Source organism: Paenibacillus mucilaginosus 3016 (assembly GCF_000250655.1).
Taxonomy (GTDB): domain Bacteria; phylum Bacillota; class Bacilli; order Paenibacillales; family NBRC-103111; genus Paenibacillus_G; species Paenibacillus_G mucilaginosus.
Window position 1 is genome coordinate 3,916,125 of record NC_016935.1, and the last position, 55,700, is coordinate 3,971,824.

A 55,700-nucleotide genomic window follows, 5' to 3' on the forward strand; every position below is an offset into this window, starting at 1 on the left:
AGCACCGGCCGCTGGGCTGCCGGCTCGCATTCGCCGGTGCGGTATGGGTGTTCAATACGTTCGGCGTCAACTACGGCTTGTCGCTGAATGCCACCGACAGCGCACTGCAGGTATGCAAGCGGGAGGGCATCCGCGAGGTGTACGCAACGATGTGGGGCGATGACGGGATGGAAAGCAATCCGTTCATCGCGCTGCTGGGCCTGCAGTTCTATGCCGAACACGCTTACACAGCGGGGCGGCCCGATCCTGCGCGGCTGGCGGAGCGGGTGAAGTTCTGCACGGGCATCGACGAAGCGGCGTTCCTGCGGCTGAAATACCTGGACGAAACCCCGGGGGCCGAGCCGGACAACGTCAAACAGAGCAACCCGTCCAAGTTCCTGCTGTATCAGGACGTGCTGCTGGGGCTGTTCGACAAGCAGATCGAAGGGCTGCCGATGGCGGAGCATTACCGGCGGCTGGAGGAGGAGATCCGGGGCGGCCGCGATCCGGAAGCGGCGCTGGACTACCTCTTCGAGGTGCCGGAGAAGCTTTGCGGCGTGCTCCGGCGCAAGAGCGAGATCGGTATCGAGCTGAAGCGGGCTTATGACGCGCGCGATCTGGATACCCTGCGCCATATCGCCGCGGATGTGCTGCCGGAGATCTCGGCGGCCGTGCAGGAGCTCCGAAGAGCCCACCGGGATCAGTGGCTCCGCCTGTTCAAGCCGTTCGGCTGGGAGGTGCTCGATATCCGTTACGGCGGCGTGGTGTGCCGGCTCGACACGGCGGCATTCCGGCTGAAGGAGTACACGGAAGGCCGTCTGCAGCGGATCGAGGAGCTGGAGCAGGAACGCCTGGTGTACAGCGCGGTGAACCGGTTTAACGGAAAAGGCGCCGGCTGGTGCAGCTATTATTACCGGATGGCCTCGCCGAACGTGTTTTTTCATGTGCTGAACCCGTTCTGAAAGATATGATTCAAGCCCTCATGGAGCCGTGCTCTTCGGGGGCTTGATCCATGTCGGAGGGGCAGCTCCTAGTTATTGTTCATATGGCGTGCCTCTTCCGTAGGCACGGGCTGGGTCAGCAGGCGCTCGGTCACGTCGGCATTGGACTGGAGATTCTGCTTTTTTGCCGCCGCGGCTGGGCGGGCTTTGCTTTTGGACATGGCAGGACGGTCCTCCTTCCCTAGGCGCACTCGGATACAATGGCTGCGGATAGTTTCTCCAGCGGTCTCTTTTCCATGCAAAAATGCGGCCGGATTTCCTACGGAAAACCTGGGAGCCCGCCTTGGAGAGGAGTACCACCGGCTCCCTGGCATGAGGCTCGCAGCCGAAGGGTACCTTGAAGGTAAGAAGAGAGGAGGTGGCGGCCGTGCGGCCGCTGGGTCTTCTGATGTTCACGGTGCTGTTCGTGTTCGCCGTCGGCCGCGGATGGGCCGAAGCGGAATCCTCGGGCAGCGCCCATTATGATGTCGTTGTCACCGGCAGCGAGCCGGAAGCGGTCGCGGCGGCCGTCGCGGCCGCAAGGGAAGGGCAGCGGACGCTGCTGATCGACACCAAGCCCGAGGTCGGCGGTTTGTTTACCCAGGGGGAACTGAATTCGCTGGACCTCAATCTGACCCCGGACGGCAAACAGCTGAACAAAGGGATATTCGAAGAGTTCTACGGCAAAATCGGCAGGCGTACTTCCTTCGATACGAAGCGGGCGGGCGAGGTGCTGAAGTCCATGATGGCCGCCGAACCGAACCTGACGGTGAAGCTGTCGGCAGGAAGGATCAAGCCGCTGGCCGGGCGGAGCAAAATCCGGGCGCTGGAGGTTGCCGGCCCCGGGGGACCGGAATTCATCACGGCGGGGATGTACATCGATGCCTCGGCGGATGGGGACACGGCCTATGCGGCCGGAGCGCCCTTCACGTTCGGGCAGGAGGACTTCCGCGGTTCCCGGGAAACCATGTGCGCCACGCTGGTGTTCGAGTTGCAGCACGTAGACTGGCCGAAGGTTCAGGAAGTGCAGCGCAAGGACGGCAATCCGGACACCGGTGCGGATGCGTACTCCGCCTGGGGCTATCCGCAGATGCACGCCTATCGGCCCGCAGATCCCGGTATCCGGGTGCGGGCGCTGAACCTGGGCCGGCAGGAGGACGGCCGGGTGCTCGTCAACGCCCTGCAGCTGCTCGGGGTGGACGGGACGGATCCGGTACAGGTGGAGGCGGCGATGGAGCGTGGCAAGCGAGAACTGCCTTCGATAGTAGGGTATCTCCGCACACTGCCTGGGCTGGAGCAGGCGGAGCTGTCGCGTACGGCGTCCTCCCTGTATATCCGGGAGACCCGGCACCTCATCGGCGAATACAGGCTGACGCTGGAGGACGTGCTCGAGAACCGGGACTTCCCGGACCGCATCGCCTTCGGCTCTTATCCGGTCGATATCCAGCGGAGCCGATGGGGGCCGGACCTGGTTCTCGGCAATCCGGAGCAGTTCGCCGTCCCGCTGCGGTCGCTGATCCCGAAGGGGTGGACGAACCTGCTTGTGGCCTCGCGCAGCGCGAGCTATGATTCGCTGGCCCACGGCAGCGCCCGGGTTGTGCCGCTGGGGATGTCGGCTGCGGAGGCGGCGGGAACCGCGGCCGCTTATGCGAACCGCAAGGGCCTTACGCTGCAGGACATCGCCCGGGAACCGAAGATGGAGCACGCGGCGCGGATTCAAGCCCGGCTCAACGAGAAGGGAGCGGGTCTGGCGCCGATTCCCCCGTACAAGGATGAGACGAGAACGCACTGGGCTTATCCCGGTGTGAAGTGGCTGCGGGACCGGGCCGTGGTCGCCGGCGGGTACAGGAACGACTACCGGCTGGACGAACCGGCAGGGGCGGCATCGCTGCGGACGTGGGCGGCGGGGGCGGCGCTGGCCTCGCACAAGCGGGAACCCGTCATGCCGGAGCGTATCGTCAGCAAGCTGGCGAACGACCCGCTGGCGAAGCTGGACAAAGCGGAACTAGGGCAGTTCCTGCAGGCGAACGGGATGCAGGAGACCCGGTGGTTGGCCCCGACGGCCGGGCATTGGAAGGAAGATGAAGAGGTAACGAACGGACTTCTATTTATGATTCTTACGGAACTTTACCGTTAATCTACGGGAAATAGCAGCACACGAAGGGGAACAGGCCGATGCCTGGCCCCTTTTTTTGCCGTTTTTACCGCACTACCGGAAAAAGATATGCGAAATAGGCGTTAACATTCGGAATCAGCCTTCTGCGCGCGTAGGTACATGTCATGTATAATGACATAAATGCATTGCTAAAACGGGAAATGCCTTTTATAATGTTATATATAATGACATCACGGGAGTCTGGCAAGGCTGCAGAGCTGTCCGCACATCTCATTAGGAGGGAATGCTGTGCATCTTACGGTCGAACAAGCGCTGTCCGTCTACCCCCTGTCTGAAGGGAAACTCGTAGCCGGGCGCAGCGGAATGAACCGCATCGTGAAGTCGGTGAACGTCATGGATGCACCGGATATCACCGACTGGATTAAGGATGGCGAGATGCTGTTCACGACCGCCTACCTTATCAAAGACAGCCCCGATGACGCGATCGCCCTGCTGCGCAAGCTGAACCAGCGGGGATCTGCGGGACTTGGCATCAAGCTGGGGCGGTTCTGGCCCGACGTGCCGCAGCCGATTCTCGAAGAGGCTGACCGTCTGGCTTTTCCCCTCATCGAACTCCCTTTCCAGTTCACCTTCTCCGATCAAATGAACGGATTGTTTCACGCCGAAATGCAGAAGAGCACGAAGGTGCTTCACAATGTGCTCGACAAGCAGAAGAAGCTGATGCAGTTCGCCTTGAGACCGGATCATATCAGCAACTTTTTTCACACGATCCTCGGCATTGTCGGCTATCCGCTGGCCGTTGTCGGCTCCCGGGGGCACCTCGTCTTCAATGCCACTCCCTTCTCCGAGATGCAGCTGCTTCGCGGCTGGCCGTGGAAGGACCACTGCCAGTGGGTGCATACCGAAGAGGGCCGCTATTACCGCATTCCGCTGACGGACCGGGAGGACTGCGCCGGCTATGCGATCTTCTGTCCGCCGGACACCCCGCTGATGAAAGTGGAAGAGGGTCTCTTCCTGCAGGCCGCGGAGATTATTTCTCATCATATGGGCTTCATCTATAAAGAATACATGGATCATTCGGTCCAGACGGACCTTGGCTCCCTGCTCGTGAGGTATCTCAAAGGGACCGGCTCCATCGGGGCCTTGACCGACGGGGCGGAGCGCCTCGGCATCCGGCTGTTCTCGGAGAGCTACCAGTGCGTGCTGACGACCGTACCGGAGAATACGCCGGGACAATGTGCGGGAGAAGGCGCTGCGCGATGTGCGCGAGGAGATGCAGTACCACCCCGAGATGAAGGAGTGGAATGTGGTGCACTTCTGCATCCGCGAGGGCATTCTCTCGCTCTTCCCGGCCGAATCGTTCCCGGGCAACGGCAGGCTGCAGGCGCTCCTGGCCGGGGCGCTGCATAGTGTGCTGGGTACCATGCCCGAGGGCAGCCGCCCGAGGATCGCCGTCAGCAACAAGAAACGGGAGCCCGAGGGGCTGGCGGATGCCTACCGCGAATGCCGGGATACGCTGCGGCTTGCCGTCAAGCTCGGAGTCCCTGACGACGTCATCCAGTATGAGACGGTGGAGCTGGCCTGTCTGTTCCAGCATGTGCCGCCGGGCAAGATGCAGAGCTACTGCCGGGAAGTGCTGGAGCCGCTGCTCGCCAAAGATCCGGACTATTCGCAGGAGATGCTGCGGACGCTGGAGACCTTCGTGGAGAATGACGGCCAGCTCAGCGAGACGGCGAAGCAGCTGTACATCCACCGCAATACGGCCGCCTACCGGCTCGAGAAGATCGGCGAGATGCTCGGCGTGGATTTCAAGAATATCAGCGATCTCCTCCGGCTGAAGCTGGTGTTTATGTTCAGGCAAATGCTGAAGACCGGAGCGCAGACGGAGAATCCGCTCGGGGTACGGAACTTGTAAACGAAGAACCCAGGAGGGCTGCGAATGGAAATGCACGGACTGGTGGAGGTGCTGTTCCGGACACCGCACCGCGCGGTGCTGGCAACGGTCATGGAGGTGGAGGGGCACGCGTACCGGAAGGCGGGGGCTTCCATGCTGCTGCTCGAGAACGGGTCGCGTTACGGCAGTATTTCGCCCGGCTGCCTGGAGTCGGATCTCTCCGATCGGGTGGAGGGGCTGCTGCGCAGCGGCGGGGCCGAGATGGTGGAGTATGACATGCGGCCTGCGGACGATTTCTCCTGGGGCGAGGCGATCGGCTGCGGAGGCATGATCCGCGTGCTGCTCGAGCCGGTGCACGGCATGCTGCTGCATGTGCTGCTCGAGGTCAAGCGGAGGCTGGACCGGGGGCAGGAGGCGGGCCTGCTGAGGTCCTTCGTCAGCTCCTATACGCAGGCGGAATACAAGCTGACCGAAGGGGAGCCGAACGCGGCGGGGGATGCCGCCGTCCTGAAGATGGAAGACGGTGTGCTGCGTCTGGTGAGCTCGTATACACCGAGGCCGCGGCTGCTGCTCTTCGGGGCGTCGGACGATGCGGTGCCGGTGGTGGAGCTCGCGCAAAAGAGCGGCTTCCGTGTGACGGTAGCGGACTGGCGTGAAGGGCTGTGCACCTCGCTGCGCTTCCCCCGGGCCTCCCGGGTCATCGGACAGCCGGAACGGATCGTGGAGCGGCTGCAGCTCACGGAGCGCGATTATGTGCTGATCATGAGCCACCACTATCCGCATGATGCGAAGCTGCTGGAGCTGCTGCTTCCGAATCAATACAAGTATGTCGGCGTCATGGGCTCGATCTCGCGGACCGAGCGTCTGCTCGGCGGCCGTCCGGCCCCGGATTGGCTGCACTATCCGGTGGGGCTCGCTATACGGGCCGCCGGGCCGGAAGAAATCGCCATCTCCATCGCCGCCCAGCTGATTGAGGTGCGCAGGAAATCGACCGAACCAAGAACAGAGGAGTGGAAGGGCTGTGAAAGTAACGGGTATTTATCTCGGGGCCGGCGCGGGCACAAGAATGGGAGGTTCCAAGCTTTCCATCCCCCTGGGCGGCACTGGAAAATTAGGCGGCTGCGCCCTTGAGGAGGCATTGCGCTCCCGGCTTGACCGGATCTGCGTCGTCACCCGCACAGGCAGCGGTGCCGATTGGCTTCCGCCCGATTATTATGCGGCGGAGCGGCAGGGCAGAGCGGTCCGGGTCCCCTGTGCCGACGCGGGCATGGGGATGTCGCATTCCCTCCGGGCGGGCCTGATGGCCGCCTGTGCGGATTCGGTGCCCGATGCCGTCGTCGTGCTGCTGGCGGACCAGCCTCTGGTCACCGCGGCGATGATCGACCGACTTCTCGCTTCCTTCCGGGAGCAGCCGAAGCTGGACTACTGTGCGGCGGGCCATGAGGGCATGCCGAAGCCTCCGGTGCTGCTCTCGCGCACCATGTTCGCCTCCGTGGAGAAGCTCGCCGGAGATCAGGGGGCCCGGGTGCTGCTGTCGGAGCCGCATGTTTTCGGGATGATACAGGATGAACCGGAAGAGCACCGGTTTTATGACGCGGATACGCCGGAGGATCTCGAGCGCATCCGGTTTTTTTATTCCTAGGCGAGGCAGGGGCGCACCGGATCAGGGAGGATTTCAATAGGCTGAGAGGTATAGGGAAGGTTTGGCGAGTACCGCTGTGCACGCGGCACAAAAAAGCGGGGGCCGGTTGGATATCCCGATGAAACTCATGCCAGGTGCATTGACCCGGATCCCCGGCATCCCCTATAGTTCTAATCACCCTAACGGGCTGTACGCAGCCCGGTGAATCATAGAATGAAGCAGCGTCCATGTCCTGCGGGGCGTGCCGCAGCGGGAGAAGGAACGGTCTGAGTACCGGAAACACCGCAGTGGCCCCCGTCTATAGGGGGCTGATCCTGCCGCAGGAACGCGAATCCCTTCTCCCGAGAAGGGATTCGTGCTACCCGGGCGGGTAAGCCCCGGAGGCAGGGCCGGAAGAAGAACAACAGGAGGGATGCGCAGTGAATACAATCCAGGCTGCAGGCGGCTTGCTGCCCGGTCTCTGGCAGCCGCTGACGGTGGCCGAGGCATGGGAGCTGAAGCGGAATCTGGGCGGAGCGGCGGTGTTCACAGCGGGTGGGACGCTGCTGCGGACCCAGTGGGAGGCAGGCACGGTTCCCCTGCCGGCGCAGCTGATCTCCCTTGAAGCGGTGGCTGAGCTGCAGGGCATCCGGATCAGCGGAGGACAGATCCTGGCCGGATCGCAGGTCCGGCTCGAGGCGTGCCGCAGCCAGAAGGTCAGCGGCCTGCTGGCCGCAGCGAGCCGGACCATCGGGGCGCCGTCGATCCGGAGGCTTGCGACCCTCGGCGGGAATGTGGCATCGGGCATCGGTGATGCGCTGCCGGCGCTGCTGGTGAAGGATGCGGTTCTGCATTGGTACGGGGATGCCGGATACGAGAGCGTCGAGCTTGCCGAATGGCTTGACGCCCGTGCCGGCGGGGCCGCGGAGGGCCGGCTGCTGACGGGCGTGGAGCTGCAGGCGGACGAAGCGGTGGGCGAGAAGCCGGACGCCGGGGAACGGGCCGTCGGCTTCTACCGGAAGATCATGAGGCGGGAGGCGTTCGTGCCGTCGCTGGCGGCGGCTGCGCTGACCGCCGTGATCCGGGAGGACGGAACGCTGCGGGCCGTGCGGGTGGCTGCCGGAGGCGGGTCGTCGGCGGCCCGAAGGCTGAGGGGGACCGAGCAGGAGCTGGAGGGCCGGGGCGTGGATGCGACGCTGGTCCGGAAACTGCAGACCGGTGTGCAGGAGGAGTGGCCGGCCTTCGCGGACGCTTTCGCTTCGGCGGAGTACCGGCGTCTGGCGGCGGCCAACGTGCTTGCTGCGGGATTATGGGAGCTGCGGCGCCCGGAGGCGGAGGCAGGGAGGAAGAACGTAGAAGGCGGGAGGGGGACGGCAGATGAAGCTGGATAAAGAAACGGCAGGTGCCCGCTGGCGGGTCCGCCCCGACGGGCCGGATAAGGTGACAGGCCGGCTGGCTTATTTGACGGACCTGCGGATGCCGGGAGAACTGCACGGCGCCATTCTGCGGAGCGCGCATCCGCACGCCCGGGTCCTGGCGGTCCGCACGGAACGGGCGGAGTCGCTGCCGGGTGTGGGCGCGGTCATCACGCACCGGGACGTGCCGGGAATGAACCGGTTCGGGATCGCGATCCCGGATCAGCCGGTTCTGGCCGAGGACCGCGTGCGTTATATCGGCGATGCGCTGGCGGCTGTGGCCGCCGCAACGCCTGAGCTGGCGCAGGAGGCCCTCTCACTGATCGAGGTGGACTACGAGCCGCTGCCGGTGGTCAGCGACCCGGAAGCCGCGCTCCAGCCGGGGGCGCCGCAGCTGCATCCGGCAGGCAATCTGCTTCACAGCACGGCCTACAGCCGCGGTAATGCGGAGGAGGCGTTCGCCGCCTGTACGCATGTGGTGGAGGAGACCTACTATACGCCTCGCCAGATGCATGCGTATATGGAGACCGAAGGCGGCCTGTTCGTCCCGGGGCCGGATGGCAGCCTGACGGTGTACGCCCCGACGCAGCACGGCTTCAAGGACCGGATGCAGCTCTCCCGCATTCTCGAGATGCCCGAGCACGACATCCGGGTCGTCTCGTCGCCGATCGGCGGCTCGTTCGGCGGCAAGGATGAGCTGAACATCCAGCCGTTCGGGGCGCTGCTTGCCCTGAAGAGCGGGCTGCCGGTGCGGCTGCACCAGAGCAGGTGGGATTCCGTCCGGGCCGGGCTGAAGCGGCATCCGATGAAGATCACGATGCGAACCGGCACCGATGGGGAAGGGCGGCTGCTCGCCCATCGGGTGCGCATCGTGGCCGACACCGGCGCTTATGCCACGCTGGGTCCGGCGGTGCTGAATTTTGCAACGGAGCATACGATGGGCCCTTACCGGATACCGAACGTGAAGGTGGAAGGGTATTCCGTGTACACGAATAACGGCATCTCGGGGGAATTCCGCGGCTTCGGCGGCAATCAGGTCATCTTCGCCCTCGAGGGGCAGATGGACCGGCTGGCGGAGAAGCTCGGGATGGACCCCTGGGCGCTGCGCCGTCTCAACCTGCGGGAGGCGGATGATCTCGGGCCGCTCGCCCAGCGGATCGTCGCTACGGAAGGGGCCTCGCAGATCTGGTCGGCCATCGAGGAATGCAGCCTCATGCGAAAACGTGAGCTTGCCGGAGAGGCGGCTGCGTACCGTCCGCCCTGGATCCGGCGCGGCATCGGTGCAGCGATCGCGATGCATGGCTCGGGGCTCGGCTTCGGGCTGCCGGATTTCGGCGGAGGCCGGCTGACCTTGACCGCGGACGGCCGGATCGAAGCGGCCTTCGGATACGAGGAGTTCGGCCAGGGGCGTGCTCGCATCGCTGGAGAGTGATGCTCATGGAGCATTTCGGCTGCTCGCCGGCCGACCTGTCGATGGTCATCGGCGACACGGCGCGCGTGCCGCACAGCGGCTCGTCCACGGCCTCGCGGGCCACGACGATGATGTGGCAGGCGCTGCAGCGGATGAAGCCCGGCTTCCAGGCGAAGCTGCTCGCGAAGGCGTCCGCCCTCACCGGCGTGGCGGCGGAGTATCTGACGACCGGCCCGGGGGGCATCTGGCTGAAGGCCGAGCTGCCGGGGGAGTCGCATGAGGCGTCCGCTGCGGGCGGCGCTGAAGCGGCTGCGGCGCTGGACGCGGGGACCGTCAAGGCCGGCGGCCCGCTGCTCAGCTATGCGGACCTTGCCGCGCAGTCGCCGCGTCCGATCCGGACGGAGAGCCAGTTTCATTTTCCCACAACGCCGGATGCGGTGATGGGCGGCCACTTCCTCTACACGTACACCGGTGTGGCCGTCGAAGTGGAAGTCGACACGCTGACGGGCAGCGTCCGGGTGCTGAACCAGCACCATGCGGTGGCGGCAGGGCCGGTGGTGAACCCGATGGGCTTCGCCGGCCAGATCGAAGGCGGCAGCTCCATGGCGATCGGGTTCACTTTATCCGAGGATGCGGTGATGGAAGGCGGCGAGTACCTGACGCGCAATCTCGATACGTACCTCGTGCCGACGGTCGCGGATATGCCGGCCGGCTTCTCGCTGGATGCGATCGAGGACCTGCCCGAGGGCGATCCGTACGGACCGAGAGGCATCGGCGAAGTGGGCACGGTCGCCCTGGCGCCGGCCATCGTCTCGGCGATTCATCAGGCGGCGGGCGTCTGGGTGAAGAAGCTGCCGGTATCGAAGGAAGAGCTCATTGTTCCATTCGACCCGGTTTCGGCTGAGGGGAACGAAAAGACGGAAGCGGCAGGGGTACGCACGGAAGGAGGCGATGGCACATGGCGGTAAACATCAGGGCCTGGCGCTGTACGGTGAACGGGGAGAGCCTGGAGCTCGAAGGGGTGGCCCCGGCCCGGCGGGTGCTGGACATCGTCCGGGAAGACCTGGGCCTGACGGGGACGAAGCGCTCCTGCGATATGGGCCGCTGCGGCGCCTGTATGGTGCTGGTGGACGGGGAGGCGGTTAATAGCTGCCTCCTGATGGCCTACCAGTGCGAAGGGAAGGCGCTCACCACGATCGAAGGGCTCCGGGGGCCGGCGGACGAGGAGATCCAGTCGGCGTTCCTGCAGGAAGGCGCGTTTCAATGCGGCTACTGCACCTCCGGCATGATCATGACGGTCAAAGGCCTCCTGGATTCGAATCCGGAGCCGGACCGGGAGGAGATCGAAGAAGCGCTGTCCGGCAATCTGTGCCGGTGCACCGGCTACGGGCCGATTGTCCGTGCTGTGGAAGCGGTCATCCGGCAGCGCCAGGGGAGCGGCGGCCTATGATCCAAGACGCCTTGAGACACCGCGCACTGTGCTGCGTGCCCCTCAAGGCGGCGCTGGCCGGACTGCTGGCCGGCGTCATGACCGCCGTAACGGGGTGCGGCTTCAGCGCCTTCTCTCCGGCCGCCGGCGGTGCGGCAGCGTGATCCAAAGGTGCGCCTGCCGCTGAGGTGAAGGTCGTGCTGAACTGGTTTGCGAAGCACGAGCACGGGGGACTGTATGCGGCGGAGAAGAGGGGGTATTACAGGGATGCCGGGCTGCGGGTCACCATCGAACAAGGGGGCCCCCTGATTTCGTCGATACAGCTTGTTGCTTCAGGCAGGGCTGAATTCGGCATTGCCCAGGCGGACCAGCTCCTGCTGGCGAGGGACCAAGGCCTCCCGCTCGTGGCGCTGGCCGCAACGTTCCAGACGAGCCCCCAGGCGCTCCTGTTTCACAAGGAAGCGGATCCTGCCGGCTTCTCGGGGCTGAACGGACGCACGGTGTATATCCAGCAGGAGCAGCCGTACTGGGCGTTTCTCAAGAAAACATACGGCCTGCGGGACGTCCGGGAGATCGCGTATACAGGGCAGCTTGCCGGCTTTGTCCATGACCGGAGGGCGGTGTCCCAAGGCTTCGTCTCCGGAGAATCCTTCGAATTGAAGGCGCGGGGGATCGAAGCGGGGGCGCTGCTCGTGGCGGACTCCGGCTACAGGCCTTACGGGGGCGTGCTCTTCACGACGGAGAGGATGCTGAAGGGGCGGCCGGAGACCGTCCGTGCCTTCATCGGCAGCACGGTGAAGGGCTGGGACTGCTACAGGGCCCACCCGAAGGAGACGAACGCTTATCTGCAGGAGCGCAGCCCGAAGCTGTCGGCGGCGGAGCTGGAGTTCGGCGAGGCGGTGCAGCGGGACTATATTTTTGGCGGGGATGCGGCCATGAATGGGATGGGCTGGATGAAGGCGGAGCGGTGGCTGGAACTTGGCGGACAGCTTCACGGGATCGGCCTGCTGTCCGAGCTGCCTGAGGCAGCGGATGTGTTCACGACGGCCTATCTTCCAGCCGCCGGAACCGGCAGCTGAATACGGCGGCGAAGCGGAGCGGGGAAACGGGAGGGGCGGACCCGAAGTCCGGAATCCGGCTGTCCCGGCAGGCGGCACCTGGCCGCGGAGCCGTAATGCTGGAAGAATTCCTACGCCAAAAAGACCGGCCGCAGGGCAAACCGGTCCTCTCATGGACATTTTTTAAAAGATTACAGAAAGGAGCACTCGCAGGAACTCGTTTCAGGCATCTGTCATGTTTTCGAGACGCGCACCATCCTTCAAGAGGACGATGCGGCGTTGATTCATCGCGCACGGTCAGGCCCAGGCTCTCTGTGTCTAGCTCGAGACGACTTTGTTCACCGCTTCGAGGACACGGTCGGGATTGAACGGCTTGACGATAAAATCCTTCGCTCCGGCCGACACGGCCTGGACCACCATATGCTGCTGTCCCATTGCGGAGCACATAATGACCTTCGCTCCCGGATGCTTCGCCTTAATCCCCTTCAATGCGTCGATCCCCTCCATCACCGGCATGGTGATATCCATGGTCACAAGATCCGGTTTCAGCTCATCGTATTTGGAGATGGCAATCTCTCCGTTCTCCGCTTCCCCGATGACCTCGTGGCCGCCTTTGGTCAGAATGTCCTTCAAGGTCATGCGCATGAAAGCCGCGTCGTCCACCACCAGTATTTTTGCCATTCCCTACACCCCCGGGGTCTTCATCTGAGGCGCCGTTCCGATATCCTGGGAAGGTGCCCTTTGTGTCACTTGCATATTATGGGAACGTAGTTTGGCAATTATTCACGGAAGAGGCAAAGTGCACGAAGCACAAAAGGGGCCTTTCGTGTTATATATCTTTACAAAAAGCTTCCCATTCTATAGACCCGGCCATCCCCGCTCCATACAATAAAAGGAAATGGAGGCGATGCACGTGAGATTCGGCAGAAACGAAGGTTCAGCCTGGGATTCCCGCTTTCTTCCCCGCTGCTCGAAGCGGGAGGTCGAGGCCATTCCGAAGGACGAAGCGCTCGTCGTGCTTCCGGTGGGAGCGGTCGAGCAGCATGGACCCCATCTTCCGGTGTACACCGATACGCTGATCGGGGAAGCTTTTCTGACACGTGCCTTCGAGGAGCTGCCGGCGGATTCGCAGATTTGGCTGCTGCCGCCGCTGCCCTACGGCAAGAGCACCGAGCATCTCGGCCATCCGGGAACGATCTCCCTCTCGGCCACGACGCTGATGAGCGTGCTGACGGACATCTCTTCCTCACTCAGCCGCAGCGGCTTCCGGCGTCTGGTGCTCTTCAACACCCATGGAGGCAATGCCGATCTGCTGAACATGATGGCCAGGGAGATCCGGATTGCCACAGGGATGATGGTCTTCAGGCTGGATCCCGGGGCGCTGGGGCTCGGGGACGCCTGGCTGTCGGAGGAGGAGCGCAAGGTGGGCATTCATGCCGGCGACTATGAGACCTCTGTCGTGCTGGCTGTGCAGGAACGGTGGGTGCACCGTCCGCTGGCCGGAACCGAGCTGCCGAAGTTCCCGGTGATTCCGTCCCTGCAGCTGCGCAGCAAAGCCTTCGCCTGGGTCATGGACGATCTCTCGGAGAGCGGCATCGCAGGCGACGCGGCAGCCGCTTCAGCGGAGAAGGGTCGGGCGATCCTGGAGCGTCGGGGGGATCCGGCTGGCCGAGGCGCTGCTGGAGATGCAGCGCTTCGACTTCGCGGCGGTGAAGACAGGCTTCCGGCCGGGGCAGGCGGACGCCGCCCCGGCCGGAAGGGACGAGAGGAGGGCGGGCTCATGATGTACCGGGGAACCGGAACGACCACGCTCCATGTGACGATCGGACAGCCGGACACGGCGGCAGACCAGCGCAGGGGAGCCCGGCCGGGAGAGGCGCCTTCAGCACCTGCGCCTGAACTAACGCCGCCCCTCGTGACCATGAAATCCTTGTCCAAAATGTACGGGAACGGCACGGCCGCGCTGCAGGATGTCGATCTCGATATTACCGAAGGGGAGTTCCTCTGCTTCGTCGGTCCTTCGGGCTGCGGCAAGTCGACGGTGTTCAAGCTCATCGCCGGACTCGGCGAGCCCACGGGAGGCAGCCTCAGCATTCTGGGGCTGACGCCGAAGGAGGCGCGCAGGCGCAGCGAGATCGCCTTCGTGTTCCAGGACCACACCCTGCTGCCCTGGTCCTCCGTACAGGACAACGTCATGCTGCCCCTGCAGCTGAAGGGCGTGCCCAAGCGGGAACAGCGGGAGGAAGCCGAGCGGGTCCTTGAGCTTGTCGGGCTGAAAGATTATATGAAGGCCCTCCCCCGGCAGCTCTCGGGCGGCATGAAGATGAGGGTGTCCATCGCCCGGGCGCTGGCGACCCGGCCGAAGCTTCTCCTGATGGATGAACCGTTCGGGGCGCTCGACGAGATCACGCGGCAGACGCTGCAGGATGAGCTGCTCAAGATCTGGGAGGCGGACCGGAAGATGACCGTGCTGTTCGTAACGCACAATGTCTTCGAAGCCGTATTCCTCTCCACCCGGGTGGTCGTCATGACTCCCAGGCCGGGCAAGATCGCGGCGGAGATCCCGATTGCGGCGCCCTTTCCGAGAGACGAAGAATTCCGGACGAAGCCGGAATTCAGCGACTGGGTGCGCAGCGTATCGGCCTGCCTGAAGCACTAAGCGAGCGGGTTGGGGTTGAAACGTCGACAGTCCGGTCATCGCCCGGATTTGAACTGTAACCGCAGCCTCCCTGCCGCTCATCGAATCGGTGCTGGGAAGGCCGTGGTTCCAGCGGACCGGAGCGCCGCACCGCAGCAGCTCTGTCGGTAAGCATGCCAAAGAATCATTCCAAGCTTGTTGTTGTCGTAACGGACGGATCAAGGGAAGGAGCGGAGGAGCATGGCGATCGGATGGGAGAAGGACATGCTGGACCTGGTGGGGGACGAGGGACTGCTGCTGGATGCAGGGTCCCGGACCCGCCTCTCAAAGGACTACTACTGGTACTCGCCGGTGCTGGAGCCGAAGCTGCGGGAGAAGCTGGCAGACGGGGTGGCGCTGCCGTCGACCGAGGAGGAGCTGGTGAAGGTGCTCTCGTTCGCTTACCGGCGGAGCATTCCGGTCACCGTGCGGGGAGCCGGCACCGGCAATTACGGCCAGGCGGTCCCGCTGCAGGGCGGGCTGGTGATCGACCTCAGCCGCATGGACCGTATTCTCGAGCTCGGCGGAGGAACCGCCCGGGTCCAGTGCGGGGTGAAGCTCGGTACGCTGGAACGCCGGGCGAGGGAAGCCGGCTGGGAGCTGCGCATCTACCCGAGCACGTTCATGAAAGCGACCGTCGGCGGGTTCGTCTGCGGGGGCTCGGGAGGCATCGGGTCCGTGACGTGGGGCAATCTCTGGGACGGCAACGTGCTGGAGGCCGTCGTGTATACGATGGAAGCGGAGCCCCGGCGGCTGGTGGTGCGGGAGCGGGAGCTCTACGATTATATCCACAACTACGGGACGACAGGCATCGTGACGGAGCTTGTGATCCCGCTCGCCCCCCGGACCGAATGGATGCAGTCCGTGGTGCAGTTCCCGGAGCTGGCGTGGGCCGTACAGTTCGGTGAGACCCTTGCGGCAGACGGCAGCATCGCGAAGCGGCTCGTCTCGCCGATGGAATGGCCGATCCCGGCATACTTCACGCCGATCGTCTCGCGGTTTCAGCCCGGGGAAGCGGCCGTTCTGCTGGAGACCGCAGACGGTACGTCGGAGGCGGTCCGCAGGCTGGCCGAGGACTTCGGCGGCCGCATCGGGCACGCTACCGAAGCGGCGGAGTATCGCAAGTCGATCGGGCTGTCCGATTTTACCTGGAACCATACGACGCTCTGGGCGTTGAAGAGCGATCCGGGGATCACGTACCTGCAGGCGGGCTTCTCCCCGGCGGATTACCTGGAGCAGATCCGGATGATCAAAGCGGCCTTCGGCAGCGAGGTGCTCCTGCACTTCGAGTGGATCCGCAGCGGCGGCGTCCTGACCCCTTCCTCGCTGCCGCTCGTCCATTACAGAAGCGAAGAGCGGCTGTATGAGATCATCGCTTTCTTCGAGCAGCACGGCGTCCGGATCTATGATCCCCACACCTGGGTTCTGGCGGACGGAGGGCGCGGGGAAGCGGGCTCGATGTCGCGCAGGAAGCGGCTGAACGATCCGCGGGGGCTGCTCAATCCGGGCAAGCTGACCGCAGCGCCTGCGGAGGGGGAAGGAGGGGCGGCCCATGGCCATGGATAAAAGCGTGCTCCACCCAGCCGGAGCGGGGGAGCCGTCCGCGGCGCACAGCGGTGCAGCGTACGCCTCGGGAGGCACCGAGGGCGGCACCGGGCCGGTGAAGGGCAGGCTGCCCGGCAGCGGGCTCCCGGGCCCGATCCGCCAGCTGCTCCCCCCGCTGGCAGCTTTCGTCGTTTTCGCCGGAGGCTGGGAGTTCATCGTGAAGGCGCTGGACATTCCGCCCTACATTCTGCCGAAGCCCTCGGACATCGTCCGGGCGGGGCTCGCTAACAAGAGCGGGCTCTGGGTGTCGGTGACGACCACGATGACCGAAGCGGTGGTCGGGTTCCTGCTCAGCATCCTGTTCGGGGTGGCGGGCGCGATCCTGCTCGCCTCCTCGAAGTGGATCGAGAAGAGCGTGTATCCCTACGCGGTCATCCTGCAGACGATCCCGATCGTCGCGATCGCTCCGATCATCGTCATCTGGTTCGGCGCAGGAATGAATGCCATCGTCATCATCGCCTTTCTCATCGGGTTCTTCCCGATGCTGTCCAATACGCTGATCGGGCTGAATTCCACCGACCATAACATGAAGAATCTGTTCTACCTGTACAATGCTTCGCCGCTGCAGACGATGTGGAAGCTGCGTATTCCGGCGGCGCTGCCCTATATCGTGGCCGGCCTCAAGATCTCCTGTACGCTCGCGGTGATCGGGGCGATCGTCGGCGAGTACATCGCCGGCATCGGCGGAGGCCAGGGCGGCCTCGGCTACGCGATTACGGTGGCGGCTTCCCGGCTGCAGACCCCTTACCTGTTCGCCTGCGGACTGTCCGCTTCGCTGCTCGGCATCGGCTTTTTCCTCCTCGTGAATCTGTTCTCCAAATGGATGCTGAGCTCGTGGCACGAATCCGAGATGCGCACGGAGAACTGAGGCGGTATGGAATACAGATCACAGCAGCATACAGGCTCCCGGTGAAAAGACCCCTGACCGCATTGACGGGCAATGGCAAGGTCACCGCAATCAAGTTCACTGCACTAAAGAGCATCGAATTAGATCACTGCAATAACGCCTCTTACGATCTGTGGAAGCGATAGGACTCTGAATCCGGGGAGGGATTACGATGGCGCCTTGGAATCTGCATCTGGTCAATGTGCGGCTGCCGCTGCTGGACGAATCGAAGCTCTACGAGCTGAAGGGGGCGGGAGGCCGGTGGATGTCGGTGAAGCCGCAGCCGGAAGGGACCGTGCCGGCCGCCGGGGCGCTGAAGCTGCCTCTGCTGAACGGGAAGCCGCATCATGACGGCGAGACCGTGCGGCTCGACCTCGAAGGGCGCATGCTGCTCCCGGGCTTCGTCGATGCCCACATGCATCTCGACAAGGCCTACTCGCTGGCGAAGGTCGGCAACCGCTCCGGTACGCTCGAAGAGGCGGTTCGCAACTACGGGGCTGCGGTACCCGGCTTCAGCCGGGAGGAGATCCGCAGCCGGATCCGGCGTTCGGCGCTGGCCGCCCTCTCGTACGGGACGCGGAGCATCCGCAGCCATCTTGACTTTAACTTGAAGGCCGGCCGCGAGGTCGCAATGCGCACGGTTCATGCCGCGCTGGAGGTGCGGGAGGAGCTGAAGAACGTGATCGACATCCAGTTCTTCCCGATGCTCCCGTACGGACTGCGCAGCCCCGGCACCGAGGAGGCGCTCGCCGAAGGGTTCCGCCTCGGCCTCGATGGGATCGGCGGGGCCCCGCACCTGTCGCCGGAACCGGAGGCGGATATCGACTGGATCTTCGCGCTCGCCGAGAAATACGGCAGGCCGGTGGATCTGCACGCCGACGAGAGCGACGATCCCGGCGTCCGCACCGTCGCCCATATCGCACGCCGCACGGTTGCGTACGGCATGCAGGGGAAAGTAACGGCGGATCATCTCTGCGCCCTGTCGGCTATGGATGAGAAGACCGCGGGAGAGACCATCCGGGCGATGGCGGATGCGGGGCTCTCAGCCGTCACGCTCCCGGCCGTGAACCTGTACCTGCAGGGACGCGGGGACCGGGGGCTGGTCCGGCGGGGGACGACGCGCATCCGGGAGCTGCTCGAAGCCGGCATCCCCCTGGCAGCGGCATCCGACAACATCCAGGATCCGTTCCATCCGTTCGGCCGGGGCGATCTGCTCCAGATCGGGCAGATCGCAGGTTATGCCGGCCATCTCGGCGCCCCCGGCGACCTGCGCACCGTGCTGCGGATGCTCACGTCCGTGCCGGCCGCCATCCTCGGATTGGAGGATTACGGCACCGCGCCCGGTCTGCCGGCCCACGGCGTCGTACTCGACGCCCGGTCGGTCGACGAGCTGTTCGCCGAGGTGCCGCCGAGCCGCTGGGTGCTCCGGCAAGGCGAATGGATTCATGCCTCGGTGCAGCTGCGGGTGTGGGATACGCTCCAGCTTGCGCCGGCGGCACAGGAGGGAGGCCGCCCCGCAGGGGTGGCGGACAGCGAGACGGCATGAGCCGTCTCAGGCCGGCAGAGCTGCCGGAGGACCCGCACAAGCAATCCGTCCCGATAGGAGGAAACGCTGATGACCCGCATAGCCGTGGTGTATTACAGTGCGTTCGGCCATGTCTACGAGATGGCGCAGGCCGCCGCCCGGGGGGCAGCCGCCATGCCGGATACCGAGGTCCGGCTGCTGCGCATCGGCGAAGAGGCGCTGGAGCCGGAGGCTTACCGGAGCGGCCCGGGCGGCCGGACGCCGGCAGGCGGGGGGCAGCAGGAGGACCTCACCCGGGTGTTCGATATCGAAGGCCGGGTGCGCAAGTACCGGGAGAGCCGGGAACAGCAGAGGGGTGTGCCGCCGGCCTCGGTCTCCGACCTGGAGTGGGCGGACGGGGTGGTTTGGGGCTTTCCCACCTACTACGGCATGATGCCTGCCCAGATGAAGCTCTTCCTTGAGCGTGCCGGCCTGCTGAACTTGACCGGCGGGCTGGAGGGCAAGCCGGCAGGGCTCCTCACCAGCGCCGGCTCGATCCATACGGGGCACGAAGCGGCTCTGCTTACCGCGATGGTCCCGCTGCTGCACTTCGGGATGATTATCGTCGGTTCGCCGTACACGGAGAATCCCGAGTACCTGACGACCGAAGGCATCGGCGGCACCCCTTACGGGCCGAGCACGCTCGCAGGGCCCGATTCCTCCCTGCGGCCCGACCCCCGCGAGCTGGCCATGGCGGAGCGGCTGGGTGCAAGGGTGGCGGGTGCGGCCGGGGCGCTGGCTCCCTGGAACCGGAGCCGAAGGGAGGAGAAAGGTGCGCCTCCCCCTACATAGGGACGTCCGCGTCCCAGGTTACCTTTTTTATAAATCCTGAAGCCGTTACTGCAATCCGATCAGCTTGGAACCTATGCCATCCGCGCACCACCCAGGATTCATGCCAGCACACCAACCACACGATAACGGAGGTTATGCCCATGAACAGTCCGATTCTGCCAGGTCCCCGCACCGCACGCAGTCCGGCTTCCTCAGTCCTCGCTCTGCTGCTTCTCGGCTTCAGTATTCTCACCGGCTGTGCGTCGAAGACGGCCGAAGCGCCGGCCACGGAAGCCCCGAAGAGCGGAGGGGCGGCGCCGGCCGCCGAGAAGAAGCTCGTGGCGGTTACTCAGGTGACGAACTGGTTCGCGGAACCGGAGCACGGCGGCAACTATGCGGCGCTGGCCAAGGGCTTCTACAAAGAGGCGGGCCTCGACATGACGATCCAGCCGGGCGGTCCCGGCGTATCCGCGACCCAGATTGTCGCATCGGGCAAAGCGCAGTTCGGGATGGGGCAGGCCGATGAGATCCTGTTTGCGAGACAGAACGGGATCCCGCTGGTGGCCATCCTTGCGGCCTTCCAGAAGAATCCTCAGGGCATTATGGTGCATAAGGACCAGAACATCAAGGACATCGCCGGACTGAACGGCCGCAAAGTGTATGTCGGCAGCGGAGTGGCTTACTGGGAATACATGAAGAAGGCTTACAAGCTGGATGCGGTGCAGGAACTGAAATATACGGGCTCGCTGGCGAACTTCGTGAGTGACAAGACGGCGGCGACCCAGGTCTATCTCACCTCGGAGCCGTTCACGATGAAGAAGCAGGGCATCGAAACGGAAGTGCTGCTTAATGCGGATTTCGGCTACAACCCTTATGCGAACGTCATGTTCACCACCGAGAGTTTCCTGAAGGAAAACCCCGAGGTCGTGAAGAGCTTCGTTGAGGCGACGGTCAAAGGCTGGGACTACTACAAGGATCATGCTTCCGAGATTCACCCTTCGATTCAGGAGAAGAACCCGGACCTGCCGATCGAGAATATGGATTACGGGGCGGAGGCCCAGAAGCCGCTCGTGTACGGCGGTGACGCCGAAACGAAGGGCGTGGGCTATATGACCATGGAGCGCTGGGATGCCCTGGCGAAGCAGCTGGTCGATATCGGTCTGCTGAAGGCGGATGTGGACCCGGCGAAGGCGTTCACGGTGGAGTATCTGCCGAAGAAGTGACAACCAGAACCGTCCCTTACTTCCCGACAAGGAGGCCGGATATGCAGGGATATGATCTTATTTTTCGCAATGTAAGCCTGCCGGGGGCTCAGAGCGGCAGTCTCTCGGACATTGCCGTCCGGGGGCCGCATATTGCAGCCATCCGGCCTGCCGGCGAGCTGGAGGAAGCGGCGGGCGCGCAGGAAATCGACGGGTCCGGCCACCTGGCCCTGCCGCCCTTCGTGGAGCCCCATATCCACCTTGACACCGTGCTGACCGCCGGTGAGCCGGCATACAATGTCAGCGGTACGCTGTTCGAAGGAATCCGGCTCTGGCAGCAGCGCAAGCTGCTCCTGACCGAAGAGGATGTGCTCACCCGGGCCGAGGCCGTATTGAAGGCGCAGGTGTCTCAGGGCATCCTGCATGTGCGCACCCAGGCCGACATCTCCGATCCGGGGCTCACCGCGCTGCGGGCGCTGCTGAAGCTTAAGGAGCGGGTGAAGCCGTATGTGACCCTGCAGGTCATCGCTTTCCCGCAGGACGGCCTTATTGCCTGCCCGGCGAATGAAGGGAGACTCAGGCAGGCGCTGGAGCTCGGCGCCGACGGGATCGGAGCGATTCCCCACGGGGAGCCGACGCGGGAGGACGGGATCGCCTCACTCGACATGGCCTTCCGCCTGGCGGAGGAACACGGCTGCTTCGTGCATGTGTTCTGCGATGAGCTCGACGACCCCGGCTCCCGCTTCCTGGAGGCGGTGGCGCAGCGGGCGCTGCAGACGGGGCTGCGGGAGAAGGTCACCGCCGCCCACGCGAACGCCACGGCTTACTATCCGGATGCCTACTTCGCCAAGCTGCTCGGCCTGCTCGTCCGCTCCGGAACCCAGGTCGTCTCCTGCCCGCTGATCTCCTCGGCGATGCAGGGCCGCTTCGACCCTTATCCGAAGGGCCGGGGCATCGCCCGCATCCGGGAGCTGTGGCAGGGGGGCGTGAACGTGGCCCTCGCTCATGACGACATCCGGTCGCCGTTCTATCCGCTGGGCACCGGGAGCCTTCTGCAGGCGGCGCACATGGCCGCCCATCTCGCCCACATGACGGGCCTATCGGAGATGGAGGAGCTCGTGCGGATGATCACGGAACGGGGGGCCAAGGTGCTTGGCATCGAAGCGGAGTACGGGCTGCAGGAGGGAAAGCCCGCCTCGTTCGTGCTCCTGCGAGCCTCGGGCAGCGCTGAGCTGCTGCGTACGCAGCCCCTTCCCCGCTATGTGGTCAGCCGGGGGAGGATCGTGGCGGTGACGTCGCCGCCGGTCACGGCGCTCATGGAGGAATTCGCAACAGGCAGAAGTTCGAAGGAGGAAGCCGTATCATGACGAAGGCCTATACGCTCGCGGAAATCAACGGGATGCCCGCGGACGATTTTGTGGAGAGCATCGGGTGGGTGTTCGAGCACTCGCCGTGGGTGGCGAAGCGGGCTCATGCCTCAGCCCCGTTCGCATCGCTCGATGCGATGCACGACTGCATGACCGGTGTCGTGAGGGAGGCATCGGCGGTGGAGCAGCTGGAGCTGCTCCGGGCGCATCCGGATCTGGCAGGCCGGCTGCAGATGACCGATTCATCGGTACAGGAGCAGCAGGGCGCGGGCCTGACCGACCTTACGCCGGAGGAGTTCGCCGAATTCACCTTCTGGAATACCGCGTACACGGAACGCTTCGGCTTTCCTTTTATCCTGGCGGTCCGGGGGCACAACAAGGCTTCCATCCTGGCGGCGATGAAGGCGCGCTACGGGAATACACCCCAAGAGGAGAAGGAGACGGCACTGCGGGAAGTGGCGCGGATCGCCCGCCTGCGGCTTCAGGATACGGTGGATGAAACCGGGGAATGAACCGGAAGGGGAGCGGCCGGCAGCACGAGCGGACGATCCCGACAGGCGAATCGATCGAATTCAACCGTATAGAGATTCAGGGAGAGACACGGAGGAGGAGCTAACATGAGCAGAACGGAAACGGGCAAACGCACGATGTACTATGGAAAAGGGGATGTGCTCGTCTACCGCACGTTCGCCGAGCCGCTGACCGAGGTTACACGCATTCCGGAGTCGCCGTTCACGGGGGACGGCAATGTCATTATGGCAATGAATGTCAAGGTGGCGGTCCGGGGGGAGGCGTTCCTGACCTCGTTCACCGAAGGGGACAATTCGATGGTCGTGGCCACCGATTCGATGAAAAATCTGATCATCCGCCACGCCGCCGACTACGAGGGCAGCACCGTCGAAGGATTCCTGTACCACATCGCGGGCATCTTCCTGAAGAAGTATTCGCATATCACCACTATTGAACTGGAAGCGGACCGCCTGCCCTTCGACGGCCTGAGCGTGGCTTCGCCCGACGGAGGCTGGAGGGAGAGCGGCCTCGTCTTCCGCCGGTCGCACAATGACCATACGTCGGCTTCCGTTGTTGTGGAGCGTGCGGAGGGCGGAGTCCTCACGGTGCGGAAGCAGGAGAGCCTGCTGACGGGTCTGCAGCTCATCAAGGTCAAAGGCAGCTCCTTCGCCGGCTTCATCCGCGACGAGTACACGACCCTGCCGGAGACGCAGGACCGTCCGCTCTTTATCTGGCTGAACATCGGATGGACGTATAAGGACGAGAAGGATGCGATCGATCCGAAGAACGGAAGCTACGCCGCATCGGAGCAGATCCGGGATATTGCGCACACGGTGTTCCATGAAGCGAACTCCCCGTCGATTCAGCATCTGATCTACCGGATCGGGCTGCGCATCCTGGAGCGGTTCCCGCAGCTGGCCGAGGTGCGCTTCGAGTCGAACAACCGGACCTGGGAGACGGTGGTGGAGAGTGTGGACGGCTCGGACGCAAGAGTCTATACGGAGCCGCGCCCGCCGTACGGCTTCCAGGGCTTCTCGATGACGCAGGAGGACCTGGCCGCCGCCGCAGGGGGAGAGGACGGCGAGGCGGCAGCGGCGCTCGAGACCGCAGCATCGGAGCGTTCGGAGGCTCCCACCTCATGAGCGGCGGCAGACTGACGACCCACGTGCTCGACGTATCCTGCGGCCGTCCGGCCCAGGGGATGAGGGTGGAGCTCCGGCGCCTGACGGAGGAGGGGGACTGGGAGCTGCTGAAGTCCGCCGAGACCAACGATGACGGGCGGCTGGAGGAGCCGCTGCTCGAAGGGGACTCGATGCAGGCGGGGCGGTATGAGCTCCTGTTCCTGGCCGGAGCGTACTTCCGCAGAGGAGGATCGGGAGGGGACGCCTCCTATCCGTTCCTGGAGGAAGTGCCTGTGCGGTTCGGCATCGAAGACCCGCAGGCCCACTACCATGTCCCGCTGCTCGCCGCTCCCGGCGGGTACAGCACGTACCGGGGCAGCTAGAGCCGGGCGGCCTTAGGATGGCAGGGGAGCGCGGCCGGCTGCCGGACCGATGTGTTGAAGGCTGAATGACAATCGCGGAGTAGGAGGAATCACGCATGGGCTTGACCTATGATCTTATCGTCCGGGGCGGCCGGGTGGTGCTGCCGGATGGCGTCCGAGCCGCAGAGATCGGCATCAAGGACGGGAAAATTGCCGCTGTCGCCGAACGGCTCAATGCGGAAGGGGACTGCGAGGTCCTTGACGCCTCAGGCCGGGTGGTGATGCCCGGCATGATCGATGCCCATGTGCATCTGAACGAGCCGGGGCTCGGCGCCTGGGAGGGCTTCGCCAGCGGTTCGGCCGCACTGGCGGCCGGCGGCTGCACGACTTACATCGACATGCCGCTGAACGGGGTGCCGCCGACGGTGAATCCGGCTGCTCTGCGCGCCAAGCTCGTAGCGGCGGAAGGACGGTCCTATACGGACTACGCCTTATGGGGCGGTCTTGTGCCGGGCAACCGGGAACACCTGCGCGCACTGCAGGAGGCGGGCTGCATCGGCTTCAAGGCGTTCATGTCCGAGCCGGGAGGCGAAGGGGAGGACATCTTCGCCCGTGCGGACGATGTGACCCTGCTCGAGGGCATGCGGGAGATTGCGGCGCTTGGCGGCGTGCTCGCGCTGCACGCGGAGAGTGAGATGATCGTCTCGAAGCTGACTGCGGCCGGCATGGAGGCCGGCAAGTCTGGCGCCCTCGATTATGCGGCTTCAAGGCCCGTCGTCGCGGAGACGGAGGCGGTGAACCGGTCGCTGTTCTATGCGGAGCAGACGGGCTGCGCCGTGCATTTCGTCCACATCTCCTCGCCGGAAGCGGTCGCCCTGATCACTGCTGCCAAGCGCCGAGGCCTCGACGTCACCGTTGAGACCTGCCCCCATTATCTCGTGCTGGAAGCCGGGGATATGGAGACGATCGGCAACCGGGCCAAGTGCGCGCCTCCGCTGCGGGGACCTGCCGAGCGGGAGGGCTTGTGGCAGGCGCTGAAGGACGGCGAGCTCGATCTGGTCGCCTCCGACCATTCGCCCTGCCCGCCGCAGATGAAGCTCTCCGCGAACTGGTTTGAGGTGTGGGGCGGCATCTCGGGGGCTCAGAGCTCGCTGGAGCTGCTCGTGGATGAAGGCCACCTGAAGCGCGGGATCGCGCTGGAACGGATCGCCGGAGTGCTCTCCGAAGGCCCGGCGAAGCGGTTCGGCCTCGACGGCCGCAAGGGCCGCATCGCGGAGGGCTTCGATGCCGACCTCGCGCTCGTTGATCTGCAGAGAGGCTACACCCTGACGGAAGACCATCTGCTGGACCGGCACCGGCAGAGCCCGTATGTCGGAAGGACGTTCGGCTGCCGGGTGACTGCGACGGTGGTGCGCGGGCGGATCGTGTATGAAGCGGAGCGTGGACTGACCGGAGAGCCTGCGGGGGTGTGGATCCGGCCGCAGGTCCGCAGCGGCAGCGAAGGGACGGCTGAGGCGTTGGCCGAAGCGGCCGCCGCCCAGGATGCGCCTGCGGACAGAGCGGTTTAGACCGTTTTGTATACAACATTGGATATGAGTTCAAAGCTTGGATGGGTTTCAATAGATACTACAAGGGGAACGGGAGGGACAGCAAGATGGCCAAACTTCAGCCGCAGGAAGGGACGGGAGCTTGGCGGCCCGCCGGTCCCGGGGACTTGCAGGAGCTGGCCGGCCGGATCACCGCCCTGCTGGACGCCTTCGGGCGGTGCGGGGCGGACCCGGACGGAGGATATACGCGTTATTTGTACAGCGGGGCATGGCAGGAAGCCCAGTGTGCGGTAAGCCGGGAGATGGACGCTGCCGGGCTGTCGGTTTATTATGATGAGGCAGGCAACTTGTTCGGCCGCCTGGAGGGATCTTCGGCGGAGGAAGGCGCCGTGCTGACCGGCTCCCATATCGATACGGTCCGCTGCGGCGGACTCTACGACGGTGCTGCCGGCATCGCGGCGGCGGTGGCCGCGATCGAACTGCTCCACAGGCGGTGCGGGCAGCCGAGGCGCACACTCGAAGCCGTCTCGCTGTGCGAGGAGGAGGGCAGCCGCTTCCCGCTGACCTTCTGGGGCTCGGGCAGCATTGCCGGCCGCTATGCGCCGGACGCTCCGCCCGAGGCGGCAGACCGCAGCGGCGTCACGCTGGCGGAAGCTATGAAAGCGGCCGGCTTCGGGCCCGGCACGCACCGCAGCGCCCGGCGCACGGACATCGGCGCTTTCGTGGAGCTGCATATCGAGCAGGGCGCCGTGCTGGAGCAGGAGCGTCTCGACCTCGGCGTCGTGCTCGGTATCGTGGGGCAGAGGCGATGGACCTTCACTCTGCGTGGGGAGGCCAACCATGCCGGCACAACGCCGATGCGTCTGCGCAGGGACGCGCTCGCCGGCGCATGCGAGATGATCCTTGAGGCGGAGCGGCAGGCCTGCGCCTACGGAGAGGCCATGGTGGCGACCGCCGGCTCGGTCAGCGCGGCCCCCGGGCTGTCGAACGTGATCGCGGGCCAGGCGGTGTTCACCCTGGATGTTCGGCATCCGGATGCGGAGACGCTGCAGTCGTTCTGCGATGAGCTGTACGGCATCTTCGAGGGCATCGCAGCTTCCCGGGAACTGGAGTTCGCCGGGGAGCAGTGGATGAACGTGCTGCCTGCCCCGATGGACGCACGCCTGTGCGAGGCCGTCGAAGCGGCCGCCAAGGGACTCGGGCTCCGCAGCCGCCGCATGTACAGCGGAGCAGGCCACGACGCCCAGGTGTTCAGCGGCAGCTTCCCTGCCGCGATGCTTTTCGTTCCGAGCAGCAAGGGCCTCTCGCATTCGCCGGAGGAATATACGTCGCCGGAGCAGCTGGCCCGCGGGGCGGCGGCTCTGTGCAACGTGCTATATACGCTTGCTTACGAAGAGGAAGAGAAAGAGAAAGGGGATTCCCAGCATGAAAACGTACGGTGACCTGTCACCTTCGCTTCGCACCATCATGACGCCCGGTCCCGTCGAAGTCGATCCCCGGGTGCTGCGGGCGATGTCTTACCCGATCCTTGGCCAGTTCGATCCCGAATTCACGGGCCTGATGAACCAAACGATGGAAATGCTGCGTTCCCTCTTCGTCACGGATAATCAGTGGGCATTCCCGGTGGACGGTACTTCCCGTTCGGGCATTGAAGCCGTACTGACGAGCCTCATCGAACCCGGCGATACCGTGTTCGTGCCCGTTTACGGGCGGTTCGGCTACCTGCTGATGGAGATTGCCGAGCGCTGCGGTGCCGAGGTGTCCTTCATCGAGAAGGAATGGGGGAGCGTCTTCGACCCCGAAGAGGTGATCCGGCATCTGCGCCAGCACCGGCCCAAGATCGCGGCCATGGTGCACGGCGAGACGTCAACCGGCTGCATGCAGCCCCTGAAGGAGATCGGAGAGGCATGCCGGGAGCTCGATATCCTGCTCGTCGTCGATGCGGTGGCCACCATCGGCGGGACGCCGGTGGAGACGGACGAGTGGAAGCTTGACGCCGTGATGGGCGGCACCCAGAAGTGCTTGTCGGTGCCTTCGGGCCTCGCCCCGATCACCTACAACGACCGGGTGGAGGCGAAGGTGCTCCGCCGCAAACGGATCGAGCGCGGCCTGCGCGATCCGAAGCTCGCCGCAGCGCCATCCCGGGAGCCGGCCGGCCTCGTGATCCGCAGCAATTACTTCGACCTCGCGCAGCTGCAGGATTACTGGAGCCCGGCCCGGCTCAACCACCATACCGAAGCGACGTCGATGCTGTATGCGCTGCGGGAAGGGCTAAGGATTCTGCTTGAGGAGGGGCTGGAGGCCCGCTTCGCCCGCCACCGCCAGTGTGAGCAGGCGCTCACTGCGGGCATTCAGGCGATGGGGCTGCCGCTGTACGGGAATCCGGCCTGCAAGCTGCCTGTCGTCACATGCATTCCGGTGCCCGATGGGGTGGACGGCGAATCGGTCCGGTCGATGCTGCTCGAGGATTTCGGGATCGAGATCGCTTCCTCCTTCGGTCCCCTCAAAGGAAAAATCTGGCGCATCGGCACGATGGGCTTCTCGGCCCGCAAAAAGAACGTGCTGCATGTGCTCGGCGCCCTTGAAGCCGTTCTGATCCGCCACGGGGTCAGCGTGGCCCGCGGCGAAGGCGTGCAGGCCGCCCTCGATGTATACCGGAACGGAAAGGAGGCCTCCTATGCGTAATACGATGCCGGCGGGCTACCGCTCGATGGTCACGTCCCCCCATTACCTCGCTTCCGCCGTGGGCTCCGCGATCCTCCAGCAGGGCGGCAGCGCCTATGACGCCTCAGTGGCCGTCAGTGCCGCTCTGGGTGTGGTCTATCCGCACATGACCGGGCTCGGCGGGGACGCGTTCTTCCTGATCTATGACGCGGCCTCCGGCAAGGTCGAAGGCCTGAACGGCAGCGGCCGGGCGGGCAGCGGGGCCACCGTTGACGCCTATACGCGTCAAGGCTTGTTCGCCATCCCGCACCGCGGGCCGCTCAGCGCCGTGACGGTGCCGGGCATGGTCGACGCCTGGTGGGAGGTGTGGCAGCGCGGCGGCCGGCTCCCCTGGGCCGACGTGCTGGAGCCCGCCCGGCGCTATGCGGAGGAAGGGTTCCCGGTCTCGCGGGATCTTCACCGCTGGATGCAGCGTGACGAGGCGTGGCTGCGGCAGGACGCAGGGCTCAGCTCGCTTTACTTAAGCGGCGGCCGGCTGCTCGGCGAAGGGGAGCGGCTGGTGCAGCCGGATCTTGCCGCCGCGCTCCGTACGCTTCAAGCGGAGGGGCGGGACGCCTTTTACACCGGCTCGCTTATGAAAGGGATTACGGAAGGGCTGCGGAAGGACGGCGGACTGCTCGTTCCGGAAGACTTTGCCGCCCACCGCAGCACCTGGGTGAAGCCCGTGTCGACCACCTACCGGGGCTGCGAGGTGCTCCAGATGCCGCCGAACTCGCAGGGCTTCTCCGTTCTTATGATGCTGAACATGCTCGAAGGGATGGACCTCTCCGGCATCGGCCGCAACTCGGCGGAGTTCTATCACCTCGCTGCGGAAGTCGTGAAGCGGGCGTTCCGTGACCGCGACCGGTACCTCACCGACCCGGAGTTCGCAGCGGTTCCGCTGGAGCAGCTGCTGAGCAAGGAGTACGCGCAGACACTCGCAGCGGGCATCGAGCTGCAGCCTCCGGCGGCCGCTCCCCATTTGTCCCCGGCCTCCGGGCAGGATACCGCTTATGCGGCGGTTGTGGACGAAGATGGAAATGCGGTATCATTTATCCAAAGCCTGTATTTCGACTTCGGATCGGCTTACATGCCGGAAGGCACCGGGATTATCCTGCAGAACCGCGGCTCGTTCTTCTCGCTGGAGGAGACGCATGTCAACGCGCTGGCCCCGGGCAAACGAACGTTCCATACCCTGATGCCCGGCATGATGCTCCAGAACGGTGTTCCTTCACTCCTTATGGGAACCCAGGGAGGGGAGGGACAGCCGCAGACGACGCTGTCGCTCATTACCGGCGTGGTGGATTACGGCTGTACGATCCAGGAAGCGGTGGACCTGCCGCGCTGGGTGTACGGCCGGACGTGGGGCGAGGACAGCGACAAGCTGCGCATCGAAGACCGCGGACTCGGCGCGGAGGCGGACCGACTCAAAGCCTGGGGCCATAACGTCCAGCTCTTCGGGGCATGGGACGGCATCATGGGCCAGGCGCAGGGCATCCGGATCGGAAGCGACGGCCTGCGGACCGGAGCGGCGGATCTTCGCGGGGACGGTGCCGCGATCGGATGGTAGAAGTGCCGTCCGTCACCGGAGCCTCAGCAACTAAGGACAAAAGGACGGTAACTGGTTATGATTGCAACGCTGTGGAAGTTATTTTTTTCCTTCGGTACGGCTACCCTGCTCGGCTACGGCGGAGGGCCTTCGATCATCCCGCTGTACGAGGATCAGGTGGTGAACCGCAACCAGTGGATGGATACGGCGGAATTCGGGCGGGCGCTGGCCTTCGGCAATGCGCTCCCCGGTCCGATCGCTACGAAGCTCGCCGCCTACATCGGCTATAAGGTGGCCGGCTGGGCGGGCGGCGCGGTCGCCCTGGCGGCGGTCGTGCTGCCTACGGCACTTCTCATGATCGCGCTGGCCGGCGTCATGCTGAAGCTTGAAGGCAACCCGTATGTCAAGGGCATGATCCGCGGCATCCAGCCGGTCATCTTCGTCATGATGGCGATGCTCGCCTATGACTTTGCCAAGTACGCGTTCCAGTCCTCGGCCGGACCGGTCTCTTTCCTGCCGTTCGCCATTGCGGCCGGCTTCTTCATCCTCGTGCAGTACCTGCAGCTCAATGCGGTATGGGGCATCCTCCTCTCGCTGGGCATCGGCGCTTTCTTCCTCCGGGGGTAGGTTCTTAAGCCCGTACTGCACCAGAGCATGAGCCTGCGGCCTTCTCGCCCCCTGAATACCGTAACGCCAAAGAAGCACCTTCGTTTTCGCTAAACCGCGAACGGGGGTGCTTCTTTGGCATGGGGAAAGCTCGGGCTTCAGGGCCTATTCTGCGCGCCTGCCGTTCTCCCGCAAGAATATCGGCTGAACTATGCAGCAGGAAAGCCGGTTCAGCACGAAGACTGCTTCAGCATCGCGAGCTTGGCGGCGCAGCGGCGGCGGTACAGGAAGGTCCATAGAACGGCGGAGCCAATGAACCCGTACAGCACTAGATGGGAGAGAGCCATGTAGGTTTCGATGGGCAGCTCGTTCACCATGAGGATGCGGACCGCCGCCTCCGTGGTCAGAATCAGTCCCCAGACCAGGGTCATACGCTTCATGACACCGCGGAAGTAGGCATACTGCCAGTTTTCCGAGAAGGGGCTGTTAGGGACAAAACGGACGGCGAGGTAATAGATGAGCGGACGCGGGAAGAAGAGGGAGCCGAGGAAGAAAAGTCCGACGCCGGCCGTGATCAGGGATTCCCGGACAAGCAGGATCTTCTCACTGCCGCCCATCCAGACCAGCGCCAGCGACAGGAGCAGGGTGAAGAGCATGAGCGAACCGAAGGCATCCAGCCTGCGGTGCCGGATCAATTGGACCGCGTTGTCCGCCAGCGGCACCAAGGTGGCTATAGACAGGGCGGCCATGCTGCTCATGTGGGCGGATAACCAGACATACAGACCCCAGGGCAGCAGGCCGTTGAGGGCCAGGGTAACAAGCAGATAGGCACGTTTAGACATTTCGTTCAGCTCCCGACTTTGAATAAAATAAGTTATGAATGATATAGGTACAAATTAACATATCTATTCCTTGCCCGTCAATCTTTATTTATGTTAAAATGAACCTATGTTAAGGATGCTAAGAAGCCAGCGGCATCCAAAGTTGAATTTTGCACAGAGAGGATGCGCCATCATGAACTCGATTCGCTATGCCCTGCTTTCCTTATTGGCGCGTGAGCCTCTCAGCGGTTATGATATCAAGCAGCATATGAACGGCAGACTGGGTCCCTTCTGGAAGGTCGGAAGCAACCAGGTCTATCCGGAGCTGTCCAAGCTCGAAGGCGAAGGGCTGATCCGGCTGCTGGGCGTGGAACAGCTTTCGTACCGTCCAGCCAGAAAGGTGTATGAGCTGACGGACTCCGGAAGGGAGGCGCTTGCGGAGTGGGTCCTGGAACCGGCCGAGACGGAATTCAGCCTGCGCGATGATTTTATCCTCAAGGCCTATAATCTATGGCTCGTGGAGCCTGAGCAGATGATCCGGCAGCTGGAGCGGATTCAGCAGCACCATGAAGCGAAGCTGGCGGCTTATCTCGACAAATCGGCGGAACTGGAGCGGGCGCTCTCCGGGAAGACGAGCAGTGACCCGTTGTACGGGACGGCGGCGGTATTGGACTTCGGGATCCGCCACGAGCGCCAATACCTGGAGTGGTGCCAGGAGTGGATCCGCCGGCTGGACGGAGAAGGCGCCGGGCCCAAGTAGCGTGCTGTATATGCGGGACAAATGGTTTTAAGGCAGCCGATGGGATCGGCTGCCTTTTGATTTTGCAGCTCGATAGGAAAGCGAAGGGACTCGAAGGACCGCATTGTGCATGCACACGGTTAAGGATAACTGAAACCTTGCGAACAATATATTTGTTTTCACACCTTCGAATTATGTTTCATTCCAATTCCCATAGGCATGGATCCAACTTTTGATTCTATATTTGGGTATATATTACCTACTTAAACGGTGAAGCGGTGGAGAACAAGGGCGACTCGACCCTGCTCAGCGGCAAGGACAATGTGGTTAAGCAGTACAGTAATCTGGTTGCGATCTAGGCGTACCGCAATGCTTCGACTACTGTGGAATACCCGCTGAGCAAGCAGTATGCCCGCTTTAAAGCTTCCGTTTCGCTGACGGAAGATGCCATGACGACGGATGACAAAGGAACGGTGGAGATTCCGGTCGGCGATCAGCCGGCCCAAACCGTGAATCTTCAGGCGAACATGCTGCCGGTAGACTTGGAAGCGGACATTACGGGCGCGAGCAAGATCAAGTTCCTGGTCACGAATACGGAGGATCCAGATTCCTCCGGGCGGGGGTGCTCGATGCATATTTCGAAAAGTAGTGCAGCGATGAAGGGCTTGGGATCGTTCATAACATCATATGCATGGTTTTAGGCTGCCGGCTTGACGGCGGTCTTTGGTGCGTCCAGGACAGGAGCCTGCAGGGGAGACGGCAAGATGCCTGGGCCGGCTGCCAGAGAATGAGGGGCCGTTTATTCTCAACAAGCATGAATATACATAAGATATAATATGTAAACAAATTACTTGATGCGAGCGCACCTATCCAAGGACTCCACGAAGAGCCTGTCATCGAAAGGATAAAAAATATAAACTTGTTATAAATATACTTGTTCTCACGTATTAAATTTGTTAACTTCCCCGTGCCTCCCCCGGACCGTCATACCCGGCACCGCCGCTTCTCTCTCCCAAGTAACAAACCCTTTTGTATCAAGGGGAGGGCAGCCGTCAGGGCAGAGTGAAGTTCAATTTATACCATAAGACATCCGGTTCCTCAGGAAGTCATATAATAGTTCAGCACAGCGCGTTAAATAACATAATAAATATCACATTTAGCGAATTATTATAACACAATGTTCGGATGTAAAGGATTACAATCCGCCTATTTTTGCATAAATCATCTATGCGTACGTTTTTTTTGCTGATATACTGAATTCGTGGGAAAGTTCAGTATTTTCCAACTATTGAGGGGAGTTGAACTCATGAGGGTCTTACCGAAAACGAATGACCTCGGTTTCTTCGAAATCCGACTCGAGTCCATCGGCGGCCTGGGTGCAAACCTGGCAGGCAAAATGCTGGCCGAAGCGGGCGTCGTCGGGAGCGGGTTTAACGGTGTCAGCTTCTCTTCCTACGGGTCCGAGAAAAAGGGATCGCCCGTTAAGGCACATATCCGGTTCTGTGATCTGAACACGAACATCCGGGACACGACGCCCGTGGAGCGGCCGCATGTCGTTGGCGTGTTCCACGAGAATCTGTCGAAGACCGTGAACGTGATCAGCGGCATGTATGAGGACAGTCTCGTGCTCGTCAACTCGCCCAAGAGTCCGGCGGAGCTGAAGGAGAAGCTGAAGCTGGTCGGCGGTACGATCGCCGTGGTCGATGCAACGGGCATCGCGCTCGAGGAGAAGAACCGGGTCAACATGGCCATGCTCGGCGGTCTGTTTCGGCTCTGTGAGTTCCTTGATTTTGAACACATGAAAGGCATCATCCGCAAGTCCCTGGAGAAAAAATACCCCGGCGCCGTCGAGCCCGCCCTGCGGACGTTCCAGCGCGGATACGATGAAGTGCAGTTCCAGACCTTCTCGCTGCCCGAAGGCCTCGAGATGCCGATGCCGAAGCGGTGGGATATCCCGGTATACGGCTATGAGACGCAGGCGATCGGCGGGATGGTGTCCAACCCCGGCAACTCGATCCTCAAAGACCTGAGCATCTCGCGCAGCGGGATGATGCCTCACTTCGATGAAGAAAAATGCATTCACTGCGCCGCCTGTGATACGGCCTGTCCCGACTTCTGCTTCGTATGGGACGAGGCCTCCGACAAGAAAGGCCGTCCGCAGATGTTCCTGCAGGGCATTGACTACCAGTACTGCAAGGGCTGTCTGAAGTGTGTGGTGGCCTGTCCGACTGAAGCGCTTACATCCAATCGGGAGACGGACGGCTATGGGGAAGCCCACCGCATTCCGCACCGGTTCCGGCTCGCAGCGAAGTCCGTATAAGCCCCGATGCGCGTCCTAACCGACGGCACGCCTTTGTCCGGAATCGTGCGAAGCAGGTTGTTTGCATGCGATATCCTTTTCTATTCGAGTCAGAAGATACAGGAGAGGTGAAGAGAAGCGATGGCAATCGAGATCAATAAAGAGGTCAGTACAGGTACGGTCGAGCAGCGGATGGTGTATGAGTCCGGCAACGAGATGGCGGCTTACGCGGCTCACCAGATCAACTATCATGTGATGGGGTATTTTCCAATCTCCCCGTCGACTGAGGTCGCCCAGTTCCTTGACCTGATGAAAGCGAACGGCCAGCATGACATCAAGCTGATCCCGGCCGACGGCGAGCACGGCTCCGCGGGGATCTGCTACGGTGCTTCCACGGCCGGCGGACGCGTGTTCAACGCGACCTCGGCGAACGGCTACCTGTATATGCTCGAGCAGATGCCCGTGCAGTCCGGCACCCGGTTCCCGATGGTCATGAACCTCGTCTGCCGCTCGGTGTCCGGTCCGCTCAACATCCACGGCGACCACTCCGACCTGTACTATGCGCTGAATACGGGCTGGCCGATCCTCATGTGCCGCGACCCGCAGGCCGTCTATGACATGAACATCATGGCGATCAAGCTGGCGGAGGATCCCGAAGTACGCCTGCCGGTCATCGTAGCGTCGGACGGGTACTTCACGTCCCACCAGAAGCGCCGGGTTCAGACCTTCGCGCACAAGTCGGATGTGCATGCGTTCATCGGCGAGCAGCCGAAACAGTTCCCGCACGTGCTCGACCGCAACAACCCGATCACCGTCGGCCCTTACATGAACGAGCCGGATTACATCAACAACTGCTACCAGCAGTCCCAGGCGATGTATAAAGCGGGCGAGGTGTTCGACCGCATCCAGCAGGAGTACAAGGTGCTGACCGGCCGCGAGTACCCGATCCTTGACCTGTATCGGATGGAGGACGCGGAGGTGGCCGTGTTCCTGATGAACTCCGCTTCAGAGATCATCAAGGATGTCGTGGACCAGCTGCGCGCTCAAGGCATCAAGGCGGGCTCGATCGCCCCGAACATGATCCGCCCGTTCCCGGCGAAGCAGATCGCCGAGGCGCTGAAGAATGTCAAGGCCGTGACGATCGGCGACCGTGCGGATTCCTACGGCGCCCATGGCGGGAACATGACGCTCGAGATCAAGGCGGCGCTGTTCACCGAAGGCAACCGGCATACGCAGGTCGTCTCCCGCGTGTACGGCCTCGGCGGCAAGGACTTCTACGCGGAAGACGGCCACGCGTTCTTCGAGCTGGCGATCGAGGCGGCGAACGCCGGCCAGGTGAATGTGCCGTTCGACTACTACGGCCACACGCCGGGCGACCCGTCGAAGCGGCCGGAGCGCGTGCTGGAGCCGATGCGCTACGAGGACCTGAAGACCGGACTCATCACGGTCAACAAGGATGAAGCCACCGGCCAGCTGAAGGTCAAGGTGCCTCCGCTGCGCAGCCTCACGAAGAAGCCGAAGCGGCTGGCTCCGGGGCACGGCGCCTGTCCGGGGTGCGGGATTTTCTCCGGGCTCGAGCTTTTCTTCAAGGGCATCGAAGGCGACATCGTAGCGCTGTTCCACACGGGCTGCGCGATGGTCGTCACCACCGGCTATCCGTACTCCTCGCACAAGGCGACGTACATCCACAACCTCTTCCAGAGCGGGGCGGCTACGCTGTCCGGTGTCGTGGAGATGTTCTGGGAGCGCAAGCGGCGCGGCGAGCTCGACCACCTGAACCTGCCGGATGACTTCACCTTCGTCATGATCACCGGCGACGGCGGCATGGACATCGGGATGGGGCCGGCGATCGGCGCGGCACTGCGCAACCACAAGATGATCATCCTCGAGTACGATAACGAGGGCTATATGAACACCGGGGCGCAGCTGTCGTACTCGACGCCGCTCGGCCACCGGACTTCGACGTCCAACGTCGGCAAGCACCAGGGCGGCAAGCTGTTCCACCACAAGGATACGCCGCAGATCATGGCGTCGACGAACATTCCTTACGTGTTCACGGGCAGCGAGGCGAACCCGCAGGACCTGCTGAAGAAAGCCGCCAAGGCCCAGTACTATGCGCAGAACGAAGGACTCGTCTACGGGAAGATCCTGATCACGTGCCCGCTGAACTGGCTCTCCGAGGAGCAGATCGGGCAGACCCTGATCGACCAGGCGGTGAACTCCTGCTTCTTCCCGCTCTATGAGATCGAGAACGGCGTGACGACGATCACCTACAATCCGGAGGAGAAGAGCAAGCGGATCCCGGTCGGCGAGTGGCTGAAGAACATGGGCAAAACCAAGCACATGACCAAACCCGAATACGCCGAGGCGCTGCTCTCCTTCGAGAACGAAGTGGAACGCCGCTGGAAACGTCTGAAGGCCAAGCACGAGCATCCGGACCTCTAAGGCACGCCAAGTCCACGGCGCAAACTCCTCCACCGAGGGGCTTGCGCCTTTCTTTTGAACAATCCCGGCAAAAGACGAAAGGGGGAGGCCCATGCCGTATGTACTGCGCCACAAGGAGACCGGCGAGATCGCCGCGAGCCTGCAAAAAAACCACTATGATCTCGTCTACTACGGCGTAAAGCAGTGGCCCGGCGAGAAAGAGGCGCTCGAAGCGATGGCGGCTTACCTCGAAGCGGAATGCTTCCCGGAGCCGGACCGCTGGGAAGCGCTGCATGTCCGCGAGGAGCGTGCGAAGGTCATGAACGTGAAGCTGAAGAACAACCCGTCTCTCCGGCTGTTCATGGAGGCGGAAGGAACCTTGACCGTTCAGGCCGACGAAGGCCCGCAGGAGACCGTATCCTAGAGAGGGGAGCAGATGCCAGGACATGGAGCAGAATCCTTTTATGAGCTATGAATCCGCCTTGGGGACACCCGGGGCACTGGAAGCGTTCCGCAGGGAGATGACCGAGGAAGGCTTCACCCCGTTCCGCCTGTTCCTCGAAGGCTTCCGGGAGCGGCTGAAGACGTTCGGGGACGGGGAGACGGAGCGGGTGCGCGACCTCCTCGACACGGCGAAGGGGCTGTTCCCTGAGCCGCGCGTATTCAGTCCTTCGTGGGCTCTGGTGTGGGACGAGTTCGAAGGCATCCTCACCACCAAAAGCGCGGTGCTCGCCTCGATCCCGCAAGAGAAGCGGGATGGCGAATGGCAGATCATCCTCGACAACCCGTTCACGAACACGGATCTGGTGTGCTACCCCGGCATGACGTTCATGAACGCCGCTTATATGTATGCCTACTTCCGGACTGATCTCAAGCAGAATGAGTACCTTCGTCTGCAAAAGGTAGCGACCCTGATCATTACCCAGGGCGGCGAGGAGCTCGGTTTGGTAACGGCAAGCCAAGAAGACCGCTGAGGGTTCGAGGCCACTGAAGAACTTACGCTTTTTCCTCAGGAGCCTCGTATAAGTCATAAAAAAGCCATCTACCCCCATTTTTAGGGTCAGATGGCGTTTTTTATAGGCTTAAAATTGGTCTGCTCGATACGTTTTTTCAATCTACCAGCTTCAGTATACGCTTAAGATTTACAGCGAATATGGCCATTGCACCTTGCATTTCTATGCCAATCAGACCCGAAGATGTGGCAACATCATACCCGTGTCTATGTTTGAGTTCGCTGTTTTTCGCTTCGATCTTGTAGCGCTCTTTGGATTTCGCCTTGAAATATTCCGTTTCCTGGAACGCCATCTGTTCCGCGTGTTCATCAGATTTAATCGTTACGGAATAAGTTTTACTCTTGGCGCCTTCTTTGTAACAGCCCTCCTTGAGCGGACAGCTCTTGCAGATCTCTACGTCAAAATAATAGGTATCCTGTTGGTTTTTACCGACGCCTTTTTTGCCTTGCCGGGCCTTTCGAGTCGCCATGTGACCAGCCGGGCATACGTACATGCCGGCATCTTTGTTGAATAGAAATTCCTCTTCTTTCTTACGGCTGCCTTGCGTGATCAGCGGATTGAGTTTTGCTACAAGTTCAATCTCATTGTTCGTTGTGTACAAAATATTATCCTTCTCGGAGTAGGCGGTATCGCCAATGACGGTCTTAACTTGCATTCCTGCTGCATTGCTTTTTTCGATGAGCGTCTGCAGCTGCTTGCCGTCATTCTTCTCGCCTGTTGTAATGACAGCTGCCGTTATGATGCGCTCCTCCGTCATGGCCAGATGAGTTTTATATCCAAAGAATGCAGAATCGGCGCTTTTATGTCCCACTCGAGCATCCGGATCCGCCGTTAGACGAAGCTGTTCGATGTCATCCTCCACCGTTTCCTTCAGCAGGTGTAACGGATTCAAAACCTTTGGTACTTGCGCGATCCCGGATTCCAACTCGATGAAGGTCACAAGCTTTTGACAATACTCGATTTCGTCTTCGAGTACGTCGCTCGTGTTCTTTGCGGGCATTTTGGCTTTGAGCGATTCATCCATCGTGTAAACGGACTTTCGCAGCTTTCGTGCACGGTCTCGCAGAATTTCTAGCGGCGACTTCTGATTGTAGCGCGCTTTTGTATGCGTAGCGTCGACGATTATGGAGTTGCTCTTCAGGATTTTCAGTTCGATAGCGAGGTCTACCGTCTTACCAATGAGCATGTCCAATAAGTTGATGTCTTTGAGCCGCAGTTTGCGGAATTTTGTCAGAGAACTCGGGTCGATGACCGGATCCTCCGGTGCCATGCCCAGGAAATACTTAAACGACAGGTCATACTTAGAACGCTCGACAATATCTACGTCAGATAGTTCAAAGATGGCTTTCAGCAACAAATATTTAAACATTCTGATGGGGTCAATGGCGTTACGTCCGTTGTCCAAACAATATTTTGTCTGCAGTTCTTCAAAGATAAAAGTGAAGTCCACCAGTTCGTTAATTTGACGGAGCATGTTGTCCTTCGGCACGACGATATCATACAGAGCCGCGTAAGGGCTCAGAACCAAGCTTTGTTGTTGTTGAATCATCCGTCTCACCCGCTTTTCGAGATGACTCAATTATACGTCAAAAAAAGCACAGCCTCTTCAATTTTCTTGAAGGGCTGTGCTTTTTTTAGACGGACTTTTTCAGTGGCCTCGAGGGTTCAGCGGTCTTTTTGGGCTCTGTCGGGGCATACGGACTCTCATTGTGCTATAGGGCAGGAAGGGCGAAGGCTGGGGACAAAAGGGGCGTCCAACCTGCCCTGTCGGCTGATCTGCTAGAGCGAAAGTCCGCTGTGGCTGCTGCTGACCTCAAGCCTGCGGCTCGGGGGGCGGAGCAGGTACGAGGCGATGACCAGCACGAGAAACACCAGCGGGCCGGCGATAGCTGCAGCACCGTCTCCCGCGAGCAGATGCGACGCCGCTGCACCGGTGAGCGCGAAGGTAAAGCCTGCGTACGCCCACTCCTTCAAGCGCGGAAAGCCGGGGATGACGATGGCGACGGCGCCCAGCAGCTTGAAGACGCCGAGAATGACGGCAAAGTAGGCCGGATAGCCGAGGTGGGCGAGGGCACTGATGGCCTGCGGATGCCGCATCACGTGAAGCGTACCGCCGATCACAAAGCTCGCCGGGCCCAAGATTGTAGTGACCCAGTAGGCGATAAGTTTGATTTTGCTGTTGTTCATAGAATTACGCTCCTCTTCGTCAGGTGTAGAACCGGTGCGGCCGCTCTGCTTCATTCGTGCGTCGGCCGGATCTTTATGTAGTAACTGTACCGCATGCGGAGCTGCCGGGGCTTCTTCTGGATTGCGGTGTTGATTTTGTCCCTACATCTCTATGCCAGGCCAAGGCTTCCAAGTACTGGGCCGCTGAGTCTGACGGAGGTGGCGAATGATTAAGATAGTGTTACACTGCCGCTCATGCTAAAATATGGATAAAAAACCAAAGGTGGACGTTATGAAGCTCTATTTTTAGGGAGAGGAGTGATGTGGTATGAAGAGCAATGTATCGAAAGCAGCAGGTGGAGGAGCAGGTAAGGGCTAACACAGAGGAATGCACCCATGTATAAGGAAGATGACGCGGTTGGTTTTATTGTTTTTTGTAATAGAGCCGACGAGAACGGAAATCACTGGATTCCCGCGCTCATGATCGATGAGAAGCATCAAGGAAGGGGATACGGCAGGGCGGCAATGGAGCAGCTGATTGAACTTCTCTGTGACATGAACGCAACCCGGCTGATGATCGGGCACCGGCCCCAGAACGAGGCTGCAGGGGGATTGTATGAATCGCTGGGGTTCAAGAAGGTCAGTGAAGAACCGGTGGACGGGGAGATCATTCGACTACTTCAAATTCCGTAATTTTGGCGAAGCTGCTTCCCCCAATTGAAATGCAAATGCAAGGCAGGTGTGAGAATGTTCATTCTTGAAACGGATCGCTTAGGACTCAGGCCGATGGTTGAGGGGGATGGGCCATCCCTGCATCCGGTATTCTCCGATCCCGAGGTCATGCGATATTACCCGGCTCCTTTCACTGAAGAGCTTTATTTTCAAGTAAGATACATACCATCTACACGGGATACAACAGTAAGTGATTTGCAGGAAGGGATGAGGAAGATGGGTGAGCGGAGGGAATGATCGTGTACGATTACATCCTCATTTATTCCGATAAAAGCTGCTCGGGGAGGTCCCCTCAATGAACATCTCCCTGCAAAAAGCCGTCGAATCCGACGTGGAGCTCATTTTTGACATGCAGGTTCGAGCCTTTCGCCCCCTGCTTGAGAAGTACCGGGACTATGACACCTCTCCGGCGAACGAGACCGTGGAGCAGGTCAGGGCCCGGATCAGCCAGCCGCAAAGCAGTTATTATCATATCCTGACGGACGGTAAGCCGCTCGGTGCCATTCGTGTGCTGTGGAGGGAGGAAGGGCGGTACTGGATCTCCCCCATCTTCATCCTGCCCGAATACCAGGGCAGAGGGCTCGCCCAGAGAACGATCGAGCGGATCTGGGAGCTGTACCCCGAGGCAGCCAGCTGGCAGCTGGCCACGCTCCTGGAGGAAGCACGCAACTGTTATCTGTATGAGAAAATGGGATTCGTCCGAACCGGGGAGCAGAAGCGGCTGAACGAACGGGCGACCCTGGTTTTCTATCAGAAAGTCTGCTCAAGTTGAAGCGACTTGTCACTGCACCATACAACGAAACAGGAGGTAGCGGCCGACGGCCGCTTTACGCACATGAATGACCGAACACTCAAAGTGCCGCAGGGCTTAACGGCAGACTCACAGACGCAGTCGTTTTTAAAGCTGAAAGGGCTGTCGGTTATTGAATCCTGTACGCTGACCGTAAATAAACAAGGCTCGATGTATTTGGAGGACCATCTGGTGCTGGTCGTGAACCGCGGCAATTACAGAATCCGGTACGGAGAACAGCAGTTTACCGTTCGTCCGGGCCAAATGGTGCTCCTCCATAAAGCCATTGCCGTGCAGTACGAAAAGTTCGGCGATCCGGATGATTTGCTTCTCGAATATATGATGTTTTTTCTGAAGGATGACCTGCTGTCCGACTATATGAAGACGGCGAATCTTTCGGCGCTTCGGCCGAGTGCGCACGCTCCGGTCTCCATCATACCGGTCACGGAACGGTTGAAAAAATACGTGGAATCGCTGAAGCCGTACTTCAACGAACCGGAAAGAATCGAAGGGGAGCTGGTCCGGCTCAAGCTGCTGGAGCTGTTGTTTGACGTGGCCGATGCCGATTCGGAGTTTTTGTGCCAGATTCTGCAGCTGAGACGGCGCAGCGATACGAGTATTGCGGCGGTCATGGAAGAAAACTGGATGAATCCGGTATCGATCAACGATTTGGCGTACTTGTCGGGGAGAAGCGTATCGAGCTTCAAACGGGAATTTCAGACGATGTACAACAGTCCCCCGTCCCAATGGCTCCGCGAGCGGCGTTTGGAAAAAGCGAAAGAATTGCTCGCCAAATCGTCGATGTCGGTCACGGATGTATGTTTTACTACAGGCTTCGAGAACGTCGCGCACTTTTCCAAGACGTTCAAAAAGCGTTTCGGCTTCCCGCCTTCCTCGATCAGGCAGCAATCGGTCTAATTGAGCCGAAATGACAAATAAACTGAACCGTACGGCAAAGTGGGGCGCGCATGGTCCTGTTATTCTTAACTCATCGGTCGGTCACTTACCATAAAGATGAGAAGGGAAGAATGGACAATGAAGAAGAACGTATGGTTCATCACAGGCGCATCGAGAGGGATCGGGTTGGAACTCGTGCAAGCGGCGCTGCAAGCCGGACATCAAGTAGCGGCGACAGTCCGCAGCAAGCCGGAACAGCTCGCTTCCCTGCTCGGCCACCCTGCAAATTTACTGGTAACGGTGCTGGATGTAACGGACGAAGAACAGGCGAAGGAGGCCGCAGAGGAGGCGGTACGTCACTTCGGGCGCATCGACGTCCTTGTCAATAATGCCGGCTACGGACTGCTCAGCGCAGTGGAAGAAGCGACGGATGCGGAAGTGAGGCACAATTACGAAGTGAACGTGTTCGGCAGCTTGAACGTCATTCGCGCCGTCCTTCCGCAGATGAGAAAGCAGCGTTCGGGGCACGTCATCAATCTCTCGTCGGTTGGCGGACTTACCGGCCTGGCAGGATGGGGCCTGTACTGCTCGACAAAATTCGCGGTCGAAGGGATCACGGAAGCGATGGCCCGGGAGCTGGCACCTCTCGGCATCCACACGACGGCAGTGGAACCGGGCTTTTTCCGGACGGATTTCCTCGATGCGAGCTCCTTGATTCGATCCGGGAACGTAATCGAAGATTATGCGGAAACGGTAGGCGAAATGCGGAATTTTGCAACACAAGTGAACAAGAAGCAGCCTGGCGACCCGAAAAAATTGGCCCAGGCGATCCTGACGCTGGCCGGCTCCGAGCATCCGCCCGTACACCTGCCGCTCGGCAAGGATACGCTGGCCTATTATAAGGAAAAGAAAGACAGGATGGACAGCGAAATCGAACAATGGTATGACGTCATCACCGGTACGGATCATGATGATGTGAAGTAGTCCAATCGCAGCCAGGCCAGGGGGATCCCCCTGGTCTTTTTTTAGATGCAGACGGTCGGTCTGGTTCTCCATAGGCAAGAAAGGGAAGAATCAGGAGGGTTGACTGTGATAATAAGTGCACATATAATAAGTATACTTATTAATTGAGAAAGGGGCAGGAAGAACGGGATGCAGTTCGATCATGAGGAACACTCTCTCGGATTTATCCTGAATACAACGACCTCTCTGATTAAGAGAGTCATGAGCGCGCATATGAAGCAGCACGATCTGACACCGGAGCAGTTCGGCGTGCTGATGCAGCTCCGTATGCGGGATGGCATCAGCCAGAAGAAGCTGGCTGAAGTGATGTACAAGGACCAGCCGACGGTCGGCAAGATCATCGAGAAGCTGGAGAGCAAAGGATGGGTGCGGCGGGAAGCCGATCCGGCCGACCGCAGGGCTTTTGTGCTCCGCCTTACGGACGAAGCGAGCCGCAAGCAGAACGAGCTGCAGGCCTTGTCCGACCAAATGTACATTCAGGCAATGGAAGGCGTAACGCAGGAAGAGTTCAAGGAGCTTATCCGGATCATCAACAAAATTAATCGCAATTTGGTAAAGTAGTTTTTTGCAGCCAGAGAGAGAAAAGGATGGATGGAATTGAAATCGACAGTAAGATCCCTGCTACAATTGGTACCGACCCGGGTAGGCCTGGTGTTCGCAATCTTCGTGCCGATGATCTTCACGATTATCTGGATGACGGGCTACAGCGGAGCGGCGGAGAGGCTCGACCGGCTCCACATCGGTCTGGTGAACGAGGATGTGCAGAAAGGCGCCGCCATGGCAGAATACGTCGCTCAGCATGCGCCATTCCAGACGGAGATCGAACCGTCCCGCCAGGATGCCCTGGCGAAGCTGAATGAGGGGAAGACGGATATGGTGATCGTCATCCCGGCCGACGCATCGGCTGAGGCGCAGGAGCGGGGCAGCGCGAAGCTGACGTATTATGTGAACGAGCGCAATTCCGAGCTCGTGAAGTCGGTGATGGAGGGGATGGCGGGCAAGCTTACGGCGCAGCTCAACACGGTTGTGGTCCCGGATGCGAAGCCGCTTCCGATCCAGGCGGAGATGGTGAAGATGAACGGTGTCTCTGATTTCTCCACCTCGATGCTGCCGATGATTCTCGGCTTCCTGCCTTATATTGCGGTGATGACGATGAACATCCAGTTCAATCTCGCCTCCCAGATCCTGAAACGGCAGCACGGCAGGTGGCGGCTGTTCTTCGCCAGGCAGCTGCTTCTGGCAGCGGTCACCGTCGTCGTACCGTTCGTGCTGGCTGTGATTTGCAAGCTGTTCCTGACCGTACAGGGGAGCTTCTGGCAGGTGTGGGGATTTGAGATGCTTGTCTTTGCCGCATGCATTGCCGTGACACAGCTCGCCTTCGTGCTCTTCGGCAATGCGGGACCGCTCTTTAACATATTCTTGATCCCAATCCAGCTGATGACGGCGGGCAACATCATCTCCGCCTCGATGCTCTCCCCGCTGTATCGTCATCTGGGGGCGTTCCTCCCGGTACCGAACGGGGTCCAGGGGGCTATGAACCTGGTGTACGGCGGGGGCTCCCTAACGGATTATGCGGTGTCCCTTGGGCTCATCACCCTGGCTGCCTGGGGGCTCAGCGTGCTTCGGATCGCGCTGATCAAAGAGGCGCCTGCGGTTGTCCCGGTTCAATCTGCGGCTTAAGCCTGAGTACCATACTGGGCAGCATGGAAAAAAGAGAGAGTCCCTCCAAAAAGGAAGGACTCTCTCTTTTGCTGTGCGGGCCCTGAATGCCAGGATACCGAAAAAAAGGGCCCCGCCTCTGTGCGGCGGAGCCCAGCTTGATGAAGTGCTGCGGCAGCGAGCCGCGGTACATCCCTTAGGCCGCCGCGGTGCCTTGAACCGTCTCGGTCTGATCCTGCGTGCGGGTCATGAACCACAGCGTGGACCAGATCAGGATGAAGCCAACGAGCTGGCCTGCGGTGAGAGCCTGGTGGAACACCAGCCAGTTCACAAGAACGCCGACCGCCGGGAAGGACAGCTCCGCAAGGGTCGCGTAGGAGGCCTTGGTGCTGGACAGCCCCTTGTAGTACAGGAGCAGGCTGAGCAGCCCCGGGAAGAACGCCTGGAACAGCAGGTTGATGCCGATGACCGTCAGCGCGCCCGCACTGCCGGTGACCGCCCAGGCATCATTGCTTGCGAGCAGCAGAGCGGAGAGCAGCGGCAGCGCCAGCAGGAAGCGCAGGGACGTCACAACCGGGAAGTCCAGCCCCCGGCCGAGCAGGTATTTGCCCATCACCGTGGATCCGCCCCAGAGGGAAGCGGCCAGGATCGAGAAGAGGCAGGCCACCGTGCCGAGATCCGTCCAGCCGAGCTGCGGAGCGGCGAAGCCGAAGGTGAGCAGATAAGTACCGGCCAGCGCGAGGGCCAGGTACGTGAAGAACCGTGAAGGCAGAGCTTCCTTCAGCAGCACGCGCGCCAGGATGATTGCGAACAGCGGCTGCAGCTTCTGCAGCAGCAGGATCGCATTGGCATTGCCGTGCGAGAAGGCGGCCGTGAAGAGCACGGTGGCGATCGCCGAGCCGCCCCAGGAGATGAAGAGCAGGGCGCCGATCACGCCCCAGCTCCACCTGCCGCCGAGCGATCTGCGGTGCTTGATGAGCAGCGGGACGGCGACGAAAGCGAGCAGCACATGCTCGATGAAGACGATCTGGGCCGACGTGAAGCTCTCAAGGAGCAGGATGCGGAACAGGGGATCGAGCCCCCAGAGGACGGCCCCGAGGGCCACATACCAGATGCCGAGAGAGCCGCGGCTCCAGGTCATGCTTCTGTTGTTGATACGGCTGACTGCGTTTGCCAATTCAAAAACCTCCCTGAAAGATGTGGTGTTTGAATTGAACCTTCCTTTCGAAAGTAAATGCCCCCGCTGCACGAAACAACGGGGGCATCGACGAATAAACTCGTTCAAAAGTCATTTTTGAACAAGCCATTCTTCACCTTCTCCCATCCGGACTGTCACCGTCGGCCTTGGGTTCTCACCAAGTCAGTCCCGTCCCCGGCACGAAGCCGGAAGCGGGAGTCGCGGGCTGAGATACACGAACGTATCATCACCGCCGGTAGGGAATTGCACCCTGCCCCGAAGGTTCATATTCAGTTAAGTGGAATCGTAACACAGGTAAGCCGACCTGACAAGACGGTATTGGGCCCTTTTTCAGAAAATTTTCAGAAAAAGGCTTACAATGCCGCTGCCAGGGTCCGGACGAACGCTTCCAGACCGGCCTGGTCCTCTTCGTCGAAGCGGTTCTTCTCCGGGCTGTCGATGTCCAGCACGCCGAGCAGCTCGCCGTCCTTCAGGATCGGCACGACGATCTCGGACTGGGATGCCGCGTCGCAGGCGATATGCCCTGGGAACTCATGCACGTCAGCAACGCGAACGGTTTCCCTGAGGGAGGCGGAGGTGCCGCAGACGCCCTTGCCGAGCGGGATCCGTACGCAGGCCGGCAGGCCCTGGAACGGCCCGAGCACGAGCTCGTTGTTCTCTATGAGGTAAAAGCCCACCCAGTTCACGCGGCCTAGGAACTGGTTCAGCAGGGCCGAGGCGTTGGCCAGATTGGCGATGCGGGAGCTCTCGTCCGCCACCAGGGCGGCAAGCTGCGAGCACAAGGCCGCGTACTGCTCCTCCCGCGTACCGGAGTAGGTCAGGGATTGAAACATGGGGATTCCTTCTTTCATGGTAATGTCGAACCCCTCCATTGTAACGCATTTGGCTCCCCGTTTCATGAAGTTCTAGGCAAGATTTTGACAGAGCTGTTAAGAAAGCGGACTGGGAGCCGCCCGGAGGGCAAAAAGTGGTTGTCCGCGCCTCGCGGGCCATGTCATAATCGAAGCAGGGTGAATGCCCTCTACATCTAAGAAATGAGTGATGAGGTTGACCATCAGGATCATTACGGACGGCGGAGCCGATCTTCCTCAAGGGATGCCGGAGGAATGCAAGCTGCATATCGTGCCTCTCCATGTCACCTTCGGAGAACAGGCCTTCCAGCTCCAGCAGGGCATGCGGACCTTTTATTCCATCATGAAAACGAATTCAGTTCTTCCCAAAACCGCGAGTCCCTCTCCCCAGGATTTTGTGGAAGCCTTCGAACGATATCCGGCAGACGATCTCCTGGTGATCGCGATGTCATCCGGTCTCAGCAGTACGTACCAGCATGCGGTCATGGCCAGGAATATGGTGCTCGAGGAAGGAAGCCCGCGGCGTATCGAGGTCATCGACACGCGTACGGCATCGATCGGGCAGGCGCTGATTGCTTACCGGTCGTGGAAGGAGATCCAGGCCGGGCGTACCTTCGATGAAGTGGCGGCCGCCGCGCAGGCGTTTGCCGAAGGGGCGAAGACGCTCTTCTACCTCGACACGCTGGAGAATGTGGTGAAGGGCGGACGGCTCAGCCAGGGCAAGGGAGCGATCGCTTCCGTGCTCAACATCAAGCTCTTCATGCAGGCGAGCGCAGAGGGTACCGTCGAGGTCGTGGACAAGGTGCGGGGCAAGAAGAACGCGCTCACGCGCCTGATCGACAAGATCGACGAGCTTGGCGGCTCGGCAGCCGGCAAGGTGATCGGGATCGCTCACAGCACCACGGAAGAGGAAGTGCGCGGCGTACTGGACCGCATCCTTGCGAAGCACCCGTTCCGGGAGGTCTTCATTACGGAGGTCGGGCCGGTGATCGGCACGTACGCCGGCGAGGGCGGGATCGTCGTCAGCTATGCATAGATGGCAAGCCTATGAGGTCCAGAAACCGGTTCCCGGAAGGGGGAGCCGGTTTTTTTGAACATTCGTATGCCGGGCTGCGGCGGGAGATGGGGGCAGGAGGTTTTATCTTTCATTTATTACCAGAAATGCAAGGAGGATGATATACTGATAGCAGAAGCAGCAGAAGGAGGGGGAGTCAAAAATAAGCGCCTCTCCGCGGGGGAGAAGCGCTTCGAAGGTATGATCGTGAACCAGGCTTATGCGCTCCGGGCTTCCGGCAGCTTCACCGTCTGTCCCTTCGGCTTCTCGTTGGCCCGCAGGAACATCCAGACCCCGCTCAGCAGCACGGCTCCGGCCGCGGCCTGCAGCCAGGTCAAAGATTCGCCGAGCAGCAGGTAAGCAAGCAGGGTGGAGCCCAGGGGCTCGCCGAGGACGCTCATCGACACGGACTCGGGCCGCATGTACTTCAGCAGCCAGTTGAACAGATAGTGGCCGAAGAGGGTCGGGACGATCGCCAGCAGCAGGAAGTTGCCCCACTCCGCCGCCGGATAGCCGCCGAACGGGTGCCCGAGCACCAGGTTGTACACGGCAAGCACCAGAGCGGCGAACAGGAAGACGAAGAAGCTGTACAGGAACGACGGGACACGGGAGACGAGCTTTTTGCCCAGAATCATATGTACGGCTACCGCCGCCGTGCCCAGCAGGGAGAGCAGATCGCCGAGCAGGGCTTCGGTCGTCGTCCCCCAGTCGCCCCAGCCGATCAGGACGGCACCGGCAATGGCCGTCAGCATGCTGAGCACGGCCAGCGGGGTGGTCTTCTGCCCGAGGAACAGCACCGCGCCGAGCAGGACGAATACCGGCTCAAGGGCGAGGATCGCCGTGGACGAAGCCACGGTCGTGAATCGCAGGGAGCCCATCCACAGCAGGAAGTGAAGGCCGAGGGCGAGCCCGGAACAGAACAGGCCGCCCCACTCCCGCAGGGACAGCCGCGTCAGCTCGCTGCGGTACTTGAACAGGAACGGCAGCATGAGCAGGGTGGTCAGCAGCAGCCGGTACATCGCGATGACGGCGACCGGCGCATTTGACCAACGGACAAAAATGGACGAAAAAGAAATCGCTACGATGCCGACAAGCAGCAGCAGCGAAAAGGGAACGCGCGGACGCGTCTCAGTAGTCATGAGGCGGATTCTCCAATCGGTGGTGTGCGCGGCGCGGAGGCCGCTTGGCGGTTCACAAGATAAACGCCGGAGATGATCAGCAGGGCGCCGATCAGATGGTACGCGTGCAGGGATTCGCCGGTGAACAAGATGGCGAATACCGCGCTGAACAGCGGGATCAGGTTCAGGAACCCGGAACAGCGGGAGGGCCCGATGGCCGCGACGGCCGCATTCCAGGCGGTCAGTGCCGCTACGGAGGCGAGAATGCCGATATACAGGATGCCGGCGAGAATGCCGGGACTCCAGGCAATGTCCGGCCGGCGCACGATCCACTCTCCCACGGTGAACGGCAGAAGGATCAGGGAGCCCATGAGCACGGTCGTCACAAAGAGAGCGCGGGGGGGCAGCATGCCGGCGTACTTCTTCATGCCGACGGTATACACGGCCCAACAGGCGACGGCGAGCATCATCCACAGGTCGCCCCGGTTGAACGAGAGGCCGAGCAGCGCCTCCCAGCTGCCCCGGGTCACGATCCACAGGACGCCGGCGATGGAGAGGCCCATCGCGGGAAGGGCTCCCCAGCGCAGCCGGCCCCCGAGCATCAGCGGGGTGACGAGCACGATGAGGATCGGCGTGGCCGAGTTCATCAGGGCCGCATTGATCGGGCTCGTGTACTGCACGGCAATGTAGAGCAGGGTGTTGAAGCCCGCGATGCCGGTCAGGGAGAGCAGGAGAAGCGGCCGCCAGTGCTGCAGCAGCCGGCTGCGGTGCCGCCAGAACTCGCCGCCCCAGTAGGGCAGGGTTACGAGCAGCGCCAGCGTCCAGCGGAGCTCGGCGAGCAGCAGGGGCGGGACGAAGGGAACGATGGCCCTGCCCACCACAAAATTGCCTCCCCACAGGCAGGTCGCCGCCACGAGCAGAAACAGGGGCGATTGGAGCGGCTTCCAGGCCATGAAGCATCTCTCCTTACGGTATGGTTGATAGGTGACACAGCCGGTCAGCTCACATCCGTCTATTATAGCATGGCCGCTCACCGTCATCACCCCTTATTTACAGGGAGACGGCGAACAGTTGACCTATGTAATATTATTGTAAAAATGAACCAAACAGCCCAAATATTTGGTATCATGGGTATCGAACCGGCGAAAGGGGACATTTTGCGGCATGTTTCGAATCACTGCTGTCCATCTCGGTTCCTTCCCGGCGGACACGCCGGAAGGAGACGAATTATATACCTCGCTGCTGGCATTCGTGCCGGTATCCAAGCGGGAGAAGCTGGGCCGCTTCCGGCACCGGCAGGATGCCCTCCGGAGTCTGACCGGGGAGCTGCTCGCCAGGGACATGGCGTCAGAAGCGCTGGGCACGGCGCGCAGCGCGGTGGAGCTTGCGGCCAATCCTTACGGCAAGCCCTATGTGAAAGACGCTCCGTCCTTTCACTTCAATGTGTCCCATGCAGGCGGCTGGGTGGTCTGCGCGGCCGGCGGCGCGCCCATCGGCGCGGATGTCGAGCGGGAAGCCCCGCTCGACGCCTCTCTGCCGGCGGTCGTCCTGACGGAGCCGGAGCGCATGACGCTGGAGGCCGTCGGAGAGGCGGAGGGCCGGGCCCGATTCTACCGCTACTGGACGGCGAAGGAAAGCTTCGTCAAGCAGCTCGGGACCGGGCTCAGCACGGACCCGCTGACGATCACGATCACCGACCCGGACGGGGACTCGGGCGTCCTGTGGAACGGGGTCAGGCAGCCGTGCCGGGTCTACCGCTGGCAGCTGGACGCGGAGCATCCGCTGGCCGTCTGCTCCACCGAGTCTCCCGCTCCCGGGGCGCTGCAGTGTGTGGAGGCATCCGGGTGGCTGGCCGCTTATGGTGCGGCCGCAAGATAAGTCCCTTTCGTCCTTAGTATCAGAGGAAGGGGAGTGATCTTGTGGCGACGATTCTGGTCGTCGATCCGGACTTCCGGACCCGGGAGCTGATCCGGATGACCCTGGGCTGCGAGGGGCTTCACTGCTTGGGAGCCTCCGATGCGGCCGATGCCTATCAAGCCCTGCGCAGTCAGCCCGCCGAGCTTGCGGTGATCGACAGCGGCCTGCCCGGCGACGAAGGCTGGGGGCTGTGCGAGGAGCTGCGGCGCTTGTCGGACATGCCGCTGCTTGTGCTTGCTTCGCAGGGGGAGCTGTCTTACAAAGTGAAGGCGTTCAAGGCCGGGGCGGACGACTATCTGCTGAAGCCCTTCGAACCGCTGGAGCTGCTTCTGCGGGTCCGGGCTCTGCTGCGCCGCTGCCGGATCGCGGCATCGCAGACCATCGTTATCGGCCGGACCGAGATTAACCGGAAGCGGTACGAGGTGAAGTGCGGGGAACGCTCGCTCCCGCTGCGCTCGAAGGAGTTCGACCTGCTCTTCAAGCTGGCATCCTATCCGGAGCGGATCTTCACCCGCGAGCAGCTCATTGAACAAATATGGGGGGCGGATTACGTAGGAGACATGCGGACGGTGGACGTCCATATCAAGCGGCTTCGCGAGCAGGTGCACGCGTTGTCCGGATGCATCCGGATCATGACGGTAAGAGGGCTCGGCTACAGGCTTCAGGTGAGGGGTTAGCCTTCGTCTTGGCGTATACCCTTACCCTTGACGCATATACATAGACAGCCGGCTCCCGTCTTGACCGACAGGCGGGCTATTTGGCGCGGACACGCGGCGGCTCCCGTCCGTGCCCGGCGGCCCCGATCTCAAGGAATCCTCAGGGAATGACGCATATTTTTCGTACCAGTGATAACACACGGCTGCTGACAGCTTGGATGATGTATTGAGGGTGTGCGCTCCAGCGGAAGAACCCTCCCGTCCTGCCGTGAGAGTAGAGAGAAGATGCGATGGGAAGGGAGAGATGACATGATGATCGAACCGGCTGATCTGGCATGGATGGGGGGCGCCGCTCCCGGCGCATCCCTCGCGGGGGAGGAACCCCTATGGGACGAAGACCCGAAGCTGCGGCGGCTGCTGGAAGGGCTGCCGGACGGCGCACGGCTGTCCGTACTGCTGCGGAGCAGGGCCTGCTTCTCCGAGGAGCTGGCGGAGCGTGTGCTGGCTGCGATGGCCGGGGGGCCGGATGCTCTGCGGGGGGAGCCTGGATTCATGGACAGCCGTGCCGCTCTGCGCTTCCGGGGCAGGGAAGAGCCGGGCTGGAGGCTGCTCGTTCTCGATCTGTCCCGTCCCGGGGAGCTGGGGGAGCGGCTCGTACAGGAACGTCTCCGGCTGCACGAAGCGCTTCGGACCGGCCGCGGGCTGCTGGCCGTGATCTTCCGGTTGGAGGAGGGGGACCGGCTGCTGCTCAGCGTCCCGCTGCCGGCCCCTTATCCTGTCACCCGCAGCGGGCTGACGGGGGATTTCATGCGGGGGTATCGGCAGGCGCTTAACGGCATGCCGCCCGCGCTGCCGGTCCGTCCCGTCGTCCAAGTTCCTGCTCTTCATCCCGGACGGGAGCGTGCGGGAGCGGAACACGAGAACGCTATGGGCTTCCAGCTGCTCGCTTGATATATCACATAAGGCGCCCCCGCTTCCCTGCAAGCGGCATATAGGAGCGCAGACAGGGAGGGAAACGTTCTGATGACACAGCCACCCCAGCAAGAAGCGCCGCCGGGCGGCATGACCGCCTGCCTGGCGGAGCAGCGGACCGGTCTTCCGGGACCGTCCGCGAAGCCCCGCAGAGCCGTGACGGCGCCGGCCCCCCGGCGCGAAGCGCGCTCGGGCCGAAGCATTCACCGCCTATTCGCAGAGCAGGCGGAAGCGGTTCCGCTGTTCACGGCCATGGTCCACGCCGGGAAGGAGCTCCGCTACCGGGAGCTGAACGCGCAGGCCAACCGGATTGCCCGCCTGCTGGCGGACCGCGGGGCGGGCCGGGGGCAGTTCGTCGCGCTCTCCGCGGAGCCCTCGCCGGAGCTGCTGGCCGGCCTGCTCGGCATCCTGAAGTCAGGCGCGGCATGCCTGCTCGATGAGTCCGGCCTGCTGACCGGCGGCCGGAGCATCCCGGGCTTCGCCGGAGCTGCGGTCGGCCTGGCCGCCCCCGGCCGGAAGGAGGCTCTCAGCCGCGGAAGAGCGGCCGGCGGCACGTCATGGCTCGCCTTGGATGACGGGCTGCTGACGGAAGGGGAGGCGCCGGAAGCGGTGCCTCCCGTATCCGCGGACGATGAGGCGCTGGTGGTCTGCAGGCCCACGCCGCTGGGGACCCGGGTGACCCGCCTCACGCACGGCACGCTGGCTGAAGCCTGCTGCCGCGAGATCTCCGCTGCCGGCATCACATCCTCCGACAGCGCCGCCTGGCTGCCGGGGTGCGGGAGCGCGGCCTTCGTCCGCAGCGCACTGCCGTTCCTCTTGGCCGGCGCGGATGTGCACCTGCTGGGCGGTGAGCTTGCGGACAATCCGTCAGCCCTGCACCGCAGCCTTGGCGGCATGTCGGCTGCGTTCCTGCCGGAGGAGGCCTGTGCTCCGCTGCTGGCGCAGGGGCGGCTTTCCCTGCGGCTGCTGTATGCCGGAGGCCCGCGCTGGAAGCGGGTGGAGCTGCCGGCCGCCGGCAGGACGGACGAAGCCGGGCAGACTGGCTGCGGGCAACCGGCCTCGGGAACAGCTGCACAGCCGGAAGTGCATGCTGAATAAGCGTGCGGCGGCAGGCTCAGACCGTGGTGCGCGTCCTTCCATGTCGAGGGTACTGCCGCTCGATGCAGGGAGAAGCTGTACCGCCGCACAAACCAAATGGACGCCGGAACCGATGAGCCATCGGTCCGGCGTCCATTTGCTGATCAGGGTATGAAAGCGCGGAACGGAGATCCTCGGCGGTGCCCGGCCCCATCCTCCCTAACACGCTTGCTTGTTCATGGGTGGGGCGGCATAGGGCACCGGGAAACCAAGCCGCCAGGATCATCCGGGGGAGCAGGGCTTTGCGCTGGTCTACCGGACGGCTGCCTCGGGAAGCAGCTTGGCCGCAATCTCGGCGGTGAGCAGATCCTTCTGGGGATGGATGAAGAAGTGGTCGCCCTCCACCATCCGCAGCGTGAATGATCCTTCCGTGCATTCGCCCCAGGCTTCCAGGGACGCCTGGGAGATGCCTTTGTCCCCATAGCCTCCGAAGGCGCTCACCGGGCAGCGAAGAAGCTCGCCGGGGGTGAAACGGTAAGTGTCGCAGACGCTGAAGTCCGCGCGCAGCATCGGCAGGAGGAGCTCCATCAACTCGCGGTTGCGCAGCACTTCCTCCGGGGTGTATTCGAGCGAGCGGAGCTTGTCGATGAACAGGTCGTCCGGCAGGAGATGCCGCAGCTCTTCTGCCTGCTTGCGGCGGTGAGGGGCGCTTTGGGCGGAGGCGAACAGATGCGCCGGGGGAAGCCCTTCGGCCTGCAGGCGGCGTGCCGTTTCGTAAGCGATCAGGGCGCCCATGCTGTGGCCGAACAAGGCATACGGCACGTCGAGCAGCGGTCGGATTACCTCGCAGATCCGCTCCATCATCGGTTCCAGCGTCATATAGGGCGTCTCGAACAGCCGGGATTCCCGCCCGGGCAGCTGGATGGAGACGACCTCGATGCTCTGAGGCAGATTCTTCGCCCATTCCCGGTAGATCGAGGCCGAGCCGCCGGCGTAAGGGAGCGTAAACAATCTCATGACCGGACGCTGGACGGAGGGGGTCCGGACGAGCCATTTGGAGTCGTTCGACATGGGGATTCTCCTTATCAGATGCAAGTGTTGGAAACAGGGAAGGTTCCGCGTTACAATAGAGTCATCATGTTAAAAAGTAGATGAACCTCATAAAAACTGCCTTTTTCATGTTAAAAGATTCGCCGGCGCCCGTCAATGACGTTAACCATAAGTTAATGAAGCGGCTGCGGCAGATGTACGCTTGATGCGGGAGGGCCGGCGTGCGAGAATAAGAGAGGGAGGGATGCAGCGATGCGCAAGACCGTCACACGAAAAAAGGCGCTGCTCCTGCTGGCTTCCATGCTGCTGCTCGGCGGCGGGACGATCACCCTCGTCGACCGGCATGTGCAGGCGGGCGCGGCCCCTTACTTGTACAAGGGAGCGGAGGTTCCCGGTGCGGAGGCGATCGTCGTCCTCGGGGCGTTCGTCTATGCAGACGGCAGAGTCTCCGATATCGTAAGAGACCGGCTCGATACGGCGCTGGAGCTGTACCGGGCGGGGAAGGCGCCCAAGATTCTCGTCAGCGGCGATCATGGCCGACAGGATTACGATGAGGTCAATACGATGAAGAATTACCTGCTGAAAGCCGGCGTGCCGGAAGAGGATATCTTCATGGACCACGCCGGATTCGATACGTACGACAGCATGTACCGGGCCCGGGACGTGTTTCTGGTCCGCCGGGCCATTGTCGTCACGCAGGAGTATCATGTCAAACGGGCGGTCTACCTCGCACGGGAGCTTGGGATTGAGGCTTATGGCGTGTCGGCGGACCGCCGTCAGTACAGGGCGATCGCCAAGTACAAGGCCCGGGAGGTGCTCGCCCGCAATAAGGACTTCGTTGGAGTCCACCTGCTGGGAATGAAGCCTAAGT

General features: G+C 62.0%; 54 protein-coding genes, 2 pseudogenes and 1 riboswitch (2 of these 57 cut by a window edge). Of the genes and pseudogenes, 46 read left to right on the plus strand and 10 right to left on the minus strand.

Annotated elements, in window-relative coordinates:
- Nucleotides 1-941 carry the final stretch of a beta-N-acetylhexosaminidase gene (locus tag PM3016_RS17015; protein WP_014370273.1) on the plus strand. 970 nt of this gene lie to the left of the window's left edge, so the window shows 941 of its 1,911 coding nt (coding positions 971-1,911); its start codon lies beyond the left edge, outside the window; it ends in the stop codon at nucleotides 939-941.
- A gap of 68 nt (nucleotides 942-1,009) precedes the next feature.
- Here the strand turns inward: PM3016_RS17015 and PM3016_RS40805 are convergent, their stop codons facing one another.
- Nucleotides 1,010-1,141: a hypothetical protein gene (locus tag PM3016_RS40805; protein WP_013916932.1), complete on the minus strand. Its 132-nt coding sequence runs from the start codon at nucleotides 1,139-1,141 to the stop codon at nucleotides 1,010-1,012.
- Nucleotides 1,142-1,347: 206 nt separating this feature from the next.
- Between PM3016_RS40805 and PM3016_RS17020 the strand changes: the two genes are divergently transcribed.
- The 11 genes from PM3016_RS17020 to PM3016_RS17055 all read left to right on the plus strand — a co-directional run bounded on the left by PM3016_RS17020 (nucleotide 1,348) and on the right by PM3016_RS17055 (nucleotide 11,924).
- Entirely contained in the window at nucleotides 1,348-3,096 is a 1,749-nt protein-coding gene (locus PM3016_RS17020) for an FAD-dependent oxidoreductase (RefSeq protein ID WP_014370274.1), read from the plus strand.
- Nucleotides 3,097-3,363: 267 nt separating this feature from the next.
- The gene (locus tag PM3016_RS17025) at nucleotides 3,364-4,485 is read left to right on the plus strand and encodes a PucR family transcriptional regulator ligand-binding domain-containing protein (protein WP_238540527.1); all 1,122 of its coding nucleotides are present in this window, start codon (nucleotides 3,364-3,366) and stop codon (nucleotides 4,483-4,485) included.
- A complete protein-coding gene (locus PM3016_RS39735; protein ID WP_238540528.1) occupies nucleotides 4,385-4,990 on the plus strand; it encodes a PucR family transcriptional regulator in 606 nt (201 codons plus the stop codon). Before PM3016_RS17025 ends, PM3016_RS39735 begins: the two co-directional genes overlap by 101 nt.
- 24 nt (nucleotides 4,991-5,014) lie before the next feature.
- Nucleotides 5,015-6,100 (plus strand): XdhC family protein, encoded by a 1,086-nt coding sequence (locus PM3016_RS17030; protein ID WP_014370275.1) that lies wholly within the window; start codon nucleotides 5,015-5,017, stop codon nucleotides 6,098-6,100.
- The gene (locus PM3016_RS17035) at nucleotides 6,036-6,611 is read left to right on the plus strand and encodes a nucleotidyltransferase family protein (RefSeq protein ID WP_081484325.1); all 576 of its coding nucleotides are present in this window, start codon (nucleotides 6,036-6,038) and stop codon (nucleotides 6,609-6,611) included. The genes PM3016_RS17030 and PM3016_RS17035 overlap by 65 nt, the downstream gene beginning before the upstream one ends.
- Before the next feature lie 419 nt (nucleotides 6,612-7,030).
- Nucleotides 7,031-7,981 (plus strand): FAD binding domain-containing protein, encoded by a 951-nt coding sequence (locus PM3016_RS17040; protein WP_014370277.1) that lies wholly within the window; start codon nucleotides 7,031-7,033, stop codon nucleotides 7,979-7,981.
- Nucleotides 7,968-9,437, plus strand: a complete 1,470-nt coding sequence (locus PM3016_RS41395) for a molybdopterin cofactor-binding domain-containing protein (RefSeq protein ID WP_420798961.1) — start codon at nucleotides 7,968-7,970, stop codon at nucleotides 9,435-9,437. Before PM3016_RS17040 ends, PM3016_RS41395 begins: the two co-directional genes overlap by 14 nt.
- Before the next feature lie 5 nt (nucleotides 9,438-9,442).
- Entirely contained in the window at nucleotides 9,443-10,384 is a 942-nt protein-coding gene (locus tag PM3016_RS41400; RefSeq protein ID WP_420798962.1) for a molybdopterin cofactor-binding domain-containing protein, read from the plus strand.
- Nucleotides 10,375-10,866, plus strand: coding sequence for a (2Fe-2S)-binding protein (locus PM3016_RS17050; protein WP_013916940.1), 492 nt, complete (start codon nucleotides 10,375-10,377; stop codon nucleotides 10,864-10,866). The genes PM3016_RS41400 and PM3016_RS17050 overlap by 10 nt, the downstream gene beginning before the upstream one ends.
- Entirely contained in the window at nucleotides 10,863-11,009 is a 147-nt protein-coding gene (locus PM3016_RS39740; protein WP_238540529.1) for a hypothetical protein, read from the plus strand. Before PM3016_RS17050 ends, PM3016_RS39740 begins: the two co-directional genes overlap by 4 nt.
- Before the next feature lie 24 nt (nucleotides 11,010-11,033).
- Nucleotides 11,034-11,924, plus strand: a complete 891-nt coding sequence (locus tag PM3016_RS17055) for an ABC transporter substrate-binding protein (protein ID WP_238540530.1) — start codon at nucleotides 11,034-11,036, stop codon at nucleotides 11,922-11,924.
- Nucleotides 11,925-12,221: 297 nt separating this feature from the next.
- Here the strand turns inward: PM3016_RS17055 and PM3016_RS17060 are convergent, their stop codons facing one another.
- A complete protein-coding gene (locus tag PM3016_RS17060; protein WP_013916942.1) occupies nucleotides 12,222-12,584 on the minus strand; it encodes a response regulator in 363 nt (120 codons plus the stop codon).
- Nucleotides 12,585-12,810: 226 nt separating this feature from the next.
- Here PM3016_RS17060 and PM3016_RS17065 point away from each other — a divergent pair.
- The 16 genes and pseudogenes from PM3016_RS17065 to PM3016_RS17140 all read left to right on the plus strand — a co-directional run.
- Nucleotides 12,811-13,494, plus strand: a pseudogene (locus PM3016_RS17065) (creatininase family protein); the annotation flags it as partial.
- Nucleotides 13,495-13,683: 189 nt separating this feature from the next.
- On the plus strand, nucleotides 13,684-14,562 hold the full coding sequence (locus PM3016_RS17070) for an ABC transporter ATP-binding protein (RefSeq protein WP_041619149.1): 879 nt from the start codon (nucleotides 13,684-13,686) through the stop codon (nucleotides 14,560-14,562).
- A 219-nt stretch (nucleotides 14,563-14,781) separates the two neighbouring features.
- Entirely contained in the window at nucleotides 14,782-16,146 is a 1,365-nt protein-coding gene (locus PM3016_RS17075; RefSeq protein WP_014370279.1) for an FAD-binding oxidoreductase, read from the plus strand.
- Nucleotides 16,133-17,053 (plus strand): ABC transporter permease, encoded by a 921-nt coding sequence (locus tag PM3016_RS17080; protein ID WP_013916946.1) that lies wholly within the window; start codon nucleotides 16,133-16,135, stop codon nucleotides 17,051-17,053. Before PM3016_RS17075 ends, PM3016_RS17080 begins: the two co-directional genes overlap by 14 nt.
- Nucleotides 17,054-17,243: 190 nt before the next feature.
- Nucleotides 17,244-18,617 carry an amidohydrolase family protein gene (locus tag PM3016_RS17085; RefSeq protein ID WP_014370280.1) on the plus strand — a complete coding sequence of 458 codons (1,374 nt, stop codon included), beginning with the start codon at nucleotides 17,244-17,246 and terminating at the stop codon, nucleotides 18,615-18,617.
- Between the two features lie 69 nt (nucleotides 18,618-18,686).
- Nucleotides 18,687-19,427, plus strand: coding sequence for an NAD(P)H-dependent oxidoreductase (locus PM3016_RS17090; RefSeq protein WP_014370281.1), 741 nt, complete (start codon nucleotides 18,687-18,689; stop codon nucleotides 19,425-19,427).
- 140 nt (nucleotides 19,428-19,567) lie between these two features.
- Nucleotides 19,568-20,629, plus strand: a complete 1,062-nt coding sequence (locus PM3016_RS17095; RefSeq protein WP_014370282.1) for an ABC transporter substrate-binding protein — start codon at nucleotides 19,568-19,570, stop codon at nucleotides 20,627-20,629.
- A 41-nt stretch (nucleotides 20,630-20,670) separates the two neighbouring features.
- Entirely contained in the window at nucleotides 20,671-21,975 is a 1,305-nt protein-coding gene (locus tag PM3016_RS17100; protein ID WP_014370283.1) for an amidohydrolase family protein, read from the plus strand.
- A complete protein-coding gene (uraD, locus tag PM3016_RS17105; protein ID WP_014370284.1) occupies nucleotides 21,972-22,487 on the plus strand; it encodes a 2-oxo-4-hydroxy-4-carboxy-5-ureidoimidazoline decarboxylase in 516 nt (171 codons plus the stop codon). The genes PM3016_RS17100 and uraD overlap by 4 nt, the downstream gene beginning before the upstream one ends.
- Before the next feature lie 105 nt (nucleotides 22,488-22,592).
- Complete coding sequence (gene pucL / locus PM3016_RS17110; protein ID WP_013916953.1) at nucleotides 22,593-23,627, plus strand: factor-independent urate hydroxylase; 1,035 nt, start codon at nucleotides 22,593-22,595, stop codon at nucleotides 23,625-23,627.
- Nucleotides 23,624-23,989, plus strand: coding sequence for a hydroxyisourate hydrolase (gene uraH, locus PM3016_RS17115; protein ID WP_013916954.1), 366 nt, complete (start codon nucleotides 23,624-23,626; stop codon nucleotides 23,987-23,989). Before pucL ends, uraH begins: the two co-directional genes overlap by 4 nt.
- Nucleotides 23,990-24,084: 95 nt before the next feature.
- Nucleotides 24,085-25,536, plus strand: coding sequence for an allantoinase (locus PM3016_RS17120; protein ID WP_013916955.1), 1,452 nt, complete (start codon nucleotides 24,085-24,087; stop codon nucleotides 25,534-25,536).
- Nucleotides 25,537-25,622: 86 nt separating this feature from the next.
- The gene (locus PM3016_RS17125; protein ID WP_013916956.1) at nucleotides 25,623-26,957 is read left to right on the plus strand and encodes a Zn-dependent hydrolase; all 1,335 of its coding nucleotides are present in this window, start codon (nucleotides 25,623-25,625) and stop codon (nucleotides 26,955-26,957) included.
- Nucleotides 26,941-28,200: a pyridoxal-phosphate-dependent aminotransferase family protein gene (locus PM3016_RS17130; protein WP_013916957.1), complete on the plus strand. Its 1,260-nt coding sequence runs from the start codon at nucleotides 26,941-26,943 to the stop codon at nucleotides 28,198-28,200. The genes PM3016_RS17125 and PM3016_RS17130 overlap by 17 nt, the downstream gene beginning before the upstream one ends.
- Entirely contained in the window at nucleotides 28,193-29,788 is a 1,596-nt protein-coding gene (gene ggt / locus PM3016_RS17135) for a gamma-glutamyltransferase (RefSeq protein ID WP_013916958.1), read from the plus strand. Before PM3016_RS17130 ends, ggt begins: the two co-directional genes overlap by 8 nt.
- A gap of 57 nt (nucleotides 29,789-29,845) precedes the next feature.
- Nucleotides 29,846-30,394: a chromate transporter gene (locus PM3016_RS17140; protein ID WP_013916959.1), complete on the plus strand. Its 549-nt coding sequence runs from the start codon at nucleotides 29,846-29,848 to the stop codon at nucleotides 30,392-30,394.
- A 209-nt stretch (nucleotides 30,395-30,603) separates the two neighbouring features.
- Here the strand turns inward: PM3016_RS17140 and PM3016_RS17145 are convergent, their stop codons facing one another.
- Nucleotides 30,604-31,215: a VC0807 family protein gene (locus PM3016_RS17145; protein ID WP_013916960.1), complete on the minus strand. Its 612-nt coding sequence runs from the start codon at nucleotides 31,213-31,215 to the stop codon at nucleotides 30,604-30,606.
- A 172-nt stretch (nucleotides 31,216-31,387) separates the two neighbouring features.
- On the opposite strand from PM3016_RS17145, the gene PM3016_RS17150 reads away from it, so the two are divergent.
- From PM3016_RS17150 to PM3016_RS17175, 6 genes and pseudogenes are all read left to right on the plus strand, one after another.
- A complete protein-coding gene (locus PM3016_RS17150) occupies nucleotides 31,388-31,954 on the plus strand; it encodes a PadR family transcriptional regulator (RefSeq protein WP_013916961.1) in 567 nt (188 codons plus the stop codon).
- Between the two features lie 359 nt (nucleotides 31,955-32,313).
- Nucleotides 32,314-32,634, plus strand: a pseudogene (locus PM3016_RS17155) (NPCBM/NEW2 domain-containing protein); the annotation flags it as partial.
- Between the two features lie 605 nt (nucleotides 32,635-33,239).
- The gene (locus tag PM3016_RS17160; RefSeq protein WP_014370285.1) at nucleotides 33,240-34,253 is read left to right on the plus strand and encodes a 2-oxoacid:acceptor oxidoreductase family protein; all 1,014 of its coding nucleotides are present in this window, start codon (nucleotides 33,240-33,242) and stop codon (nucleotides 34,251-34,253) included.
- Between the two features lie 120 nt (nucleotides 34,254-34,373).
- Nucleotides 34,374-36,677, plus strand: a complete 2,304-nt coding sequence (locus PM3016_RS17165; RefSeq protein WP_013916964.1) for a thiamine pyrophosphate-dependent enzyme — start codon at nucleotides 34,374-34,376, stop codon at nucleotides 36,675-36,677.
- Between the two features lie 91 nt (nucleotides 36,678-36,768).
- Complete coding sequence (locus PM3016_RS17170; RefSeq protein ID WP_014370286.1) at nucleotides 36,769-37,080, plus strand: hypothetical protein; 312 nt, start codon at nucleotides 36,769-36,771, stop codon at nucleotides 37,078-37,080.
- 40 nt (nucleotides 37,081-37,120) lie between these two features.
- Nucleotides 37,121-37,630 (plus strand): hypothetical protein, encoded by a 510-nt coding sequence (locus PM3016_RS17175; protein ID WP_014370287.1) that lies wholly within the window; start codon nucleotides 37,121-37,123, stop codon nucleotides 37,628-37,630.
- A 136-nt stretch (nucleotides 37,631-37,766) separates the two neighbouring features.
- Here the strand turns inward: PM3016_RS17175 and PM3016_RS17180 are convergent, their stop codons facing one another.
- Nucleotides 37,767-39,218, minus strand: a complete 1,452-nt coding sequence (locus PM3016_RS17180; RefSeq protein WP_013915070.1) for an IS1182 family transposase — start codon at nucleotides 39,216-39,218, stop codon at nucleotides 37,767-37,769.
- A 230-nt stretch (nucleotides 39,219-39,448) separates the two neighbouring features.
- The gene (locus PM3016_RS17185; protein ID WP_013916967.1) at nucleotides 39,449-39,856 is read right to left on the minus strand and encodes a DoxX family protein; all 408 of its coding nucleotides are present in this window, start codon (nucleotides 39,854-39,856) and stop codon (nucleotides 39,449-39,451) included.
- Between the two features lie 375 nt (nucleotides 39,857-40,231).
- Between PM3016_RS17185 and PM3016_RS17190 the strand changes: the two genes are divergently transcribed.
- From PM3016_RS17190 to PM3016_RS17215, 6 genes are all read left to right on the plus strand, one after another.
- On the plus strand, nucleotides 40,232-40,528 hold the full coding sequence (locus tag PM3016_RS17190) for a GNAT family N-acetyltransferase (protein WP_013916969.1): 297 nt from the start codon (nucleotides 40,232-40,234) through the stop codon (nucleotides 40,526-40,528).
- 334 nt (nucleotides 40,529-40,862) lie between these two features.
- Entirely contained in the window at nucleotides 40,863-41,339 is a 477-nt protein-coding gene (locus PM3016_RS17195; protein WP_014370288.1) for a GNAT family N-acetyltransferase, read from the plus strand.
- Nucleotides 41,340-41,402: 63 nt separating this feature from the next.
- Nucleotides 41,403-42,275: a helix-turn-helix domain-containing protein gene (locus tag PM3016_RS17200; protein ID WP_238540531.1), complete on the plus strand. Its 873-nt coding sequence runs from the start codon at nucleotides 41,403-41,405 to the stop codon at nucleotides 42,273-42,275.
- A gap of 117 nt (nucleotides 42,276-42,392) precedes the next feature.
- A complete protein-coding gene (locus PM3016_RS17205; RefSeq protein ID WP_014370290.1) occupies nucleotides 42,393-43,238 on the plus strand; it encodes an oxidoreductase in 846 nt (281 codons plus the stop codon).
- Between the two features lie 168 nt (nucleotides 43,239-43,406).
- Nucleotides 43,407-43,838 (plus strand): MarR family winged helix-turn-helix transcriptional regulator, encoded by a 432-nt coding sequence (locus PM3016_RS17210; RefSeq protein ID WP_013916974.1) that lies wholly within the window; start codon nucleotides 43,407-43,409, stop codon nucleotides 43,836-43,838.
- A 30-nt stretch (nucleotides 43,839-43,868) separates the two neighbouring features.
- Nucleotides 43,869-44,957 (plus strand): YhgE/Pip domain-containing protein, encoded by a 1,089-nt coding sequence (locus PM3016_RS17215; protein ID WP_014370291.1) that lies wholly within the window; start codon nucleotides 43,869-43,871, stop codon nucleotides 44,955-44,957.
- A 175-nt stretch (nucleotides 44,958-45,132) separates the two neighbouring features.
- Here the strand turns inward: PM3016_RS17215 and PM3016_RS17220 are convergent, their stop codons facing one another.
- On the minus strand, nucleotides 45,133-46,113 hold the full coding sequence (locus PM3016_RS17220; RefSeq protein WP_014370293.1) for a DMT family transporter: 981 nt from the start codon (nucleotides 46,111-46,113) through the stop codon (nucleotides 45,133-45,135).
- 131 nt (nucleotides 46,114-46,244) lie between these two features.
- Nucleotides 46,245-46,401, minus strand: a riboswitch (FMN riboswitch).
- An 86-nt stretch (nucleotides 46,402-46,487) separates the two neighbouring features.
- Complete coding sequence (locus PM3016_RS17225) at nucleotides 46,488-46,967, minus strand: GAF domain-containing protein (RefSeq protein ID WP_014651083.1); 480 nt, start codon at nucleotides 46,965-46,967, stop codon at nucleotides 46,488-46,490.
- A 208-nt stretch (nucleotides 46,968-47,175) separates the two neighbouring features.
- On the opposite strand from PM3016_RS17225, the gene PM3016_RS17230 reads away from it, so the two are divergent.
- Nucleotides 47,176-48,021, plus strand: coding sequence for a DegV family protein (locus tag PM3016_RS17230; RefSeq protein WP_041619154.1), 846 nt, complete (start codon nucleotides 47,176-47,178; stop codon nucleotides 48,019-48,021).
- A gap of 236 nt (nucleotides 48,022-48,257) precedes the next feature.
- Here the strand turns inward: PM3016_RS17230 and PM3016_RS17235 are convergent, their stop codons facing one another.
- Together PM3016_RS17235 and PM3016_RS17240 are read right to left on the minus strand one after the other, a co-directional pair.
- Nucleotides 48,258-49,178: a DMT family transporter gene (locus PM3016_RS17235; protein WP_014370296.1), complete on the minus strand. Its 921-nt coding sequence runs from the start codon at nucleotides 49,176-49,178 to the stop codon at nucleotides 48,258-48,260.
- The gene (locus tag PM3016_RS17240) at nucleotides 49,175-50,110 is read right to left on the minus strand and encodes a DMT family transporter (protein WP_014370297.1); all 936 of its coding nucleotides are present in this window, start codon (nucleotides 50,108-50,110) and stop codon (nucleotides 49,175-49,177) included. The genes PM3016_RS17235 and PM3016_RS17240 overlap by 4 nt, the downstream gene beginning before the upstream one ends.
- A 211-nt stretch (nucleotides 50,111-50,321) precedes the next feature.
- On the opposite strand from PM3016_RS17240, the gene PM3016_RS17245 reads away from it, so the two are divergent.
- The 4 genes from PM3016_RS17245 to PM3016_RS17260 all read left to right on the plus strand — a co-directional run bounded on the left by PM3016_RS17245 (nucleotide 50,322) and on the right by PM3016_RS17260 (nucleotide 53,800).
- Nucleotides 50,322-51,035, plus strand: coding sequence for a 4'-phosphopantetheinyl transferase family protein (locus tag PM3016_RS17245; protein WP_014370298.1), 714 nt, complete (start codon nucleotides 50,322-50,324; stop codon nucleotides 51,033-51,035).
- A 41-nt stretch (nucleotides 51,036-51,076) separates the two neighbouring features.
- Nucleotides 51,077-51,751: a response regulator transcription factor gene (locus tag PM3016_RS17250; RefSeq protein ID WP_013916982.1), complete on the plus strand. Its 675-nt coding sequence runs from the start codon at nucleotides 51,077-51,079 to the stop codon at nucleotides 51,749-51,751.
- Nucleotides 51,752-52,039: 288 nt separating this feature from the next.
- Complete coding sequence (locus PM3016_RS17255; RefSeq protein WP_041619155.1) at nucleotides 52,040-52,681, plus strand: condensation domain-containing protein; 642 nt, start codon at nucleotides 52,040-52,042, stop codon at nucleotides 52,679-52,681.
- A 72-nt stretch (nucleotides 52,682-52,753) separates the two neighbouring features.
- On the plus strand, nucleotides 52,754-53,800 hold the full coding sequence (locus PM3016_RS17260; protein ID WP_014370300.1) for an AMP-binding protein: 1,047 nt from the start codon (nucleotides 52,754-52,756) through the stop codon (nucleotides 53,798-53,800).
- A gap of 291 nt (nucleotides 53,801-54,091) precedes the next feature.
- On the opposite strand, the gene PM3016_RS17265 is transcribed toward PM3016_RS17260, so the two are convergent.
- Entirely contained in the window at nucleotides 54,092-54,850 is a 759-nt protein-coding gene (locus PM3016_RS17265; RefSeq protein ID WP_014370301.1) for a thioesterase II family protein, read from the minus strand.
- Nucleotides 54,851-55,081: 231 nt separating this feature from the next.
- On the opposite strand from PM3016_RS17265, the gene PM3016_RS17270 reads away from it, so the two are divergent.
- Nucleotides 55,082-55,700: the 5' portion of a SanA/YdcF family protein gene (locus PM3016_RS17270; RefSeq protein WP_014370302.1), read on the plus strand. 56 nt of this gene lie beyond the right edge of the window; only the first 619 of its 675 coding nucleotides appear in the window; the start codon lies at nucleotides 55,082-55,084; the stop codon falls past the right edge of the window.

Excerpts from the sequence above, each read along its gene's own strand:
- PM3016_RS40805 (WP_013916932.1), bottom strand. The coding sequence starts at position 1,141 with ATGTCCAAAAGCAAAGCCCGCCCAGCCGCGGCGGCAAAAAAGCAGAAT.
- PM3016_RS17030 (WP_014370275.1), top strand. The coding sequence starts at position 5,015 with ATGGAAATGCACGGACTGGTGGAGGTGCTGTTCCGGACACCGCACCGC.
- PM3016_RS17035 (WP_081484325.1), top strand. The coding sequence starts at position 6,036 with ATGGGAGGTTCCAAGCTTTCCATCCCCCTGGGCGGCACTGGAAAATTA.
- PM3016_RS41395 (WP_420798961.1), top strand. The coding sequence starts at position 7,968 with ATGAAGCTGGATAAAGAAACGGCAGGTGCCCGCTGGCGGGTCCGCCCC.
- PM3016_RS41400 (WP_420798962.1), top strand. The coding sequence starts at position 9,443 with ATGGAGCATTTCGGCTGCTCGCCGGCCGACCTGTCGATGGTCATCGGC.
- PM3016_RS17050 (WP_013916940.1), top strand. The coding sequence starts at position 10,375 with ATGGCGGTAAACATCAGGGCCTGGCGCTGTACGGTGAACGGGGAGAGC.
- PM3016_RS39740 (WP_238540529.1), top strand. The coding sequence starts at position 10,863 with ATGATCCAAGACGCCTTGAGACACCGCGCACTGTGCTGCGTGCCCCTC.
- PM3016_RS17060 (WP_013916942.1), bottom strand. The coding sequence starts at position 12,584 with ATGGCAAAAATACTGGTGGTGGACGACGCGGCTTTCATGCGCATGACC.
- PM3016_RS17070 (WP_041619149.1), top strand. The coding sequence starts at position 13,684 with ATGATGTACCGGGGAACCGGAACGACCACGCTCCATGTGACGATCGGA.
- PM3016_RS17075 (WP_014370279.1), top strand. The coding sequence starts at position 14,782 with ATGGCGATCGGATGGGAGAAGGACATGCTGGACCTGGTGGGGGACGAG.
- PM3016_RS17080 (WP_013916946.1), top strand. The coding sequence starts at position 16,133 with ATGGCCATGGATAAAAGCGTGCTCCACCCAGCCGGAGCGGGGGAGCCG.
- PM3016_RS17085 (WP_014370280.1), top strand. The coding sequence starts at position 17,244 with ATGGCGCCTTGGAATCTGCATCTGGTCAATGTGCGGCTGCCGCTGCTG.
- PM3016_RS17090 (WP_014370281.1), top strand. The coding sequence starts at position 18,687 with ATGACCCGCATAGCCGTGGTGTATTACAGTGCGTTCGGCCATGTCTAC.
- PM3016_RS17095 (WP_014370282.1), top strand. The coding sequence starts at position 19,568 with ATGAACAGTCCGATTCTGCCAGGTCCCCGCACCGCACGCAGTCCGGCT.
- PM3016_RS17100 (WP_014370283.1), top strand. The coding sequence starts at position 20,671 with ATGCAGGGATATGATCTTATTTTTCGCAATGTAAGCCTGCCGGGGGCT.
- uraD (WP_014370284.1), top strand. The coding sequence starts at position 21,972 with ATGACGAAGGCCTATACGCTCGCGGAAATCAACGGGATGCCCGCGGAC.
- pucL (WP_013916953.1), top strand. The coding sequence starts at position 22,593 with ATGAGCAGAACGGAAACGGGCAAACGCACGATGTACTATGGAAAAGGG.
- uraH (WP_013916954.1), top strand. The coding sequence starts at position 23,624 with ATGAGCGGCGGCAGACTGACGACCCACGTGCTCGACGTATCCTGCGGC.
- PM3016_RS17120 (WP_013916955.1), top strand. The coding sequence starts at position 24,085 with ATGGGCTTGACCTATGATCTTATCGTCCGGGGCGGCCGGGTGGTGCTG.
- PM3016_RS17125 (WP_013916956.1), top strand. The coding sequence starts at position 25,623 with ATGGCCAAACTTCAGCCGCAGGAAGGGACGGGAGCTTGGCGGCCCGCC.
- PM3016_RS17130 (WP_013916957.1), top strand. The coding sequence starts at position 26,941 with ATGAAAACGTACGGTGACCTGTCACCTTCGCTTCGCACCATCATGACG.
- ggt (WP_013916958.1), top strand. The coding sequence starts at position 28,193 with ATGCGTAATACGATGCCGGCGGGCTACCGCTCGATGGTCACGTCCCCC.
- PM3016_RS17140 (WP_013916959.1), top strand. The coding sequence starts at position 29,846 with ATGATTGCAACGCTGTGGAAGTTATTTTTTTCCTTCGGTACGGCTACC.
- PM3016_RS17145 (WP_013916960.1), bottom strand. The coding sequence starts at position 31,215 with ATGTCTAAACGTGCCTATCTGCTTGTTACCCTGGCCCTCAACGGCCTG.
- PM3016_RS17150 (WP_013916961.1), top strand. The coding sequence starts at position 31,388 with ATGAACTCGATTCGCTATGCCCTGCTTTCCTTATTGGCGCGTGAGCCT.
- PM3016_RS17160 (WP_014370285.1), top strand. The coding sequence starts at position 33,240 with ATGAGGGTCTTACCGAAAACGAATGACCTCGGTTTCTTCGAAATCCGA.
- PM3016_RS17165 (WP_013916964.1), top strand. The coding sequence starts at position 34,374 with ATGGCAATCGAGATCAATAAAGAGGTCAGTACAGGTACGGTCGAGCAG.
- PM3016_RS17170 (WP_014370286.1), top strand. The coding sequence starts at position 36,769 with ATGCCGTATGTACTGCGCCACAAGGAGACCGGCGAGATCGCCGCGAGC.
- PM3016_RS17175 (WP_014370287.1), top strand. The coding sequence starts at position 37,121 with ATGAGCTATGAATCCGCCTTGGGGACACCCGGGGCACTGGAAGCGTTC.
- PM3016_RS17180 (WP_013915070.1), bottom strand. The coding sequence starts at position 39,218 with ATGATTCAACAACAACAAAGCTTGGTTCTGAGCCCTTACGCGGCTCTG.
- PM3016_RS17185 (WP_013916967.1), bottom strand. The coding sequence starts at position 39,856 with ATGAACAACAGCAAAATCAAACTTATCGCCTACTGGGTCACTACAATC.
- PM3016_RS17190 (WP_013916969.1), top strand. The coding sequence starts at position 40,232 with ATGTATAAGGAAGATGACGCGGTTGGTTTTATTGTTTTTTGTAATAGA.
- PM3016_RS17195 (WP_014370288.1), top strand. The coding sequence starts at position 40,863 with ATGAACATCTCCCTGCAAAAAGCCGTCGAATCCGACGTGGAGCTCATT.
- PM3016_RS17200 (WP_238540531.1), top strand. The coding sequence starts at position 41,403 with ATGAATGACCGAACACTCAAAGTGCCGCAGGGCTTAACGGCAGACTCA.
- PM3016_RS17205 (WP_014370290.1), top strand. The coding sequence starts at position 42,393 with ATGAAGAAGAACGTATGGTTCATCACAGGCGCATCGAGAGGGATCGGG.
- PM3016_RS17210 (WP_013916974.1), top strand. The coding sequence starts at position 43,407 with ATGCAGTTCGATCATGAGGAACACTCTCTCGGATTTATCCTGAATACA.
- PM3016_RS17215 (WP_014370291.1), top strand. The coding sequence starts at position 43,869 with ATGGAATTGAAATCGACAGTAAGATCCCTGCTACAATTGGTACCGACC.
- PM3016_RS17225 (WP_014651083.1), bottom strand. The coding sequence starts at position 46,967 with ATGTTTCAATCCCTGACCTACTCCGGTACGCGGGAGGAGCAGTACGCG.
- PM3016_RS17230 (WP_041619154.1), top strand. The coding sequence starts at position 47,176 with ATGAGGTTGACCATCAGGATCATTACGGACGGCGGAGCCGATCTTCCT.
- PM3016_RS17235 (WP_014370296.1), bottom strand. The coding sequence starts at position 49,178 with ATGACTACTGAGACGCGTCCGCGCGTTCCCTTTTCGCTGCTGCTGCTT.
- PM3016_RS17240 (WP_014370297.1), bottom strand. The coding sequence starts at position 50,110 with ATGGCCTGGAAGCCGCTCCAATCGCCCCTGTTTCTGCTCGTGGCGGCG.
- PM3016_RS17245 (WP_014370298.1), top strand. The coding sequence starts at position 50,322 with ATGTTTCGAATCACTGCTGTCCATCTCGGTTCCTTCCCGGCGGACACG.
- PM3016_RS17255 (WP_041619155.1), top strand. The coding sequence starts at position 52,040 with ATGATGATCGAACCGGCTGATCTGGCATGGATGGGGGGCGCCGCTCCC.
- PM3016_RS17260 (WP_014370300.1), top strand. The coding sequence starts at position 52,754 with ATGACACAGCCACCCCAGCAAGAAGCGCCGCCGGGCGGCATGACCGCC.
- PM3016_RS17265 (WP_014370301.1), bottom strand. The coding sequence starts at position 54,850 with ATGTCGAACGACTCCAAATGGCTCGTCCGGACCCCCTCCGTCCAGCGT.